The sequence below is a fragment of the Allobosea sp. P2_B12 genome (assembly GCF_056404835.1).
The window spans coordinates 274,334-329,639 of the sequence record NZ_JBFUDG010000004.1 but is presented as its reverse complement, the minus strand read 5'-3'; the positions used below and the strand labels follow the sequence as shown (position 1 = coordinate 329,639).

General features: G+C 66.6%; 57 protein-coding genes (1 of these 57 only partly in view). 22 read left to right on the top strand and 35 right to left on the bottom strand.

Going from position 1 to position 55,306, the window contains the following annotated elements; translation table 11 throughout:
* Nucleotides 1–227: 227 nt before the first annotated feature.
* The 11 genes from fdxA to AC1DYU_RS13240 form a co-directional block, all read right to left on the bottom strand.
* The gene (gene fdxA, locus AC1DYU_RS13290) at nt 228–566 is read right to left on the bottom strand and encodes a ferredoxin FdxA (RefSeq protein ID WP_158482399.1); all 339 of its coding nucleotides are present in this window, start codon (nt 564–566) and stop codon (nt 228–230) included.
* A 194-nt stretch (nt 567–760) separates the two neighbouring features.
* Entirely contained in the window at nt 761–1,072 is a 312-nt protein-coding gene (locus AC1DYU_RS13285) for an RNA-binding S4 domain-containing protein (protein WP_476792025.1), read from the bottom strand.
* Between the two features lie 16 nt (nt 1,073–1,088).
* Nucleotides 1,089–4,505 (bottom strand): helicase-related protein, encoded by a 3,417-nt coding sequence (locus AC1DYU_RS13280; protein ID WP_476792108.1) that lies wholly within the window; start codon nt 4,503–4,505, stop codon nt 1,089–1,091.
* A gap of 338 nt (nt 4,506–4,843) precedes the next feature.
* Entirely contained in the window at nt 4,844–5,731 is an 888-nt protein-coding gene (locus AC1DYU_RS13275) for an alpha/beta fold hydrolase (protein WP_476792024.1), read from the bottom strand.
* Between the two features lie 140 nt (nt 5,732–5,871).
* On the bottom strand, nt 5,872–6,480 hold the full coding sequence (locus AC1DYU_RS13270) for a transglycosylase SLT domain-containing protein (protein ID WP_476792023.1): 609 nt from the start codon (nt 6,478–6,480) through the stop codon (nt 5,872–5,874).
* Nucleotides 6,428–7,660 carry a flagellar hook-length control protein FliK gene (locus AC1DYU_RS13265; protein ID WP_476792022.1) on the bottom strand — a complete coding sequence of 411 codons (1,233 nt, stop codon included), beginning with the start codon at nt 7,658–7,660 and terminating at the stop codon, nt 6,428–6,430. Before AC1DYU_RS13265 ends, AC1DYU_RS13270 begins: the two co-directional genes overlap by 53 nt.
* Complete coding sequence (locus AC1DYU_RS13260) at nt 7,657–8,859, bottom strand: chemotaxis protein MotC (protein WP_476792021.1); 1,203 nt, start codon at nt 8,857–8,859, stop codon at nt 7,657–7,659. Before AC1DYU_RS13260 ends, AC1DYU_RS13265 begins: the two co-directional genes overlap by 4 nt.
* On the bottom strand, nt 8,856–10,175 hold the full coding sequence (locus tag AC1DYU_RS13255; protein ID WP_476792020.1) for a MotB family protein: 1,320 nt from the start codon (nt 10,173–10,175) through the stop codon (nt 8,856–8,858). The genes AC1DYU_RS13260 and AC1DYU_RS13255 overlap by 4 nt, the downstream gene beginning before the upstream one ends.
* 49 nt (nt 10,176–10,224) lie before the next feature.
* Nucleotides 10,225–10,893 carry a hypothetical protein gene (locus tag AC1DYU_RS13250; protein ID WP_476792019.1) on the bottom strand — a complete coding sequence of 223 codons (669 nt, stop codon included), beginning with the start codon at nt 10,891–10,893 and terminating at the stop codon, nt 10,225–10,227.
* Nucleotides 10,890–12,515 (bottom strand): flagellar basal-body MS-ring/collar protein FliF, encoded by a 1,626-nt coding sequence (gene fliF, locus AC1DYU_RS13245; RefSeq protein ID WP_476792018.1) that lies wholly within the window; start codon nt 12,513–12,515, stop codon nt 10,890–10,892. Before fliF ends, AC1DYU_RS13250 begins: the two co-directional genes overlap by 4 nt.
* A gap of 196 nt (nt 12,516–12,711) precedes the next feature.
* Nucleotides 12,712–13,965 carry a flagellin N-terminal helical domain-containing protein gene (locus AC1DYU_RS13240; protein WP_158482408.1) on the bottom strand — a complete coding sequence of 418 codons (1,254 nt, stop codon included), beginning with the start codon at nt 13,963–13,965 and terminating at the stop codon, nt 12,712–12,714.
* Between the two features lie 238 nt (nt 13,966–14,203).
* Between AC1DYU_RS13240 and AC1DYU_RS13235 the strand changes: the two genes are divergently transcribed.
* On the top strand, nt 14,204–14,527 hold the full coding sequence (locus tag AC1DYU_RS13235) for a type II toxin-antitoxin system RelE/ParE family toxin (RefSeq protein WP_476792017.1): 324 nt from the start codon (nt 14,204–14,206) through the stop codon (nt 14,525–14,527).
* A complete protein-coding gene (locus AC1DYU_RS13230) occupies nt 14,527–14,829 on the top strand; it encodes a HigA family addiction module antitoxin (protein ID WP_158482409.1) in 303 nt (100 codons plus the stop codon). The genes AC1DYU_RS13235 and AC1DYU_RS13230 overlap by 1 nt, the downstream gene beginning before the upstream one ends.
* Nucleotides 14,830–14,843: 14 nt before the next feature.
* Here AC1DYU_RS13230 and flhB read toward each other — a convergent pair whose 3' ends face one another.
* The 6 genes from flhB to motA form a co-directional block, all read right to left on the bottom strand.
* Nucleotides 14,844–15,911 carry a flagellar biosynthesis protein FlhB gene (gene flhB, locus AC1DYU_RS13225; protein ID WP_476792016.1) on the bottom strand — a complete coding sequence of 356 codons (1,068 nt, stop codon included), beginning with the start codon at nt 15,909–15,911 and terminating at the stop codon, nt 14,844–14,846.
* Between the two features lie 32 nt (nt 15,912–15,943).
* Nucleotides 15,944–16,954, bottom strand: a complete 1,011-nt coding sequence (locus AC1DYU_RS13220; protein ID WP_476792015.1) for a flagellar motor switch protein FliG — start codon at nt 16,952–16,954, stop codon at nt 15,944–15,946.
* A 64-nt stretch (nt 16,955–17,018) separates the two neighbouring features.
* Nucleotides 17,019–17,420 carry a flagellar motor switch protein FliN gene (gene fliN, locus AC1DYU_RS13215; RefSeq protein ID WP_158482412.1) on the bottom strand — a complete coding sequence of 134 codons (402 nt, stop codon included), beginning with the start codon at nt 17,418–17,420 and terminating at the stop codon, nt 17,019–17,021.
* A gap of 40 nt (nt 17,421–17,460) precedes the next feature.
* Nucleotides 17,461–17,778 carry a hypothetical protein gene (locus AC1DYU_RS13210; protein WP_158482413.1) on the bottom strand — a complete coding sequence of 106 codons (318 nt, stop codon included), beginning with the start codon at nt 17,776–17,778 and terminating at the stop codon, nt 17,461–17,463.
* On the bottom strand, nt 17,759–18,706 hold the full coding sequence (locus AC1DYU_RS13205) for a FliM/FliN family flagellar motor switch protein (protein ID WP_158482414.1): 948 nt from the start codon (nt 18,704–18,706) through the stop codon (nt 17,759–17,761). Before AC1DYU_RS13205 ends, AC1DYU_RS13210 begins: the two co-directional genes overlap by 20 nt.
* Nucleotides 18,706–19,605, bottom strand: coding sequence for a flagellar motor stator protein MotA (gene motA / locus AC1DYU_RS13200; protein ID WP_158482415.1), 900 nt, complete (start codon nt 19,603–19,605; stop codon nt 18,706–18,708). Before motA ends, AC1DYU_RS13205 begins: the two co-directional genes overlap by 1 nt.
* Nucleotides 19,606–19,781: 176 nt before the next feature.
* On the opposite strand from motA, the gene AC1DYU_RS13195 reads away from it, so the two are divergent.
* The 3 genes from AC1DYU_RS13195 to fliI all read left to right on the top strand — a co-directional run bounded on the left by AC1DYU_RS13195 (nt 19,782) and on the right by fliI (nt 22,991).
* Complete coding sequence (locus tag AC1DYU_RS13195) at nt 19,782–20,873, top strand: DUF1217 domain-containing protein (RefSeq protein WP_476792014.1); 1,092 nt, start codon at nt 19,782–19,784, stop codon at nt 20,871–20,873.
* A 2-nt stretch (nt 20,874–20,875) separates the two neighbouring features.
* Nucleotides 20,876–21,598 carry a flagellar basal-body rod protein FlgF gene (gene flgF, locus AC1DYU_RS13190; protein WP_158482417.1) on the top strand — a complete coding sequence of 241 codons (723 nt, stop codon included), beginning with the start codon at nt 20,876–20,878 and terminating at the stop codon, nt 21,596–21,598.
* Nucleotides 21,599–21,668: 70 nt separating this feature from the next.
* Nucleotides 21,669–22,991: a flagellar protein export ATPase FliI gene (gene fliI, locus AC1DYU_RS13185; RefSeq protein ID WP_476792013.1), complete on the top strand. Its 1,323-nt coding sequence runs from the start codon at nt 21,669–21,671 to the stop codon at nt 22,989–22,991.
* A 227-nt stretch (nt 22,992–23,218) separates the two neighbouring features.
* Here fliI and AC1DYU_RS13180 read toward each other — a convergent pair whose 3' ends face one another.
* The 13 genes from AC1DYU_RS13180 to AC1DYU_RS13120 form a co-directional block, all read right to left on the bottom strand.
* Nucleotides 23,219–23,674 carry a hypothetical protein gene (locus AC1DYU_RS13180; RefSeq protein ID WP_476792012.1) on the bottom strand — a complete coding sequence of 152 codons (456 nt, stop codon included), beginning with the start codon at nt 23,672–23,674 and terminating at the stop codon, nt 23,219–23,221.
* Nucleotides 23,671–24,165, bottom strand: a complete 495-nt coding sequence (locus AC1DYU_RS13175) for a hypothetical protein (protein WP_476792011.1) — start codon at nt 24,163–24,165, stop codon at nt 23,671–23,673. Before AC1DYU_RS13175 ends, AC1DYU_RS13180 begins: the two co-directional genes overlap by 4 nt.
* Nucleotides 24,166–24,170: 5 nt before the next feature.
* On the bottom strand, nt 24,171–24,806 hold the full coding sequence (locus tag AC1DYU_RS13170) for a rod-binding protein (RefSeq protein WP_476792010.1): 636 nt from the start codon (nt 24,804–24,806) through the stop codon (nt 24,171–24,173).
* 109 nt (nt 24,807–24,915) lie between these two features.
* The gene (locus AC1DYU_RS13165; RefSeq protein WP_476792009.1) at nt 24,916–25,314 is read right to left on the bottom strand and encodes a hypothetical protein; all 399 of its coding nucleotides are present in this window, start codon (nt 25,312–25,314) and stop codon (nt 24,916–24,918) included.
* 7 nt (nt 25,315–25,321) lie between these two features.
* Nucleotides 25,322–26,074 carry a flagellar biosynthesis protein FliR gene (fliR, locus tag AC1DYU_RS13160; RefSeq protein WP_476792008.1) on the bottom strand — a complete coding sequence of 251 codons (753 nt, stop codon included), beginning with the start codon at nt 26,072–26,074 and terminating at the stop codon, nt 25,322–25,324.
* On the bottom strand, nt 26,071–28,179 hold the full coding sequence (gene flhA / locus AC1DYU_RS13155; RefSeq protein ID WP_476792007.1) for a flagellar biosynthesis protein FlhA: 2,109 nt from the start codon (nt 28,177–28,179) through the stop codon (nt 26,071–26,073). Before flhA ends, fliR begins: the two co-directional genes overlap by 4 nt.
* 62 nt (nt 28,180–28,241) lie before the next feature.
* Entirely contained in the window at nt 28,242–28,508 is a 267-nt protein-coding gene (locus tag AC1DYU_RS13150) for a flagellar biosynthetic protein FliQ (RefSeq protein WP_476792006.1), read from the bottom strand.
* 12 nt (nt 28,509–28,520) lie between these two features.
* Complete coding sequence (locus AC1DYU_RS13145) at nt 28,521–28,793, bottom strand: flagellar hook capping FlgD N-terminal domain-containing protein (protein ID WP_476792005.1); 273 nt, start codon at nt 28,791–28,793, stop codon at nt 28,521–28,523.
* A gap of 65 nt (nt 28,794–28,858) precedes the next feature.
* Nucleotides 28,859–29,353, bottom strand: coding sequence for a flagellar biosynthesis repressor FlbT (gene flbT, locus AC1DYU_RS13140; protein WP_476792004.1), 495 nt, complete (start codon nt 29,351–29,353; stop codon nt 28,859–28,861).
* 8 nt (nt 29,354–29,361) lie between these two features.
* Nucleotides 29,362–29,709, bottom strand: coding sequence for a flagellar biosynthesis regulator FlaF (gene flaF, locus AC1DYU_RS13135; protein ID WP_476792003.1), 348 nt, complete (start codon nt 29,707–29,709; stop codon nt 29,362–29,364).
* Nucleotides 29,710–29,850: 141 nt separating this feature from the next.
* The gene (locus tag AC1DYU_RS13130) at nt 29,851–30,903 is read right to left on the bottom strand and encodes a flagellar hook-associated family protein (RefSeq protein ID WP_476792002.1); all 1,053 of its coding nucleotides are present in this window, start codon (nt 30,901–30,903) and stop codon (nt 29,851–29,853) included.
* A 4-nt stretch (nt 30,904–30,907) separates the two neighbouring features.
* Nucleotides 30,908–32,389 carry a flagellar hook-associated protein FlgK gene (gene flgK, locus AC1DYU_RS13125; protein WP_476792001.1) on the bottom strand — a complete coding sequence of 494 codons (1,482 nt, stop codon included), beginning with the start codon at nt 32,387–32,389 and terminating at the stop codon, nt 30,908–30,910.
* Between the two features lie 31 nt (nt 32,390–32,420).
* Nucleotides 32,421–33,686, bottom strand: a complete 1,266-nt coding sequence (locus tag AC1DYU_RS13120) for a flagellar hook protein FlgE (RefSeq protein ID WP_476792000.1) — start codon at nt 33,684–33,686, stop codon at nt 32,421–32,423.
* 450 nt (nt 33,687–34,136) lie between these two features.
* On the opposite strand from AC1DYU_RS13120, the gene AC1DYU_RS13115 reads away from it, so the two are divergent.
* The 11 genes from AC1DYU_RS13115 (at nt 34,137) to fliP (ending at nt 41,215) form a co-directional block, all read left to right on the top strand.
* Nucleotides 34,137–34,811 carry a response regulator transcription factor gene (locus tag AC1DYU_RS13115; RefSeq protein ID WP_476792107.1) on the top strand — a complete coding sequence of 225 codons (675 nt, stop codon included), beginning with the start codon at nt 34,137–34,139 and terminating at the stop codon, nt 34,809–34,811.
* A 180-nt stretch (nt 34,812–34,991) separates the two neighbouring features.
* Nucleotides 34,992–35,372 (top strand): flagellar basal body rod protein FlgB, encoded by a 381-nt coding sequence (flgB, locus tag AC1DYU_RS13110; RefSeq protein WP_476792106.1) that lies wholly within the window; start codon nt 34,992–34,994, stop codon nt 35,370–35,372.
* Nucleotides 35,373–35,459: 87 nt separating this feature from the next.
* Complete coding sequence (gene flgC, locus AC1DYU_RS13105) at nt 35,460–35,879, top strand: flagellar basal body rod protein FlgC (RefSeq protein ID WP_476791999.1); 420 nt, start codon at nt 35,460–35,462, stop codon at nt 35,877–35,879.
* Complete coding sequence (fliE, locus tag AC1DYU_RS13100; RefSeq protein ID WP_158482434.1) at nt 35,879–36,217, top strand: flagellar hook-basal body complex protein FliE; 339 nt, start codon at nt 35,879–35,881, stop codon at nt 36,215–36,217. Before flgC ends, fliE begins: the two co-directional genes overlap by 1 nt.
* 12 nt (nt 36,218–36,229) lie before the next feature.
* Nucleotides 36,230–37,018 carry a flagellar basal-body rod protein FlgG gene (flgG, locus tag AC1DYU_RS13095; RefSeq protein WP_158482435.1) on the top strand — a complete coding sequence of 263 codons (789 nt, stop codon included), beginning with the start codon at nt 36,230–36,232 and terminating at the stop codon, nt 37,016–37,018.
* A gap of 12 nt (nt 37,019–37,030) precedes the next feature.
* Nucleotides 37,031–37,495 carry a flagellar basal body P-ring formation chaperone FlgA gene (flgA, locus tag AC1DYU_RS13090; RefSeq protein ID WP_158482436.1) on the top strand — a complete coding sequence of 155 codons (465 nt, stop codon included), beginning with the start codon at nt 37,031–37,033 and terminating at the stop codon, nt 37,493–37,495.
* Complete coding sequence (gene flgI / locus AC1DYU_RS13085) at nt 37,495–38,613, top strand: flagellar basal body P-ring protein FlgI (protein WP_476791998.1); 1,119 nt, start codon at nt 37,495–37,497, stop codon at nt 38,611–38,613. Before flgA ends, flgI begins: the two co-directional genes overlap by 1 nt.
* A 118-nt stretch (nt 38,614–38,731) precedes the next feature.
* The gene (locus AC1DYU_RS13080) at nt 38,732–39,268 is read left to right on the top strand and encodes a MotE family protein (protein WP_476791997.1); all 537 of its coding nucleotides are present in this window, start codon (nt 38,732–38,734) and stop codon (nt 39,266–39,268) included.
* On the top strand, nt 39,265–39,969 hold the full coding sequence (flgH, locus tag AC1DYU_RS13075) for a flagellar basal body L-ring protein FlgH (protein ID WP_476791996.1): 705 nt from the start codon (nt 39,265–39,267) through the stop codon (nt 39,967–39,969). Before AC1DYU_RS13080 ends, flgH begins: the two co-directional genes overlap by 4 nt.
* On the top strand, nt 39,969–40,481 hold the full coding sequence (locus AC1DYU_RS13070) for a flagellar basal body-associated FliL family protein (protein ID WP_476791995.1): 513 nt from the start codon (nt 39,969–39,971) through the stop codon (nt 40,479–40,481). Before flgH ends, AC1DYU_RS13070 begins: the two co-directional genes overlap by 1 nt.
* On the top strand, nt 40,481–41,215 hold the full coding sequence (gene fliP, locus AC1DYU_RS13065) for a flagellar type III secretion system pore protein FliP (RefSeq protein WP_476792105.1): 735 nt from the start codon (nt 40,481–40,483) through the stop codon (nt 41,213–41,215). The genes AC1DYU_RS13070 and fliP overlap by 1 nt, the downstream gene beginning before the upstream one ends.
* 169 nt (nt 41,216–41,384) lie before the next feature.
* Here the strand turns inward: fliP and AC1DYU_RS13060 are convergent, their stop codons facing one another.
* On the bottom strand, nt 41,385–42,641 hold the full coding sequence (locus tag AC1DYU_RS13060) for an aminopeptidase (RefSeq protein WP_476791994.1): 1,257 nt from the start codon (nt 42,639–42,641) through the stop codon (nt 41,385–41,387).
* 138 nt (nt 42,642–42,779) lie between these two features.
* Between AC1DYU_RS13060 and AC1DYU_RS13055 the strand changes: the two genes are divergently transcribed.
* Together AC1DYU_RS13055 and AC1DYU_RS13050 are read left to right on the top strand one after the other, a co-directional pair.
* Entirely contained in the window at nt 42,780–43,949 is a 1,170-nt protein-coding gene (locus AC1DYU_RS13055) for a diaminopropionate ammonia-lyase (protein ID WP_476791993.1), read from the top strand.
* Between the two features lie 161 nt (nt 43,950–44,110).
* Nucleotides 44,111–45,724: a gamma-glutamyltransferase gene (locus AC1DYU_RS13050; protein WP_476791992.1), complete on the top strand. Its 1,614-nt coding sequence runs from the start codon at nt 44,111–44,113 to the stop codon at nt 45,722–45,724.
* A 131-nt stretch (nt 45,725–45,855) separates the two neighbouring features.
* Here the strand turns inward: AC1DYU_RS13050 and AC1DYU_RS13045 are convergent, their stop codons facing one another.
* A complete protein-coding gene (locus AC1DYU_RS13045) occupies nt 45,856–47,436 on the bottom strand; it encodes an ABC transporter substrate-binding protein (protein ID WP_476791991.1) in 1,581 nt (526 codons plus the stop codon).
* A 116-nt stretch (nt 47,437–47,552) separates the two neighbouring features.
* The gene (locus AC1DYU_RS13040) at nt 47,553–49,046 is read right to left on the bottom strand and encodes an amidase (protein WP_476791990.1); all 1,494 of its coding nucleotides are present in this window, start codon (nt 49,044–49,046) and stop codon (nt 47,553–47,555) included.
* Nucleotides 49,047–49,504: 458 nt separating this feature from the next.
* Between AC1DYU_RS13040 and AC1DYU_RS13035 the strand changes: the two genes are divergently transcribed.
* Complete coding sequence (locus AC1DYU_RS13035) at nt 49,505–50,446, top strand: DUF6454 family protein (protein ID WP_476791989.1); 942 nt, start codon at nt 49,505–49,507, stop codon at nt 50,444–50,446.
* Nucleotides 50,447–50,456: 10 nt separating this feature from the next.
* Here AC1DYU_RS13035 and AC1DYU_RS13030 read toward each other — a convergent pair whose 3' ends face one another.
* Complete coding sequence (locus AC1DYU_RS13030; protein WP_476791988.1) at nt 50,457–51,479, bottom strand: nickel/cobalt transporter; 1,023 nt, start codon at nt 51,477–51,479, stop codon at nt 50,457–50,459.
* Nucleotides 51,480–51,486: 7 nt separating this feature from the next.
* Complete coding sequence (locus tag AC1DYU_RS13025) at nt 51,487–52,143, bottom strand: DUF1007 family protein (protein ID WP_476791987.1); 657 nt, start codon at nt 52,141–52,143, stop codon at nt 51,487–51,489.
* Nucleotides 52,144–52,376: 233 nt separating this feature from the next.
* Between AC1DYU_RS13025 and AC1DYU_RS13020 the strand changes: the two genes are divergently transcribed.
* From AC1DYU_RS13020 to AC1DYU_RS13010, 3 genes are all read left to right on the top strand, one after another.
* On the top strand, nt 52,377–53,051 hold the full coding sequence (locus tag AC1DYU_RS13020) for a Crp/Fnr family transcriptional regulator (protein ID WP_158482448.1): 675 nt from the start codon (nt 52,377–52,379) through the stop codon (nt 53,049–53,051).
* Between the two features lie 242 nt (nt 53,052–53,293).
* Entirely contained in the window at nt 53,294–55,279 is a 1,986-nt protein-coding gene (locus tag AC1DYU_RS13015) for an AMP-dependent synthetase/ligase (RefSeq protein ID WP_476791986.1), read from the top strand.
* Nucleotides 55,276–55,306, top strand: the start of a protein-coding gene (locus AC1DYU_RS13010) for an ABC transporter ATP-binding protein (RefSeq protein WP_476791985.1). The gene runs 785 nt beyond the window's last position; only the first 31 of its 816 coding nucleotides appear in the window; the start codon lies at nt 55,276–55,278; the stop codon falls past the right edge of the window. Before AC1DYU_RS13015 ends, AC1DYU_RS13010 begins: the two co-directional genes overlap by 4 nt.

Here is a 55,306-nt window from a genome sequence, read left to right as displayed (position 1 = left end):
ATTGCTCCGGCACAGGTGCCGGCGGCTCTCGTCATCCTTTTCTAGGGAGCGCCCCGTTTGTGAAAAACCTCGCAGGGGCATGCGGAACGAATGCGACTGAGGCTATTATGTAGCATAAAAAACACGCCGAATCAAAGGTAAACACAAGCTCCAGGCAAGCTTGTGTTCTGCAGCGCAGGAATGGTTAACGCTGTTGGGCGGTTTCGGGGGGTTATTCTGCCCGGTTTTTAGTCGCCTGCACCCGGCTCAGGCGAGAAATGCGCCTCGAGTTTTCCGGCGACGCCGTCGAACTCCTTGGCGTCGGGAGGAGCGTCCTTCTTCTGGCTGATATTGGGCCAGCTCGCGGCATATTTGGAATTGAGCTGCAGCCAGCTCTCCAGACCCGGCTCGGTGTCCGGCTTGATCGCCTCGGCGGGGCATTCCGGCTCGCAGACGCCGCAGTCGATGCACTCGTCGGGATGGATGACGAGCATGTTCTCGCCTTCATAGAAGCAGTCGACCGGGCAGACCTCGACGCAGTCCATGTACTTGCACTTGATGCAGTTCTCGGTGACCACATAGGTCATGTCGCAGGTTCCTCGGTCATGTCGCAGGCGCGTCCCGTCCGCCAGCCGGCCTCATAAAGCCTTCGCAGGCTCAGGATTCAAGGCCGATCTGGCCTTTCCGGGTAGCAGGACTGTCTCTTTATCGGTCCTCGAGGAGGACGAAATTCCGCTGCGCCGGCCGCATAAATTCATTTGTATACAAACGATCGGCGTTTTTAAACGCCGCCCTCGTCGTCTGCAAGCGACGCATCGTCGCGCCCGCCCTCGTCCAGCCGCTCATACAAAAGCCGGGCCTGCTCGAAGGGCCCGCGCCGCTCGCCCAGCAAAAGCAGGCGCACCACGAGGGTCGCGTGCGGCAAAGCGAGCGTGAGCACGTCGCCGAGCTTCAGGCCGTGGGCCGGGTTGTGCGTCCGGCGGCCGCCGATACGGACATGGCCGTCCTCGACCAGACGCACGGCGACCGTGCGCGTTTTGGCGAAGCGCGCGAACCAGAGCCATTTGTCGAGGCGCTGACGATCGTCCCGCACGCTTCGCTCGCCGCCCTCAGCTCTTGCGGCCTTCGAGCTGCGCCTTCAGGGCGGCGAGCTTGGCGAAGGGCGAATCCGGATCGGGCTCGCGATCGGCCGGGCGTGGCCGCGGCGGCTGCTGGAAGCGCTCGCCGCGATCCTCGCGGTTACGGTCGTCGCGGCGCGGGCCACTGCCGCCACCCGGACGCCCATCGCGCTTGAAATCGGGCCGGGGCCCACGACCCTGCTCGGGACGGCCCTGACCTGGGCCTTGACCCTGGCCTGCTCCCTGATCGGGGCGCGGGCCGCGCTGGCCCGAACGGGGCCGGTCATCACGCCGGGGCTCGCGCTCGGGACGCGGCGCGGCAGGTGAACCCTCGACGGGGGCAGCCATGGTCGGAGCCGGAGCGTCGCCATCGCGACGCGGACCGCCCGGTCGCGGTCCGCGATTGGGCCGGTCGCCACGGCGTCCGCCGGGCTGGCGTTCGCCGGGTGCGCCTGCGCCTTCGCGGGGGCCGCGATTGGGCTGCTCGGGCCGGCGGCCGCCCTGATGGCGATGCGGGCGCCAGACCTCGATCAGTTCAGGCTCGGCTGCCGCAACGGGTGCTTCGGCGGCGGCAGCGACCGGCTCTGCCTCGGACGCCTCGACTGCGGTCTCGGGCTCAGCGCGGGGCAGGGCCGACATCAGGTCGGCCGGAACCGGCTCGCGCACGGTCTCCACCTCGTCCTGCGTCAGGATCGGCGCGTCCGCCGTCTCCAATGCGGGAGCATCGGCCGAAACCACCACTTCGGCGATCATTGGCTCGGCAGCCGCATCGGGCTCCGCTGCCGTCTCGGGTGTAGCGGTAGCCTCGGCCGGTTGTTCGTCGCTTGAGGCTGCCGCTTCGGAGACAGGCTCTGCCGCGGCTGCGTCGCCAGCGAGGACGTCGTCAGCCTTGGCGGGTTCTGCCGCAACCGGCTTGGACGGGGGCGCGGCCAGCGGCACGGTGATGGCGGGGCCGGGCCGCTTGGAGGAAACATAGCCGAGCGAACGCAGGATCGAGGCGAAATCCTCGCCGGCGCAGCCGACGAGCGAGGTCATCGCGCCGCTGACGACGAAGCCGTCCTGATCGGCCGCGCCGGTCGGCGGCGTGCCTTGCGTCAGGCCGGGGCGATAGGCGATCGCGGGCCGGATCAGATCGGCGAGGCGTTCGAGGATGTCGACGCGCACGGCGCGCTCGCCGCAGACGCGGTAGCCGGCGGCGCGGTACAGCCCCTTGGGCACGGCCTTGTCGACCGGGAAGGAGGTGCGGCCCGACGCCGCGAGATGGGCGATGTCGTCGAGGCCCGAGAGCTCCGGGCCGCCATGCTTGAGCGCCCAGAGCTGGGCCGCGAGCGCTCGCGGAGCGGGCTTGAGCAGGGCCGGGACGTATAGATGGAAGGCGCCGAAGCGGATGCCCAGCAGGCGCAGGGCGGCCCGGCCCTCCTGGTCAAGCGCCTTCATCTCCTCGGCAACCTTGGCCCGCTCCAGCACGCCGAGCGATTCGGCTGCCTGATAGGCGATGCCGCGCGCGATGCCGGTGAGCGTGGTGGCATCCTCGAGCAGTTGCAGCGCACCGAGCAGGCGGGTGACGTGGTTCTTCAGCCAGAGCTGGAGCCTCGCTTCGACCTGTTCGCGGGCCTGGCCCGCGAGATGCTCCTCGACCAGCAGGCGCAGGCGCGGTTCGATCGCCTTCTCGCCGGCGATCAGGCGCGCCACCGGCTCGCCGATCCAGCGCAGCAGGCCGTCATGCGACAGGACGAAGGCATCGTCGCCGGCGAGCACGACGCGCGCGGCGCGCGCCTCGATCTCGCTGGCGAGCGCCTTCATCGCTGCCATGTTCAAGGCTTTCGCCTCCGGCCCGCCGGCTTTCGGGTCCGCGGTAAAGCGGAATCCCTGCAGCATTCCGACGTGCTGGCCCTCGACGAGCACGTCGCCCGTCGTGGTGACCTCAGCCTCCAACATCGTATTCTCCCGCAAACGGCGCATCAGCACGCTGGTGCGCCGGTCGACAAATCGGCTGGCCAGACGCTCGTGCAGAGCATCGGACAGCTTGTCCTCTACAAGACGCGCAACCCCCTGCCAATGCTCCGGATCGGGCAACCAGTCCGGACGGTTGGCGACGAAGGTCCAGGTCCGCACCTGCGAGATGCGCGCCGACAGCGTATCGATCTCGCCATCGGTGCGATCGAGCGCCGATAACTGGGCCCGATACCAGTCGATATCGAGCGTGCCATGGCGCATCAGCCGCAGATAAAGCGTCGTCGCGAGGTCGGCATGCTGCTGCGGCGCGATCTTGCGATAGTCGGGCAGGCCGCAGACTTCCCAGAGCCGCTCCACCGCCGGTCGGCCCTGCGCCAATGCCTTGACGTCCGGATCCCTGGCGAGAATCTCGAGCGTCGTCATGTCTTCGGCGATCAGCGCTCGCGTCAGGCCCTGTTCGGTGGGCTGCAGATTCAGGCTGTCGAGAAGCTGCGCGACGGAGCGGAAATCGAGATCGGTGTTGCGCCACTGGAGCTGCCGCACCGGCTCGAAACGGTGATTCTCGATCGCCTCGACGAGATCGGCCTCGAAGGGCGGGGAGCGTCCGCTGGTCCCAAATGTGCCGTCGCGCAGATGCCGCCCCGCGCGGCCGGCGATCTGGCCGAACTCGGCCGGGTTGAGTTTGCGGAACTGGTGGCCGTCATATTTTTTGTCGGCGGCAAAGGCGATGTGATCGACATCGAGATTGAGACCCATGCCGATCGCGTCGGTGGCGACGAGATAATCGACGTCGCCGGATTGATAGATCTCGACCTGAGCATTTCGCGTGCGCGGCGAGAGTGCGCCGAGCACCACGGCCGCGCCGCCCTTCTGGCGCCGGATCAATTCGGCGATGGCGTAGACCTCCTCGACCGAGAAGGCGACGATGGCCGTGCGAGGGGCCAGCCGCGTGATCTTGCGGTCGCCTGCGAACAAGAGCTGCGACAGGCGCGGCCGCGTCACGACATGGACGCCGGGAATGAGCTGCTCGATCACCGGCTTCATCGTGCCGGCGCCGATCAGCATGGTCTCGGCCCGGCCGCGCCGGTTGAGCAGCCGGTCGGTGAAGACATGGCCGCGGTCGAGATCGGCGGCGAGCTGGATCTCGTCGATGGCGACGAAATCGACGGCGAGATCGCGCGGCATCGCCTCGACCGTGCAGACCCAGAAGCGCGGCCGCGCCGGCTTGATCTTCTCCTCGCCGGTGACGAGCGCGACCGCGTCGACGCCGGCCTTCTCGACGACGCGGGCATAGACCTCGCGCGCCAGCAGGCGTAGCGGCAGGCCGATCATGCCGGTCGGGTGGGCGACCATCCGCTCGATCGCCAGATGCGTCTTGCCGGTGTTGGTCGGGCCGAGCACCGCAGTGACGCCTTGGGAGCGGACCGAGGGGGGCAGGGAGCGGAAAGGGATCAAGGCGCAGCCGATCTGACGTGTGCATTTCGCCCGGCCATGACGCCCATGAGGCGTTGCGTGATGGCGCGAGGCGTAACGGTGAACTAGGAAGCGGAACGAGTCCCGAACGAAGCAGGCCCGAATCGCTGACTCCGGCAGAATCGGGTTTCGTTCCCGGTAGGGCGTCGCGGCGGCGCGTCCCGGCACCAGGCTGTTGGGGGGAACACCGGCATCGCCCGTCCTTCTCTGCGCCTGGGATCGCCTGCCACCGGCCGCGTCCCCAGCCTCAGACTATCTAAGCGCTGTCGGCCGCGAAACGAGGGTCTTCGCTCTGCGATCGACGCGAGGCGTCACGATCAGCCGAAGAACGCCGCGAAAACCTCCGCCGCCTCGTCTGGCGCCTCGACATGGACGAAATGCCCGGCCGTCTCGCAGAAGCTGACCTGCGCATTGTCGAAATGCTCCGGCACGAAGGCGGCCCATTCCGATTTCAGGACGGGATCGTGGCGGCCCCAATGGACGCGCGTGCGCTGATGGATGCGGACCGACGGCGTCGGATGCCCGTCGATCGCTGCCAGCCGCGCGGCGTTCTGGCTGCGATACCAGTCGAAGCCGCCGCGCAGATTGCCGGGCTTCATGAAGTTGTCGATCCAGAGGTCGAGCGCCGGATCGAAGGCATCCTTGCGATGGCACCAATGCGACAGGAAATGCGAGAAATAGAGCGCGCAGGACTGCCGGCTCAGCCCGATCAGCGCTTCGGCCAGCGGCAACTGGTGGAAGGACTGGTACCAGATCTCGTTGACATGGCCGTCATGGACCCAGCGTTCGGCAATGCTCTGGGTCGGGCAGTTGAAGAACAGCAGCCGGTCGACGAGCTGCGGATGGCGCCGCGCCAGCGCCTGGGCGGCATAGGCGCCGACATCGTGGCCGACGACGCCGACCGCCTCCAGGCCGAGCGCTGCGATCAGCGAGGCCATGTCGTCGGCATGGCTGTTGGCGCCGACATCGGCGCGCGGTGCGGCCGACTTGGCGCTGTCGCCGAAGCCGCGCAAATCCGGTGCGATCAGGCGGAAATCCGGGTGCAGCCGGTTCATCAGCGGCAGCCAGGCCGCCCAGAATTCGGGCCAGCCATGCAGCAGCAGGACCGGCGTGCCGGATCCGACCTCGGCGACATGCAGCGTCGTGTCGCGTACCGCGATCTGGCGATGGCGCAGACCGGGCGGGGTGGCGAAGTCGCTGGACATGATGGCTCCCGACAGAATCTGGCGGAAAGCTAGCGCCTCTCCGCCCGATGCCGCAATCGCCAGCGGGCGCATGAGGGCGATGCAGCCGAGCTTCTCCACAGGGGCTGGCCTCGTCGCAGCATGCTGCGGCTCGTCTACGCCTATTCGTTGATGCTGCGGGGACGGTCCTGCGAGGCGGCATATTTCGCGCCGCAGAAGTTGCGCGCATTGTCGGTCCACTGGCCGAAGCCGGTCGCGACCATGTTGCGAATCACGGTGCAGACATAGCGCTGCTGAGCCGGATTGTTGTGCGGCCCGGCATGATAGCGCGCTACCGCCATGGTCCAGGTGTCGTGGCGCGCCTTCAGCCGCTTCAGGAACTTGGCCGAGTATTCGACGTTCAGCGCCGGATCGAACATGGCGTCGAGGCTGGGGAACTGGTCGCGGTGGTAATGATGGTTGATCTGCATGCAGCCGATGTCGATCAGCTTCTTGCCCTTGGCGCGCGAGGCCTCGAATTCGGCGACGGCGTCCTGCTTGGTCGCGCCGAAATAGGGGCGGCCCTGAATGTTGAGCGCATAGGGCTGCAGCGAATTGCGCCGCCCGCTTTCCGTCAGCCCGACCGAGTAGAGCACGCCGACGGGGATGTCATAGGCCTTGGAGATGCGGGTCATGTGCTCCTCGCATACGGTCTGCGCGGCGGCCGGCGTCGCCAGGCTAGAGATAGCGATAAGGATCGCGGCCAGGGCGGTTGCTCTCGCGCTGATCATGGGATTCCTCCGTGCTGGTTGTCGCGTCCTGCTGCCAGCCGCGACGCTGCGGCTCCTCGCGCTCGCCCTGGCGCGACTGGTCGAAGCCGCGCCCGTCGCGGGCGCCCGAGCGGTCGTCCGCCGTCCCGTCGCGGGGGGCTGCCTCCTGCCCGCCGGGCCGGGGGTCCGGCGCCGTGCCATCGACATGGACGGTCTCGACCGAGACCTGGTCGAGCGCATAGCCGCTCGCCTTGACGATCTCGCGCAGCGCCTCACGGTCATTGGCGAGCATCTGGGCGGTTTCGGCGCGGCTGGCTTCGAGCCGGATTTCCATGCCGCCCTGCGAGATCCGCAGCTTGACGACGATGCTGCCGAGTTCGACCGGGCTGAGCTGGATGTGAAGGATCTTCGTCGGCTCGGAGATGCCCGCCGGCCTGTCGGAGTGCAGGTCGGGCACGTCCTGCGCGCGTGCCAGGCTAAGTTCAGCCGCCGCCTGGCGGATCGGTTCGGCGACCTGCTGCAGCGGTGACAGGCGCATCACCGGTGGCAGATGGGTTTCCTGCCGAACCACGGTGATCGTCATCGGCTTCTCGGGTGCTGCGTCCTTGGCTGCGGCCTCGGACTTGCCGGAAGGATCCTCCAGTGCGTCGGCCAGTGCCGCGAGGTCGGCAAGGCCGGGCAGGTCTGCTGGGGCCGCCGTGTCGCTTGGCATGGCGATGCCCGTTTCACTGGCGGAGGGCTTGACCGCGCCGGCTGCGGCGTCGGGCGAGGTGCCCGTGCCGGCCTTTGCAAGCGCACTGCTCAGCGCGGCGAAGGCGTCGCGCTTCGTGCCGGGTTCCTTGCGGGACTCCGGCGGCGCCTCGCGGCCAGGTGTCTGAAGCGCGCCGAGAAGCAGGCGGGCCGCGTCGGTCGCGCCTGCTGCCGGCGCTGGCTGGACGGCCGCGTCCAGCGCCAATGCGGCGGCGGTAGCCTCCGCGGTCCCCGTCTCCTCGGTCAAAGATGCGTCGGCGTTCTTGCCGTGCGCGGTGGATGCTGCCTTGCCCGCTCCCTTGTCGAGGTTCTGGAGCAGGGTTCGGAAGGCGGAACCCCGTTCGTCGCGGCCGCCGGGCGCCAGACGAGCCTTGGGATCCTTGGTCGCGGCGGCGCCGGCTGCTCCGGGCGCCCGGCCGGGAGGCAGGAAGGGCGTTTCGAGATTGCTCATGGCTTGTCGGCTCCCTCCGGCGCCCCATCGAGAAGCGTGCGGGCCTCGGCGAGGCTGCGTTGCGCCGCCGTCACCATGCGCTTCACGCGTGGATCGAGATCGGCGGGCTCAGCCGTGGCGGTCGGCGTCTGCGTGGTGTCGGCGGGCGTATCGACGATGTTCGCGGCGACGCGCAGCGCGGTCTGCAGGATGTCCTTTTCGTCGGCCGGCAGCCGGTTGGCGTCGATCTTCTTCAGCGTCTCGAGCGCGCCATCGGCCTTGTCGATGCCGATGCGCGAGGCGGCCTTGTAGAGCGAGGCGCGCGCGATCGTGGCCTGGTCGGCGCCGGGAATCCGTGCCACCTCCTCGGCGGCGCGGCGCGCCTGCTCGAAGCGGCCGCGGATCAGGGCGTCGCGGGCGATGATCAGCAGGACGGAGCGCTGCTGCTCGCGGTCGAAGGCGCGCAATGTCGCGACCAGCCGGGGAAACTTCTCGGGGTCGCGGCCGATGTCGAAGCGCACCAGCCCGGTGGCGAAAGCCTGGCGAAAATTCTCGGCATAAACCGAGCGGTCGAAGCGGCGCATGTACTGGGCGGTCGCTTTCTCCAGCCTGTCGAGATCGTTGATCTCGGCCGCTATGAAGACCGCGCGCCGAAGTGCGCCTTCCTCGACCAGCGAACCCGGAGACAGCAGCCGCGCCTGGTCCAGCAGTTGCAAGGCGCGCTTCTGGTCGCTGCGCAGGATCAGCGTGGCCTGGACAAGTGCGAGGTGTCCGGCCAGCGATTCATGCAGGCTCGCGGGGTCGAGCGGCATCAGCAGCGCGCGGGCCTTGCCGGTGTCGCCCATGACATAGGCGAGCGCGCCGTCGGCCAGACCCTTGGGCAGCCCGGCCGGCTCCTCACGCTTGAGGAGTTCGGCCAGCACGCCGGGCTGGCCGCCGCTCAGCACATATTGCACGGCGGCGCGGGTGTTGCGCTGATCGTCCCAGATCTCGGGCGCCTGGGCCAACATAGCGTGTTCGAGATCGCCCAGCAGCTTGCCCTGCGCGGCATGGGCTGCGCGGTTGCCCGCCGCGGCCTCGTTCTGGAGCGACTGCAAGGTCCGCACGAGCTGGTAGGGCGGCGGCGCGGCTGCCGCCGGGTTGCCCTGCGTCTCGGCGCGGACGCCTCGCGTGGCGAAACAGAGCGCGGCGATGCAGAGATGAAGCGCGATGCGTCTCATGCCCGCTTCTCCCGGATCAGGATCTCGATGCGGCGGTTCTCGGCGGCGTTGCGGTCGACGGCGCGCGGCTTGCGGCTCGAATATCCTTCGACATGCTCGATGCGGGCCTCGTTGATGCCGCCCTGGATCAGCAAATCCTGCGCGGTATGGGCGCGCGCTGTCGAAAGCCGCCAGTTGTCGCTGCGCCCGTCGCGGAAGGGCCGGGCATCGGTGTGGCCACGGATGATGATCGCGCCCTCGCGCTGATTCAGGACGGTGGCGATGCGCTGCATCGCTTCGACGGTCTGCGGATGCGGTTCGGCCGAGCCGATGCCGAACATGCCGAAATTGGCGTTGTCGGTCAGGCTGATCAGGACGCCCTCATCCGTCTGGCGGACATCGACCTGGGGCTGGTCGCTGCGCTGGCTGGCGCCCTTTCCGCCGGCGATGGCAGCCGCGATGGCGGCGGCGACGGCGTCATCGGCCCGAGGCTTGGCGGGAGCGGGCGCGGTGGCCGGCATGGCCGCGGCCGTGCCGCTGCGCGGCGTCATCGGCGGCGAGATCGCGGGCGGCACGGCCGGAGCAGTGGATTGGGCAGCCGCCATCTGGGTGGACGTCTGCTCCTTGCCCGAGGCCATGGTCGCGGCCGTGGCAGCGGGGTTGGCGGTCGCGGTCTCAGCCAGCGGCGCCGTCATCGTGGCGGCCGGCGAGGGAACTTGAGCGACGGGTGCCACGGCCGTCGTCGGAGCCGGCGCGGGGTCGCCCGCAAAGGCCTCCTGCTTGCTCGGCTTGTCGGTCTGGGGCGTCTGGCGCCAGAAATTCGGATCGAAGGGGTCGCGCAGCGCCTCGCCGCCATTCATGCCGGGCTTGCCGGTCGCGCCCAATGTCAGGGTCGAGGCCCTGTCGGAGCCAGGCTCGGGCTTGGCGGCGGCGAGTTCTGCGAGAATCGCATAGGGGTCCTCGAAGGCGGCCTTGCCCTGGCCCGGATCCTTGAGCGCGGCGCTCGGGCGATGGTCGGTGCCGGTCTTGGCGGCGCCGGTCTCATTGCCGTCATGGCGGCTCGTGCTGTCGACCTCGCCGGGTTCGGCATCCTGCGGATTGCGCACGCCCTTGCGGTCGGAGGTCGTGTCCGAGAGCTTGATCGGGTTGAAATACTGGGCGACCGTCGCGCGCGTTTCGCGATTGGTCGAGTTGACCAGCCAGAGCACGAGAAACAGCGCCATCATCGCCGTCATGAAGTCGGCATGCGCGATCTTCCAGACGCCCGTCTTGGGCTGGTCCATCGTCTTGCCCGCGCTGCGGCGGACGATGATGATATCGCGGCGGTCGTTGTCCATGATCGCTCGTTTACGGTTTGCGGGAGGGCCGCCAAGGCAAGCTGCTGAGTCAGGCCGCGAGCCGGCGGCGCCGGTCGGGACCCTGGCCTTCGAGCCTGGCGACCCAGGCCTCGATGCGGGTTTCGATGGTGGTCTCGCCGGCGACGATGCTGACATCGGTGGCGTCGGTGTCCGTGAACTCCACGGCGCAGCCGGTCGGGAAGACGTTTCGCAGCGTCTCGATCAGCAACGCGGGCCCGCTGACGCGGATCAGCATGCCGTCCTCGCCCGCCAGTAGCGGGCGGATCTGTTCGATCAGCGCGCGGCTGGCGGCATCATGCAGCTCGCCAGCCAGGAAGGGGCGGAGCAGGCGACCGGTGGCGTCGGAGAGGCTTTCGCCGAGTGCGTGGAATGCTTCGGGGATCTGGGTCGCAAGCTGTGCCGCGACCTCGTCCGCCCATGACTGGCGGGCCTGTTCGAGGGCTGCCGCCGCCTGCTGCTGAAGCCAGTCTGCCTGCATTTCGGCCTCGGCGCGGGCCTCGGCGAGACCAGCCTTGCGGCCGCTCTCGAAGATCGCGTCGAGATCGGGCGGCGGCTCGCGTGGTGTCTTGGGCAGGAAGGATGGCAGCTCGATCTCGTCGGCCTCGGCCGAAGCCGTCACCGCCTCGGCAATGTCGGCGACATCGATGTCCTCGACGTCGAAGCTCGGGATGAAGTCTGCGGCTGGGCGATGCTTCACGCGCGCTCTCCCTCATGGATCCACTGCTTGAGGATCGCGGCAGCCTGGGCCTCGTTGAAGTCGATGAGCTGCTCCAGCTTGCGCAGCGGCGAGCGCTGCGAGGCGCTGGTCAAATCGCCGATCAGGTTCAGCCCGATTTCCGTGCCGGCGATCTGGAGCTGCGGATCGACGTCGGACACCGTGGCCTCGTCGGCGACCGTGGTGACGGCCGGCGGGGTCGGGCGCTTCAGGATGGCGTTGATCGAGGGCCGCAGGCCGAACCAGATGATCAGCGCGGCGAGGCCGAGGATCGTGACCGCGTTGATCAGCGTGCCGGACTGGCGCAGCAGCGTCTCGGCGACGCCGATCGGCGCGGCGGGCTCGAGCGTGCGGCTGCCCTGCAGGAAGTCGACCGCGAGGACCTTGATGTTGTCGCCGCGCTGGCCGTTGATGCCGGCGGCCGAGGCGACGACCTGGCGGACGTCCTCCAGCCTGGCGTCGATTGCCTCCGGCGAGGGGGCGGCGCCGAGCGATTCGATCAGGCGCGGCCGGTTGATCAGCACGGCGATCGACATCCTGGCGACGGAGTAGCCGTCGCTGACGGTCTGCGTCTTCTTCGAGGAGATCTCGTAATTGGTCAGCTCCTCGCGGCGCTGCTTCTCCTCGCTCGAACGCTGGCCGCCATCGGCGCGCACGGCGCGTTCGGGGACGTTCTGCTCGACCGTGGTCGGCTCCTGCGTCGCGGCGTTCTGGGAGGTGTCGTTCTCGCGCACGACGCGGACCGAGCGCTCGACCTTCGAATCCGGGTTGAAGACGGTTTCGCTGGTTTCCTTGCGGTCGGTGTTCAGATCTGTGGCGACGCTGATCTCGAAGTTCTCGAGGCCGAGATAGGGCGTCAGCGCCTTGCGGACATTGTCCTGGATCTCGCGATTGACGTTCTGCTGCAGCCCGGCGAGCTTGGACGAGGCCATCTGGCCGGCCTCGCCGCCGGTGGCGAGCAGCGTGCCGTCGGTGTTGAGCACCGTGACCTTCTCGGTCGAGAGGCCCGGCACCGCCGAGGCGACGAGATGGCGGATCGCCTGGGCGACATTGCCGGCGCCGGAGGTCTCGGTGCGGACGACGACGCTGGCCGAGGCCGGCTGCTGGTCGCGACGGAAGGAGCCCTTGTCGGCCAGCACGAGATGGACGCTGGCCGCCTTGACGCCGCGCATGAGTTGGATCGTGCGGGAGAGCTCGCCCTCGAGGGCGCGAACCCGGGTGATTTCCTGCATGAAGGAGGTCAGGCCGAGCGAGCCGAGCTTGTCGAAGAGCTCATAGCCGCCGCTGGTGCTGCGCGGCAGGCCCTTTTCGGCGAGGAGCATGCGCGCCTGGCCCGCCTGCGACGGCTTGACCAGGATCTGCGTACCCTCCGAATTCACGTCGAAGACGACGCCGGATTCCTGGAGGGCTGCGCCGATGCGGTTGACGTCCTCACGCTGAAGGCCGCTGTAGAGCACCGACATCTCGGGCCGGCTGAGATAATAGGCGCTGACGCCGATCGCGGCGAAGACGAAGAGCCCGATGGCGGCGAGGGCCGCCAGACGCTTGTGGCCGAGTTGCTGGAGATTGAGCCAGATCTCTTCGGCGTATTGGCGACCCGGCATCGTCGTTCCTTCGAGCATTGAACGTTATGACGGGAGTGTGCTTGCCGAGCCTTGCGTGAGCATTGCGGGGTGCGACCACGCGAGGCGACGATCTTTCGCTGAGGCTATGCGGCCGACGGAGATCCCGCCGGAATGCGAAAAGGCCACGCTCCGTGAGGAGCGTGGCCCAGTCTTGTGTTGCCGTGTGCCGTTCGCGTCAGCCGCGGAAGAGCGACAGGATGCTCTGGCTGCCGGAGTTGGCGATCGACAGCGCCTGGATGCCGAGCTGCTGCTGCGTCTGCAGAGCCTGGAGGCGGGTCGATTCGGCGTTCATGTCCGCATCGACGAGCTGGCCGACACCGCGATCGAGCGAGTCCTTCAGCGCCTTGACGAAGTCCTGCTGCAGGCCGATGCGGTTCTTGATGGCGCCGAGGTTGGTGGCGGCATCGGTGATCGTGCTCAGCGCATCGTCCACGCCCGAGATGTAGGTTTCGAGCTTGGAGAGGTCGGCGGCGTTGTCCGTCAGGGCGCTGATGTCGATATCGGCGACGCTGAAGGTTTCCCAGGCGGTTCCGTTGTAGGCATCGTAGGACTTGTCCAGGATGCCCTTGCCGCTTTCCGTGGCCGGAGCCGTGGCAAGTGCCGCGGGACCGGTCAGACCGCTGTTCAGCGTGATGGTGACGCCGGCCGGCGCACCGTTCTCCTGGGCGCGGTTGGCGAAGACCAGCTGGCTGGTGGCGGCGTCGACGGCGACGGTCAGACCGTCGATGCCGAGCTTCATGATGTCCTTGGCGATGCTCGCCAGGGTCGAGTCGGTGGTCGTCGCAACGTTCACCGTAGCGCCGGTGCCGACCTGGACGGTGATGTTGCCGGCAGCCGCCACGAAGGTGCCGGTGCTGGCGCCGGTGACCACGTTGGTCGCAGGCGTTGCGTCGGCCTTCTGGTCATAGAGCTTGATGGCCTCGAGATCGACGGTGACCGTGTCGATCTGGACGACGCCGCCGGCCCGCGAGAAGGACGAGACGACCGACTTCGTCGAGTTGTAGCTCGTCGAGTTGGAGTCGACCGAGATCCAGTTCTCACCGTTGAACACGGCGGAGTCACCGGTGTTCTTGAGCTGCTTCTGGAGTTCGCCGATTTCGCTCTGGATCTTGTCGCGATCGACGCCGGGGGTACGGGCGGCGACGAGCTTGGCCTTGATCTCGGAGACGACTTCGACCGTGCCGTTCAGGCCGGTATACATCGTGTCGATCGTCGCGGCGCCGAGGCCGAGAGCGTCCTGAACCGCGCCGAGAGCCTTGTTGTCCGAGCGCATCGTGGTGGCGATGGACCAGTACGCGGCGTTGTCGGAAGCGGTCGAGACGCGCTGGCCGGTGGCGATGCGGTTCTGCGACATCGCGAGGTTCTTGTTGGTCTGCGTCAGCGTCTGCAGCGCAGTCATAGCGGAGGTGTTGGTAAGCAGGCTGGTCATGATGATGTTCCTCAATCTGAAGGGATTGTTGGGGAACATTCCGGGCTTTAACCGGGATGGCAGGGCGGCTTCATGCCTTTGACCGTGTGGGACGCACCCATCGGATCGGTCAACCTTCCATGCATTTGGGTGTAGCTGGCGTAGCTTGCGCGAGGCTGACCCGATCGGCCCGGGCTCTCAAGCCGATTTCGATCACGGTGCTCGTGGAACGTCCACGAGAATGCGTGTCAAGCGACACTTGACACGCGACACTTGGTCAGACTATCTGTTCTTCGTGGACATCGAGAGCATCAGGCACAAGGCCCTGCGGAACTTTGCCGAGACCGGCAAGGCCAAGGGTCTACCCGGCAATCTCATCGGGCGGCTTCGGAACATGCTGGCCTATCTCGCCGCCGTCGAAACCATGGAAGAGTTGAAGGCGCCGCCCAACTACGGAGCTCATGAATTGACGGGCGACCGGGCAGGCGAATGGTCGCTCACGGTGACGAAGAACTGGCGAATGACGTTTCGGATCAATGCCGCCTTCGCAATCGAGGATATGGACCTGGAGGACTACCACTAATGGCCATCAAGCTGCATGAGAGCTTCGCCGTCCATCCCGGCGAGTGGCTGAAGGCCGAGTTCGTCGAGGCCTATGGATTGAACGTCACCGTCGCGGCCCAGAAGCTGGGGGTGACCCGTCAGGCCATGAGCAATCTGCTGAACGGCAAGGCCGGCCTGTCGGCCGAGATGGCGATCCGGTTCGAGAAGGCCTTTGGCGTGCGCGCCGACACCCTGCTGCGGATGCAGACGGCTCATGATCTCGCGCGGGTGCGGGCTCATGAGAAGGACATCAAGGTCGAGCGCCTCGAGTTCGCGGCCTAGGGCGGCGCGGATCGTCAGGCGACCTTCTTCGCGTAGACCAGGCAGAGCAGCTCGGCGACGACCTTATAGAATTCCGCGGGGATCATCTGGTCGAGCTGGACGGCGGCATGGAGCGAGCGTGCCAGCAAGCGGTCTTCGATCACCGGAATGTCGTTGGCCTCGGCGATCTCGCGGATCTTGAGCGCGATCAGGTCGGTGCCCTTGGCGAGGACGAGCGGCGCGCCGCCCTCCTCCTGCACATAGCGCAGCGCCACGGCATAATGGGTCGGGTTGGCGATGATGACGGTGGCGCGCGGCACAGCGGCCATCATGCGGTTGCGGGCCCGGTCGCGCGCCAGCGAGAGCCGGCGCGATTTCAGGATCGGGTCGCCCTCGGCCTGCTTGTGCTCGTCCTTGACCTCCTGCTTGGTCATGCGCAGCGAGTGGCGCCAGAAGCGCTGTGTCCAGACGAGGTCGATCGCGACGATGACGATCGTCGCCACACAGGTCGCCGACAGCAGGCGGATCGCGATCGTCAGGATCAGTTCGGGTATCGCGCTGGGGTCCCTCAGCATGGCCGTCACCACCGTGTTCTTGTCCGATTTGAGGATGAGCCAGACGGTCACCGTGATGGCGGCGAACTTGGCCAGCGACTTGCCGAATTCAACGAAACCCTGGCGGCCGAAAATCCGCTTGAAGCCCTTGGATGGCGAGAGCCGCGACCATTGCGGCGTGATCCGTTCGAGCGCGAGCTGGGGCGGGTGCTGCAGGAAGGTCGCGCTCAGCCCGAAGATCAGGAAGAGCGCGAGCAGCGGCCAGAGGAACATGCTGGCCTGCATCGCCGCATGGATAAGCAGCGTCGTGGTGTTGGCGCTGGTCGAGATGTCGAACCCGCCGGGGTCGCTGAGAAAGTTCGACAGGAAGCGCGTGGCTTCGCCGGCGCCGGCGCGGATCAGGAAGATGCTCCCGATCAGCGTGGCGGCGATGCTGGCGAAGATCGGCGCCTCCTTGGAGGAGGGCGTGTTGCCGCGCTCGACCGCATCGCGAACCTTCTTTTCGGAGGGTTCCTCTGTTTTGCTTTCCTGGTCCTCCTGATCGGACAAGGCGCGTCACCTGCTCGCCGGAAAAAGCGTGCTCACTGGAAGTAAGCACCTTCCTCGCGCTCGGGATTGAGCTCGATTTCGCCGCGGCTCGCCATTTCCAGCGCGACGTCGGTGATCGCGCGGCGGGCATCGACGACCTCGCGCTGGAGCGCCGGCTCGCCGCCCTCCAGGTCCTGCTGGACGATGCGCCGGGCGCGGGCGGCCAGAGAGGAGAGGATCTGGTCCCTGAACACGGCCTCCGTCCCCTTGAGCGCCAGCACCAGCCGGTCGGTCGGCACCTGGTCGAAGATCGCCATCCGGGCGCGGGCCGAGAGCTTGACGATGTCCTCGAAGGTGAAGAGCAGGCCCTTCAGCATCTCCGCCGATTCCGGCCGGACGCGCTGCAGGCTGCCCAGGGCCTCCTCCATGTCGTGGCTGTCCATCTTGTTGAGGATGTCGGCCATGCGGGCATGGGTGTCGGCGCCCTTGTTGCGCGAGAGGTTGAGGGTGAAGCCCTCATAGAGCGCCTTCTCGACGATTCCGGCGGGCTGCTCGGCGACGGGCTTGAGGTTGAGCATGCGGCGCATCAGTTCGTGGCGACGGTCCGCCGGCCATTGCGTCATGACGCGCGAGGCGCAGGACGGCTTGAGCTTGGACAGCACGAAGGCCGCCGTCTGGGGATGCTCCTTGGCGAGATAGCCCGCGAGCGCGCTTTCGGGCATCTGCGAAATGCGGTCCCAGATCGAGCGGTTGGCGGCCTCGGCCGTCTCGCCGATGATCTCGGTGATCTCCTCGGGCGGGAGCACGCCGGTGAGCAGCTTCTGGACCTCGCTCGGCGAGCCGACCAGGTTCATGCCGCGGGAGAAATGATCGCTGAACTCGTCGACGAGATCGGCGATGTCGTCGGCTGCGACCGGGCCGAGTTCGGTGGCGCGGCGCATCAGCGCGCGAACCTCGGCGGTGTCGAGATGCTTCAGCATGCGGCCGGCGAGCGGCTTACCCATCGCCAGCACCAGCACGGCGGCCTTGCCGGCGCCGCCGAGCGGCAGCGGGCGTCCCGTCACGGCGCTTGATGTCGCAGCGCTGCCTCGGTTGTCTTTCGCGGTCACCGTCATCGACTGCTGCGCCTCACTCTTCGAACTTGGCCTGGACGCCGACGATCTCGGTCAGCGACACGCCGAAACGGCTGTTGTCGTCCTCGACGATCACGACCTCGCCGCGCGCGACGATGCGCCCGTTGACGACCACGTCGACGGGCTCTCCGACGCGGTGGTCGAGCGGTACGACGGCGCCGCGGCGCAGCTTCATCAGATTGGCGACCTGCATGGTCGCGCTGCCGAGCACGACCTGGATCGTGACGGGGATGCGCAGCACGGCGTCGAGATTGAGCGGGTCGTTGGCTGTGGCGGGCGCCGCGCTGTCCTCTTCCGGCTGGGCGTCGCCGCCTTCGGTCTCGATGAGGGCGACATCGGTCGGCTCTTCGGAGAGAGCGAGGTCGGACAGCTTCACGGGCTTGGTCGGCTTCTTCATGGTGGTCTCCTGGAGAGAATTCTGGGGCTGAAGGAGGGCCTCAGGCCGCGTTGACGTTGCGGCCTGCCCGCGTCCGCGGCGCGTCCATGCTGGCGCAGATGACCTTGATGTCGCCGACCAGGCGGCGGCCGGCATCGATGCGCAGACCGAGTTCTTCGACCACGTCGCGGCCGCTGGCCTGGAGATCGCGCACGGTCGTCTGGATCGCGGCGAGCGCGGCCTCGGTCTTGCCGAAGACCTGCTGGAACTCGGCGTGGTAGGCACGCATGCGCTTCAGTTCGGTGCGCATCCGCAGGACCTGGAGGCTGGTCAGCAGCAGCGCCGCGAAGAGCACGGTTTCACCGAGATAGAAGATCATCGAAAAACTCCTGTTCCTGGTTGGCGCTGTCCTGGACGCGCAGGACATAGGACCCGTCGCGCTGGCCGAGCTGGCACCAGAAGACGGTTTCGTCGTTGCACTGAAGCTGGATGGGAGAGCGTGGCGAGGACTGCAGCTCGATGACCTGGCCGACCTTCAGCTCGGCGATCTCGCCCAGTGTCATCGGACGCTCCTCGAGGATCGCCTTGAGCTTGACCTCGGTCTTGTGGACCTCGGTCTGGATCTGCTTGGTCCAGCGCTGGTCCTTGACCGTGGTGTGGCCGGAGACGACGCGGGCGAGGTTCTGGCGGATCGGGTTCAGGGCCGTCTGCGGGATGACGACGAACATCTGCCCGCAATTGTCGAGGCCCTGGACCAGAAGCTGCGATTTCACCGCCAGGTTGCTGCGGCTGCCGATGGCGGCGAAATACATCCGCGTCTCGACCTGCTCGAAGATGAAGCTCACATTGCAGACCGGGCTGAAGGCCGCCTGCAGGTTCTTCGCGGCGAGTTCGAACAGCGCTTGCGCCACCTGGATCTCGATGGGGGTGTAGGGCCGCTCGTCGTCGGGAAAGTCCGGCTCGTATTTGTAGGGGCGCTCGCTGCCGTCGGCGCCGAACAGCACCTCGATCAGGGTGAAGATGAAGTCGCGGTCGAAGCCGATCAGGATGCGCGAATCCCATTCCGGCGAGTGGAAGATGCCGGCGATGGTGTTGTGGGCATGGGCGTTCAGCGCATCGCCGATCCGCTGGCTCTGGACGTTGGCGACGGAGAAATAGGTCGGCGAGGTCGACATCTGGCGGACGTCCTCGGCGCAGCCCGTCGCCAGCCGGTCGAAGACCATGCGCAGCATCGGCAGCCGGTCGATCGAGATGCCGGTCGATTCGAGGAGCTTGTCCTCGCGGATCGCTTGTGCGGCGGTGCTCATCAGGCGGCTTCCTTCTGGGCGCGGTCATTGGCCGGCGTGCGCTGGCTGCCGCCGCTGATGGTCTTGTCCTCGACCTCGTCGATGGAGGGCCGCTCGGCCGCGGCGATGACTTTGCGGCCATATTCGAGCGCGACTTGCGGAGCGGCGCCGTTGATGAAGGCGAGCAGGGTCTGCTTCACGACGATGTAGACGCGCGCCTGCTTCTCCCGCGTCGCCTTGATCTTGAGCGAGATCGGCCCGATCACCGCATAGGAGAAGAAGATGCCGGCGAAGGTGCCGACCAGGGCTGCGCCGATGAAGCCGCCGAGTAGCGCCGGTGACTGGTCGATCGCGCCCATCGCCTTGATCACGCCGAGCACGGCGGCGACGATGCCGAGCGCGGGCAGGGCTTCCGAGACTGTGCCGAGGGCAAAGTAGGGCTTCAGACTGTCCTTGAGGTGGCTGTCGATCTCCTCGTCGAGCAGGGCCTCGACCTCATGGGCCTGCGCCTTGCCGACGATGATCAATCGGAAGTAATCGCAGATGAAGGTGGTCAGGATGGGGTCGGCGAGGACGCTCGGATAACTGGCGAACAGCGTCGATTCATGGGGCGTCTCGATATGCTGCTCGATCTCGGCGCGGCCCTTGTTGCGGAGCTCGCGCATCAGTGCGTAGAGAATGCCGAGGACCTCGAAATAGTGAGCCTGGGTCGGCGTGGCGTTGCGCATCGCCTCCATCACGGCGGTGCCGGTATCGGCGACCGTCTTCATCGGATTGGCGACGATATAGGTCCCGATCGCCGTTCCGAGGATGATGACCAGCTCCCAGGGCTGCCAGAGCACGGCGACATGGCCACCCATTGCGGCGAAGCCGCCGATGAGCGAACCCACCGCAATCAACAATCCGATCAGTACGCTCAACGCGCCTCTCCTTCTCGCCCATGGCAGTTGCTCGCAAACTGCAAATAAAGGCGTAGAGGAGGTGGCTTGCGCGAAGCTGAAATGACCGGTCAGCCGCCGGGTCAGGTCCACGCAAGCCTTGCACGGGAGCATGACGCCAAGAAGATCGGCTTGATCTTGTTGCTGCGGAGGCCCCGATGACCACGACCATGCTCAGCTATCAGGCGGTCACGCGCAACATCACGCAATCGCTGGCCCGGACGGCGGCCAAGCCGGATGTCGCCGCCAGCGCCGCCTATTTCGAGAAGAACATCGGCAAGGTGAAGACGCTCGACGACTTCATGAAGGACGACCGGCTCTACCGCTATGCGGTCGATGCGTTCGGCCTGGGCGAGATGGCCTATGCCAAGGCCTTCATGCGCAAGGTGCTGGAAGGCGGCGTTAGCTCGTCCAACACCTTCGCCAACAAGCTCTCGGACAAGCGCTATCGCGAATTCGCGGCCGCCTTCGATTTCTCGACGCAGCAGGCCGAGACGAGCTATTTTGCGGCCAATATCGCCAAGGTGAAGACCGTCACGGCTTTCACATCCGACAGCGCCTCGCGGATGTTCGATTTTGCGATCGAGGCGTTCGGGCTGGAATCGGTCGTCGATACGCCCAAGGAGAAGGCTGCCGTCACCGCGGCGCTGCATCTCGGCAAGGACTCGCCGCTGCATTTCGACGATCCGGCGCTCGACAAGCGGTTCCGCGACTTCCTGAAAGCCTTCGACTTCGCCGCCAAGGGTCTGAAGACGACCATCGACAAGCCGGCGATGCAGCAGGTCGTCGACCGGCACAACGGCGTGGTCCGGGCAGACCAGGCCAAGGTCACGGTCGAGAAATATACCCGCCAGAAGATGGAGCTCGATGCCGGCGCCAGCAATGAGAGCGTCCGGCTCGCCTTGTATTTCCAGCGCAAGGCGCCCGATATCACCGACCCCTACCAGATCATGGCCGATCCGGCCCTGCTGAAGGTCGTGCAGACGGCGCTCGGGCTGCCGAAGGAAATCGGCGCGATCGATCTCGACAAGCAGGCCGAGATCTACAAGTCGCGGATCGACTTCAAGGATTTCAAGGATCCGGTGAAGCTGCAGTCCTTCATCACCCGCTTCACGGCGCTGGCCGATTCCCAGAACGGCAGCGCCGCCGCGGCCGGCGCGATCTCCATCCTCGTTGGTCCGCCGATGGCGGCGGGCGTGAGCATGGACACGCTCTTCAGCATTCAGAACCTGCGCCTCGGGGGCCTTTGACCATGCAGCCTGCCATCTATGTCGGCCTGTCGTCCCAGCTTGTGCTCGAGAAGCGCATGGAGACGCTGGCCCGCAACGTCGCCAACATGAACACGGCGGGATTCCGGGCCGAGGAGGTCAAGTTCTCGACCTTCCTGTCGAAGAAGGGCACCGATGGCGTCAGCTTCGCGTCGCCGGGCGAGACCTATATCAGCCGGATTCCCGGCGGCCTCGACAAGACCGGCAACCCGCTTGACGTCGCCGTCGAGGGCGAGGGCTGGTTTGCGATCAATACTCCGGCCGGCACGGTCTATACCCGCGACGGGCGCATGAAGATGTCGGCCCAGGGCGAGCTGCGGACGCTCATGGACCATCCGGTGCTGGATGCCGGCGGCGCGCCGATGCAGCTCGACCCCGAGGGCGGCCCCCCGACCATCGCGCGCGACGGCATGATCTGGCAGGGCCAGCAGCAGGTCGGCGCGCTCGGCCTGTTCTCGATCGATCCGGCGGCGAAGCTGCAGCGCCACGACAATTCCGGCGTGATCCCCGACCGGCCGGCGACTCCGATCCTCGATTTCGTCATCAACGGCGTGCGCCAGGGCTATGTCGAGGGCTCGAACGTCAACCCGATCCGCGAGATGACCAAGCTGATCGCGGTGACGCGGGCCTTCGAGAGCGCGGCGAACGCGATCGACAAGGGCGAGAAGGCCGTCGACGGCGCCATCCGCACGCTCGGCGAAAGCTGAGCGTCGCCCGCGCCCGCGCCTCCGCATTCCCGGCCTGCGCGCCAGCTCCCTACCATCAGACAGGATCGCGATGAACGCGCTGACACGGCTGGAACATGCGCTCGCCGGCGGTCCCCTTCCGCAGGATCTGGTTTCGATCAGCGGCTGCGTCTCCGAGGTCACGCCGGCGGCGCTGCGGGTGCGTGGCCTCTCGCGCTTCGTGCGGCTGGGCGAGCGCATCGCGCTGTCGACGAATGGCCGCGAGGAACTCGGCGAGGCGATCCGGATCGACCGCGACGGCGTGCTGGTGAAGCCCTTCGCCAGCACGGTCGGCGTCGGCCTGGGCGCGCGCGCCAGCGTGGCGGGGCCGCTTGCCTTACGTCCGACCCAGGGCTGGAAGGGGCGCGTCATCAACGCCTTCGGCGAGCCGATCGATGAAGGCGGGCCGCTGCTGCCCGGCGATGTCGCGATGCCGGCCGAGGGACCGCCGCCGGAGGCGATGAAGCGGGCGCGCGTGACGCGGCCGATCCGCACCGGCGTCAAGGTCATCGACCTGTTCACACCGCTTTGCGCCGGACAGCGCATCGGCGTCTTCGCCGGTTCCGGCGTCGGCAAGTCGAGCCTGCTCTCGATGCTGGCACGAGCTCCGGGCTTCACCACGATCGTGATCGGGCTGGTTGGCGAGCGCGGGCGCGAGGTTCGCGAATTCCTCGACGATACGCTGGGCGCCATGCGCGCGCATGCGGTCGCCGTCGTCTCGACCAGCGACGAGAGCGCGATGATGCGAAGGCTCGCGCCGAACACCGCGATGGCGGTCGCCGAGTATTTCCGCGACCAGGGCGAGGACGTTCTGCTGATCATCGATTCCGTCACCCGCCTTGCCCATGCCGCGCGCGACGTCGCGCTGGCGGCGGGCGAGCCGGCGGTGGCGCGCGGCTATACGCCGAGCGTCTTCAGCACCCTGCCGAAGCTGCTCGAGCGGGCCGGTCCCGGCGTCGAGGGCACCGGCACGATCACCGGGATCTTCTCGGTCCTGATCGATGGCGACGACCATAACGATCCGGTCGCCGACTCCATCCGCGGCACGCTCGATGGCCATCTCGTGCTCGACCGTGCCATCGCCGATCAGGGCCGCTATCCGGCCGTCAATGTGCTGGGCTCGGTCTCGCGCCTGGCGCATCATGTCTGGACGCCCGAGCAGCGTGGTCTCGCATCGCGGATGAAGGCGCTCGTCGCCCGTTTCGAGGACACCCGCGATTTGCGCCTGATGGGCGGCTACCAGGCCGGCGCCGATGCCGAGCTCGACAAGGCGATCGTGCTGGTCCCGAAGATCTACGAGGCGCTGCATCAGGACATGAGCGCGGCGCTGAGCCAGGACGCCTTCAAGGATCTGGCGAGTACCCTGCAGGGCTAACCTTGCTTTCGCTCCCGACACTTGGCGCACCAAACACGCCGTCATCCTGGCCGAAGCGAAGCGGAGCGCCGGGATCCATCGTAGAGCCAAATTCCTGGACGGAACTGGCCTCCGATGGATCCCGGCGCTGCGCCGCTACGCGGCTTGGCCAGGATGACGGCTTCGTTTTACGAGACAGCTCGGTTGTGTGGTTTCGAGGCGAAGCAAGCACCGCCAAAAAACGGCAATCAGCTCCGCAGCTGGTCCTTGCGAACGTAGTTGAACTCCTTGACCAGCACGTCCTTGACCAGGTCGCCGCCAAGGCGGGTGTTGACGCCGGTCCTCACCGCTTTCAGCAGCGTGTCGATGTCGACGCGCTCGAGCCGGGAGAAATCAACCTTGGCGTTGGAGTAGATTGCCCGCAGCGCCTCGTCGCGGACATAGGCGTGCGGCTTCACGGTCATCTGCCGCATGGTGCGGGCGTCGGCGGTGAAGACGAACTGGGCCGCGACATAGCCCTGAACCTCGCCATTGGCGATGATCGGGACGTGGATCAGCGCCGTCTCCTCATATTCCAGCCCTTCGAAGAACGGGGTCTCCGACGCCGGCGGCGTTTCCGCGCGCCAGGTCAAGGCGAGGTGGCCGGACAGCAGCGTCACGCCGCAGACCCAGACGCCGAGGATGAGGAGCCGCGCGGTCGTCACGAGGCGTGCGCCTTGGCGCTCGGGGCGCCGGCGATGCGGGAGGTGGCCGAGTAGGTGCCGTCCGATTCCGCCTCGATCAGCGTCGTGGTCATGGCCGAGGCGATCTCGCGGACCGCGTCGAGATGCATGCCGATGGCGAGGCGGTTGTGCTCGAGCTTCAGCCGCAATGTCGAGAGGCGCGCGATCAGCCAGCCGTCGGCGACGTCGTCGCGCATCGCGCGCATGGCACGGCTGGCGTCGAGCAGCAGCCGGCTCTTGATCTCGTTGAGGCGGTTGAAGTCGGCGCTGCGCAGCGCCATCACCTCGGCGGTCTCGTGATCCAGTGCCTGTTCGAGGCGGTCCAGCACTGACCACAGCGCACGCGAGGCCCCGGACGGCACCACCGGCTCGCCCAGGATTTCACCCTGGATGGGTTCGGATGGCGTGACCAGGGCTGGCAGGCCGGGAAGCCTGGCCTCGGCGGTGGCGGTATCGTCGTGCTGGTCGCTCATGATGCTCAGGCCTGTCGGAAGTTGGAGCGGGTCACGCCGCCCGTCGCGGGACGGGTGAGGTTGAGGAAGCGGTGCTCGGCGGCGAGCGGGATGGCGAGATCGCGCGCATTGGCGCCGGCGATCTTGCTGTCGAGCAGCTTGCTGGCGGCCGCCACGGCATTGCCGGGTGCGGTCGTGTCCGTGTTGTTGCGCGCGGCGATCGCGGCCTCGACCTTCTGGCGGATGCCGAGCCCGCCGGCCTTGGCGACCTGGTTGGCGATCTGCTCGGACAGCATGGAACGCCAGACGCCGCCGGCCGTGCCGCTGCCGAAATTATTCGCCGAGGCCTCGGGCATCATCTGCTCGATGAAGGTCGAGATCACCTGCGCCTCGAATTGCTGCAGGGTCTTGGCGCTTTTGGTCTGGGCGGCGTTGGGTGCGCCGGCTAATTTAGCCGGCGCAAGGCTTGCGAATTTCTCGCGGGCGCCGGCAAGGCCGGGTGAGGCCGCGCCCGGCGCCGCTTCATCGACGGCCGCGGCGAACTGGGTCCCGGCGACGCCGCTGCCCATGCGCTGGAGCCGGTCGAAGGCGACCTGCTGCCGCATCGGGTCGGCGGCGCGCGCGACGTCGAGAACGATATCCGACGGAGGAGAAATCGCCATTGTCACCTTCCAAGGTCGTTGAACGATCTGACCTCATCATGGCCGATCAGGCTTATTCCAGGCTTGCGCATGGCGATCTCTGTCAGGGGAAAGACGCGGTCTTCGAAGGCTAGAGACCCGCAGCTCGCTTGCCTTCGAGCGCATCCATGATCTCGACCAGCGCGCCGTCCTGGTCGCCGCGCAGCTTGACCTTGCGGACATGGTCGACGAGGCGGGCGGTGCGCTTCTCGCGCCCGGTTTCCGCCAGCACCTGCTTGCCCTGTTCGGCCGCGGTGGCGTCGAGCTCCGAGATCGTGATCGCGACGCGGTGCAGGCGCTTGGCCGTCATGTCGGAGAACAGGCCGCCCGTCGGGCCGTCGCCATTGAGCGAGACGACGAGCGCGCGGGATTCCTCGCGGGCGGCGCCGGCCTTGAGTTGCGTCGCCTTCTGGCGCCATTCGGCCAGCTTGCGGATGCGCGACTGGATCGCCAGCATGCGCTCGATCGATTTCAGGCGCTTGCCCTGCATGGCTAGGTCAGCCGCGTTCGAGCCAAGCCGAGAAGGCGGTCATGAACAGCTTGAGCGCCTCGGGCCCAGAGAAATAGAGCAGGAACAAGCCGCCTGCGATGACGAAGGGCAGCGAGATGAAATAGACCGGGATCTGCGGCGTCAGCTTGTTCATCAGGCCGATGGCGAGGTTCACCACCACGCCGTAGATCATGAAGGGGCTGCCGATGCGCAGCGCCAGGTAGAAGGTCTCCGAGGCGCGGTCGGCGATCTGGATCAGGCCGGCCTGGGCGTCCAGCGGCAGGCCGGGCGCGATGCGGGTATAGGAGCCGGCGAGCGCGCGGATGACCTCGGCATGCTGGTTGGTGATGAACATCAGCGTCGCGGCCGTCATGGTGATCAGCGTGACGAAGGGGGCCGAGGCTTCCGCCTCGTCGATCGGCAATCCCGGCAATTGGCCGAGCCCCGCCGTCGTCGCCATCGCGGTCGCGATTGTCTGCAAAGCGAGGAAGAAGAAGCGCGCCATCAGCCCGATCAGCGCCCCGGTCATGGTCTCGGAGACGATGATCCGCAGCAGCGTCGCTGGGGATGGATCGGCAAAGGCGGCGAAGGCCGGCAGGACGAAAGGCGTCAGCGCCAGCGTCACGCCGACCGCGATGAAGAGCCGGAACCTGACCGGGACGCGCGGGCTGGAGAAGCCCGGCATCAGCATCAGGCAGGCGCCGATGCGGCAGAAGATCAGGAAGGCGTGCAGCAGCGTGTCGGGCGTGACCGGCGTCACGAGATCGTTCCCAGCAGGTTGACCTCCAGCCCGCGCGCGATTTCGACATGCGACAGCACCGGCAGCGCCGGAAAGATGCGCTCGACGATCATGCGGACATAGGGGCGCGCATCGGGGCTGGTGACGAGCACGAAGCTCTGGGCCTGGTCCATCCGGGCGCGGATCGCGGTCGTCGCCTCGGCGGCGAACTCCTCGATCAGGCGCGGGTCGATGTCGAACTCGACGACCTCGCCCTTGGCGTCGCGGCGCAGGCTCTCATGGAAGGCGAGGTCCCAGCGATTGCCGAGGCGCAGCATGTTCAGCGTGGCGCCCTCGGTCAGGTCGCCGCAGATCTGCTGGGCCATGCGCATGCGGACATGCTCGGCGATCTGCTCGGCGCGGCGGACATGGGGAGCGATCTCGGCGATGACCTCGAGGATCAGATGCAGGTTGCGGATCGAGACGCGCTCGGCGAGCAGCAGGCGCAGCACGGCCTGGAGGCTCGACAGCGACATATGGGCCGGGCAGATCTCGTCGAGCAGCTTCTTGTATTCCGGCCCCAGCCGGTCGAGCAGCGCGCGCATGTCCTTGTAGGACAGGAGCTGGCCGAGATTCTTGCGGATCGTCTCGCTGAGATGGGTGAGCAGGACCGAGAGCCGGTCGACCGGCTGCATGCCCTCGCGCTTGACCTCGTTGGCGTAGCTCTCGGAGACCCACATCGCCTTGACGCCGAAGGCCGGCTCGCGGACCTCCTCGCCCGGCAGGTCGGGCATGCGGCCGTCGCCGACCACGACCAGCATGCTGCCGGGACGCATCTCGCCGGTGGCGGCGACGGTGCCGTGGATGCGGAATTCATAGGCCTTGGGCGGCAGCTTCAGGTTGTCGGAGAGCTTGATCTCCGGCACGACGAAACCGTATTGCTGCGCGAATTTCTTGCGCATCTTGCTGACGCGATGCGCCAGTTCGCTGTGCGAATTCAGCATCTCGGCGGCGAGCTGCTTGCCGAGGCGGAGTTCGATCTCGGAGGTTTTCAGCGATTCCTTGATCGTGTCCTGGCTTTCGCGAATGGTCTCCTCGGCCTCCATCGCGCGGATTTCCTCGGCGACGGCAGCGCGCTCGGCGAGGCGCTTGGGGATGGTGTGGCCGACGAAGGCCATCAGCCCGCCGAGCAGCGCGAAGGGCAGGAATGGCAGCCCCGGCACCAGCGCCAGGATGACCATCAGGAACGAGGCGACGAAGAGCGCGCGCGGATAATGCCCGAGCTGGCCGAGGATCGCCTGTTCCGCCGTGCCGCGCGTACCGCCCTTGGAGACCAGCAGGCCGGCGGCGAGCGAGACGATCAGGGCGGGGATCTGGGTGACGAGGCCGTCGCCGACCGCGAGCTTGACGAAGACGTCGGAGGACTGGGACAGGGTCATGCCATGGCGCGTCACGCCAATGATAATGCCGCCGAGGATGTTGACGGCGGTGATGATGAGGCCGGCGATCGCGTCGCCGCGCACGAATTTCGAGGCGCCGTCCATCGCGCCAAAAAAGGAACTCTCCTCCTCCAGTTCGCCGCGGCGGCGCTGGGCTTCCGGCGCGTCGATCAGGCCGGCCGAGAGATCGGCATCGATTGCCATCTGTTTGCCCGGGATGGCGTCGAGCGTGAAGCGGGCGCCGACCTCGGCGATGCGGGTCGCGCCCTTGGTGATCACGATGAAGTTCACCGTGACGAGGATGATGAAGACGATCAGCCCGATGACGAAATCGCCGGCGATGACGAAGCGGGCGAAGCCGTCGATGATGTAGCCCGCCGCATGCGAGCCCTCATTGCCATGCGAGAGGATGACGCGCGTCGTGGCGATGTTGAGCGAGAGCCGCAGCATCGTCGCGACGAGCAGGATCGTCGGGAAGGACGAGAATTCGAGCGGCCGCTTGATCCAGAGCGAGACCATCAGGATCAGCACCGACAGTGCGATCGAGAAGGCAAGACCGAGATCGATCAGGAAGGCGGGGATCGGCAGGAACAGGATCGACAGGATGCCGACGATGCCGACGGCAAAGCCGATGTCGCGGCGGCTCGCCGCCGGGGCGGCGGCGCCCGGGCTCGCGACCTTGCCCGTGATGAGATTCTGCGTCGCCATGCTTGAGCCTGTATCCTGTCGTCGATAATGGCGGTGATGGTGGTGACGGGCTGAGTGCGGCCCTAGAAGCCGCGTTCGATGCGCCCGTAGACGCGCTCGGTGAAGGCGAAGATCTGCGCACCGGTGAAGGAGCCGGTGGTCGCCATCACGATCAGGATCACGACGATCTTGGGCACGAAGGTCAGGGTCGCTTCCTGCACCTGCGTCAGGGCCTGCATCAGGGCAATCGCGATGCCGATCGCCATCGCGGCCGCGACCGCGGGCCCGGCGCCGAGCACGATCGCCCAGACGGCGTCGCGCATCATGTCGAGAGCGTCGGCCTCATTCATGGCTTCAGTCTCTCACGCTGCGGGAGTGGTCGGCTTCAGCGCGTTGAGGCTGGCGATGATCTGGTCCAGCTTGGCATTGGCCGTGACCGATTGCTCGACCTGCGACAGGGCGGCGAACTGCTGGACATACTGGGCGGGGTCGGTCGGGTTCGTCGGGTCCTGGTTTTTCGCCTGCGCGATCAGGAGCTGCAGGAAGGTGTTGTAGTCGCCCATGGCGCTGGTGGCGCTGGGGGAGTTCGACGTGCTGTTGTTGGCCGTCGTGCTCTGAATGCTGGTCACGTCCATGATCGCCTCTGCAATGTTGGGGGCGTCGCGCCGGCCACCTGTGAGGGGGTGCCCGGCGCGAGGCCTCAAGCGACGTGTGAGTCGAGTCTCTTGGCGGTATCGATTCTCTTGGCGACGATCGCCATCGGAGGGACCGTCTTCTCGTACATAGGCTCCCGAGCCTGCCCGGAGCTTGCGAGGATGCCGGCCTCGGCCGGGTAGAGCGCCCGCAACTGCTTGAGCGCCTCGAAATAGCGCTCCTCGGCGATCAGCCTGTCGATGTGCTCGAGACCGAAGAGGACGGTCGCATCCTCGAAGATGCAGATCGTCGTCATCAGCATGCGATCGAACAGCATCCGGGCGGCGCCGGCGTTCTTCGGGTCGATCAGCATGGTCTGGACGACGAAGTAGAGCTGCCGCAGCGGCGTCGTCGTCTGGTCGGGCTGGATGACATGGGTTTCGAGCAGGAAGGTCGCGTCGTTCATCAGCTCGAGGCTGACCTTGCGATCGAATTTGAGGATCGCCCCGTTGATGTAGATCTTCTCGTTGGCGCGCAGGGACAGGTTCATCGTCTTGCTCATGCTCCGTTTCAAGCGAGGCTGTCGCGGATCATCTTGTTGACGTCGATGACCGATTCGAAGTCGTCGGACTGGCCGAGGCGCAACGCCTCGCCCTGGCGCAAAGCGAACATGCCGATCGAGATCAGCGAGGCCCGCAGCGCTTCCGGCAGGGCGTTCTCGGTGCTGGCCAGATCCTCGATCAGGAAGGTCCAGAGCCGGCGAAGGAAGGTCACCGCCTCGATCGTCTCCGGCGAGGCGGAGCCGGTGGGGCGGGCTTCCTCGAGCAGGACGACGGCCCGGTCGAGCGCCAGCCATTCATTGGCACGGGCCAGGGTGAAGTCGTCCTCGGCCACGGCCGCGTAGGAGCTGTGATACATGAAGCGTCTCCGAAACTGTTGGAACGGGATTGCGGCGATGCGGGCGCGCCTGCCCGGTCGCCCGGGCCTCGTGGCCGGGCGGGGGGATGGTGCGGCGTGTCGATGGGACGTCCCGGCGGCGCAGGCGGCCGGGAGCGAGGGTCAGCTCATGTATTTCAGGATGTTCAGCTGCTGGATCCTGACGGTGAGCGCATAGGCGGTGTCGAGCTGCGTCGTGAGATCGGTGACGCGCACATTCGCCTCGTAGGGGTCGACGTTCTCGAAGGCCTTGATCTGCTTGACCATGATGTCGCGCTGGATCGCCAGCCGCTCGCTCGAGACCTTGACGCGCTCCTCGGTCGCGCCGAGCCGGGCCTGCGTCGCCGTGATGCCGAGGATCGCCTTGTTGATGCTGTCGATGCTGGCGTCGACGACGGCCCGGAATGCGTTGGTGTTGAGCTTTTCCGGGCCGAGATCGTAGGCCATGGTGTAGGCCATCGCGAGGTCGCGCATGGTCTGCGTGTTGGCGTTGGTCGAGACCTCGACGACCTCGCTCAGCGAGATGCGGCTGGTCATGTTCTGGTCGAGGGCCGAGGACCAGTTGGCGCCCCAGGCCGGGTCGGCGAATTCCGTCGGCAGGACGGTCTGCAGGAAGGTCTGCATGTCGGCCTGCGTGATGTTGGCGACGCCCGGCGCATTCTGGGCAAAGCCGAAATGGCCGAGGAAGGCGGCATCGACCGCAGCCTTGTTGCCCGCGGCCGGCGTGGCGAAATAATCCGTGACCGGCCGCGCTTGCGTGTTGATGCCGGCGAAGATGAACTGCCCGCTGGTCGAGGCGTTGAGCGCGGCGGTCATTGCCTGGAGGTTGTTCTTGGCCTCCGATTTCAGCACGTCGGCGCCCTTGTCGCCGTCGCGGACGCTGATCAGCGTAGCGAGGAACTGCTCCGCCGTCTCGCGCATGCCGTCGAGCGCCTTCTGCGTGACCTCGAGGCGCGAGGAGACCAGGCCGTTGGTGTCGATGATGCCGTTCAGCCGGTTGTACTGGTCGCGCAGGCCGATCGTCTTGCCGGTGCTGCCGCCGAGCGTCAGGCCGATATCGGCATGCCGCATCGTGGTGGATTCCTTGGTGGCGTCGGCAAGGCTGTCGCGCGCCTTCGCCACGGCATTGCGCAGCGTCGACGAGAGCGAATAGTTCGAGGTGAAGCTCGTCTTCATGGTGTTACCTCACAGCCGCGAGCAGTGCCGCCAGCATCCGGTCGATGGTGGTGATCAGGGTGGAGGAGGCGTTGAAGGAACGCTCCAGCTCCATCATCAGCGTCATTTCCTCGTTGATATCGACGCCAGTGATGTTGGAGAGCGCAGCCGTCGAGCGTTGCAGCAGCGCGGTCTCGTAGCCGAGCGTCTGCGTCGAGGTCTGGCGCCTGGCCTCGATCCAGCCGACGGAGGATCCGGCGAAGCCGACGAGCGTGTCGGTCGGGTCGGCTCCCGTGACGGGGTCGAAGCTGCGCCCGGTTCCGAGGCTGGTGAGCAGGCCCTGGATGCGATCGGGGAAGCCCGCCGCGCCCGAGGCGTTGTAGTTGTAATCGGGGTCGAGCGGGTCGGAGATGCCACCGTCGCGCAGCCGGTCGAGATTGCCGCCCTGCGAGGGGTCGGCATTGGCGTTGACGCGGATCGCGCCGGCAAGGCCTGCGACCGTCACGCCGGTCGCCGGGATCGTGGCGGGGCCGGGCGGGGGTCCGTAGGTGAACAGGCCGGCCTGGTCGGGCCCGACGCCGGTCTGGTCGCTTTCGGCGAAGACCTCGATCAGGCCGCGGGCGATCTCGTCGAGCTGGGTCTGATAGGTGACGGTGATCTCGTCGCGAACGATCGACGAGCCGTAGATCTGGCCAGATTTGATCGGCATGATCGCATTGGGGCCGGTGACCGGCACGCTGTCGACATAGACCGCGTTGCCGGAGGTGCCGGCGCCCAGCGAGAAGTTCGGCGCCATGGTGACGCTGCGCGGCACGGTCTCGAACAGCGTCACGCCGCCATCGGTGTAGATCACCATGTCGTTGTTGGGCCGGGTCGAGACGCTGATGCCCATCTCCTCGGAAAGCTGCGAGAGGATGCGGTCGCGCGTGTCGAGCTGGTCGGTGATGTCGGCGCCGGACTGGCTGCCCTTGACGATCGCCTTGTTGGCCGCCTCGAACTCGACGAGCAGGCCGTTCACGCGATCGACGCCGAGCTTCATATCGGCATCGGCCTGCTGGCGCACCGTGCGGACGGTCCCGCTCGCCTCGTTGAGGGTCCGCACCAGCTCGGTCGCCTTGGTCAGGACGTTCTGGGCGAGCAGCGGGTCGTCCGGCGTCACGCCGTATTGCTGCAGGGCGTTGGTCAGGTCGCCGAGCTTTGCCGCCAGCGACTGGTCGAGCTCGGGATCGTTGACGGTGGCCTCGAGCTGGTCGAGCGCGTCGACCATCGCCTGCTGGGCCGATGTCGTCGAGGTCGCGCCGAGCTTGGCGGAGAACAGCACCGAATCCATCGCCCGGCTGATCGAGGCGACCCTGACCGCCCCGCCATAGGTCGTGATGACCGTGCCGGACTTGCGGTTGTAGTTCGGGTCGTCTGCGCCGGCGACATTGCGCGAGAGAACGGAGGTCTGGGTCGAGGTCGCCGTCAGCGAGGACTGCGCCACGTTCAGGGCTGATGAAAGGCTCATGGGATGGTCCCCGTCTCTCTTGCTCGCCCGCTCAGCGCTTCAGGTTGACCAGGACGTCGAGGATTTCCGAGCCGGTCTGGAAGACCTTCGAATTCGCCGTGTAGCTGCGCTGCGATTCGATCATCGCGGTCAGCTCGGTGGCGAGATCGACGTTGGACTGTTCCAGCGCGCCGGAGCGGATCGAGCCGAAGCTGCCGGTCTCGGGGAAGCCGACGATGACGTCGCCGGACTTGTTGTTCACCGAATAGACATTACCCGATTGCGGGGTGAGCTGATCGGGGCTCGGCACGGTTGCGAGCGGGATGCGATAGGTGGCGCGGCGGGCGCCGTTCTCGAAGACGGCATAGACCGTGCCGTCATCGGCGATCTCGACGGTGTCGACGGCGCTGGGCGCGTTGCCGTCGACGGCGAGTTCGAGCGCGGTTTCGCCGGTGGCGACCTGCGAGACCTGGCTGAAATCGATCGTCGTGGTCGCGCCGCCGGGGATCGCCACGGTGAAGTTCGCCGGGGCCGTGGTGAGCTGGCCGGTCGGTCCGAAGGCCAGGGCGACGGTCGCCAAGGCCGGCGAACCCGCCGCGCCATAGGGGAAGCCACCGGCCGTCGCAGTAGACTGGTCGAAGACCACGGCCTGCCAGGTATCGGGCGCCGTGCCTGTTTTCGCCATGTAGACGTCGAGCATCTTCTTGTTGCCGAGATTGTCGTAGGTGACGATCGAGGCCTTGCTCGAATAGGTGCTGCCGGCGACGTTCGCCGAGGGCAGGGTCGCGGCCGGGATTACCGCCGCGTTGGAATCGAGCACGCCCTTGAAGGAGCCCGAGGTCGTCGGGTTCGCCTCGTAGGAGACATTGGCGAGGTTGATGCGCTCGAGCCCGTCGAGGCTGTTGGCGACGACCGTCGGCTCGCCGTTCTGGATCGGGTAGCCCATCAGGTAGAAGCCGGCCGAATTGACCAGTTCCTGGCTGCCGTTCTTCACGAAGGCGCCGGCGCGGGTCATATATGGCGTGCCGCCCGCGTCGGTGACGACGAAGAAGCCGTTGCCGCGGATGGCGAGGTCGGTCTTCGAGGTCGAGCCCATGATCAGGCCCTCGTCGGAGATCGCATAGCGTGTCGTCGTCTCGACGCCGCCGGAATTGTATTCGCTGTGGTTGCCCTCGGAGATCAGCGAGGAGAACTCGGTCGAGGCGCGCTTGTAACCGACCGTATTCACGTTGGCGATATTGTCGCTGACCGCGCCCAGTTTGCTTCCCTGTGCGGCCATGCCGGACACGCCGGTACGCATGATACCAAAAATGCTCATCTGCCCATCTCCAAGCGAAGCTTTCGAAGGGCAGTTGATCTTGTTTTGCTTGTGCGGAGCTTTCGGAATACGGCAGGTAAATCTTTAGTAAAATTTACATCTTGGCGAGCCAAGGATCAGGGCCGTTTTCACTCCTTATATAATAGCGCTTCGCGATCGGTGCTCGCCGGCGTGCCGAAACGGTGCATCGGCCTGACGTCGCGGCCATTCCGTTAGTCGCCTCATGAATCCCCAGAATCGGGTTTCTGTAGCGTGCAATTCTGTTTGGTAAATGAAGTGTATACGGAATGGAATAAATCCGTATATCAGTCTTTAAGAGCGCTTCGTGCAGTATTCCGTCTTGTTTCGCGCCGCGGCATTATCGCATTGACGCTGCCGGAATCGGTTCATAACGTTATTCTGCTTCCATCTCATTCGAGATGGCAGCGTTTCCGATGCCGGGGGGTATTAATGTATATCGTGATCGATGATCGTGCCTTGGTGACCGAGGGCTACCAATCGCTGTTTACTGGCGAAGGCGTCCCAGCGATCGGCTTCACGCCGTCGCGTTTCCAGGAATGGGTCGAGGATACCCCGTCCGATCACCTCAAGACGGTCGAGGCCTTCCTGATCGGCGAATGCGCGGAGCGCTCGACCTTCCCGACGATGATCCGCCGCCGTTCGCAGGCGCCGGTGATCGCGATGAATGAAGCCAGCTCGCTCGAAAAGACGCTGGAGCTCTTCGCCGCCGGCGTCGACGACGTGGTCCGCAAGCCGGTCCATGTCCGTGAAATCCTGGCCCGGGTCAACGCGATGCAGCGGCGCTCCGAGAAGCGCCGTTCGAGCGATGACGAGGTCGCGGTCGGCGAGATCCGGGTTCATTTCGACGGCAGCGACCCGGAAGTTGCCGGCGAGCTGATGGCGCTGCCGCGCCGCGAACGCCGTATCCTCGAATTCATGATGCGCAACCGCGGCCGCTGGGTGACCAAGACGCAGGTCTTCAACGCGGTCTACGGCCTGTTCGATGCGGAAGTCGACGAAGCCGTCGTCGAGAGCCATGTCAGCAAGCTGCGCAAGAAGCTCCGGGCGAAGCTCGGATACGATCCGATCGATTCCAAGCGCTATCTCGGCTACACGATCTCCTGACGCTCCGGCCCCGGCCCTCGGGGCCGGGAGCGCTGTCCGCCGCGCGCCGCCAGTATGGGCGGCGATTTCGCGTATCCGGCCCAATCAATTCGCCAAGCGACTACTACGACAATTGCCGACGACAGCTTCGCGCAAGTCAATCCTCCTAGTGTTGCATTGCAACGACCATGGAGGCTTCAGGTGGAGCCAGTTCATCTCTTCGATCTCGCCGCCAAGCAATCGCATTGGCTCGCCGTTCGACAGAACGCCGTCTCGCAGAACATCGCAAATGCCAATACGCCGCGCTACACGGCCGTCGATGTCGAGCCTTTCGAGGCTGTCGTCAGGAAGACGACCCTGTCGGTCGCGGCGACGTCGCCCAATCACATCACCTCGACCCCCGCGGAAACGCTGACGGCCAGGCCGCGCAAATCCGACAGCTGGGGCACCGTCCATTCCGGAAATTCGGTCAGCCTCGAGCAGGAAATGCTCAAGGCCGGCGACATCAGCCGCAACTACGCCTTCACGACGAATATCGTGAAAAGCTTCCACCGCATGATGATGACGGCGATCAAGGGCTGATCAGCCCGGCGCAAGTCTTCTCATGCGAGTTAAGTCTTGTCATGCGAGTTAACACTGCGCGAATTCTTGCCACAGGTGAGTATAACGATGATCGATCCCATTGATGCTTCGCTTCGTATCGCCGGCGCCGGTCTCCAGGCCCAGTCGACGCGCGTGCGCGTCGTCTCCGAGAACCTCGCCAATGCGCAGGCGACCGGCACGACGAAGGGAGCCGATCCCTATCGCCGCAAGACGGTGACCTTCGAGAACACGATGAACCGCGCGCTCGGAGCGTCCCTGGTCAAGATCAAGGGCGTCGGCGTCGACAAGGCGCCGTTCCGGGTCGAGTTCGAGCCGAGCCATCCGGCCGCCAACGACAAAGGTTACGTCAAGATGCCGAACGTCTCGATGCTGCTCGAGATGGCGGACATGCGCGAAGCCAACCGCTCGTATGAGGCGAACCTGCAGATGATCAAGCAGGCGCGCTCGATGCAATCCATGACCATCGATCTTTTGAGGAACGGCTGATGCTCAACGCGATTTCCGCACTCGCCCCCGTCGCGAGCCAGGTCACCCAGGGGCTGCAGGGCCTGGGCGCCGCAGGCGTCAGGCCCGGTCTCGGCACTGATGCGGCCTCCGCCAGCCCCGGTGCCGATTTCGGCTCCGTCTTCGCCAATGTCGCGCAGAACTTCGTCGACAATCTGGCTCAGGGCGAGGCCCAGGCCGTCGCCGGTGTCCAGGGCAAGGCGGCGGTGCAGGACGTCGTCCAGGCCGTGATGTCGGCCGAGCAGTCGCTGCAACTGGCGATGGCGATGCGCGACAAGGTCGTCGCCGCCTATCAGCAGTTCACGCAAATGCAGGTCTGAGGAGCACTTATCATGAAAGTCCTTGCCATCGCCTCGACCGGCATGAGCGCCCAGCAGCTCAACGTCGAAGTCATCGCCAACAACATCGCCAACATCAACACGACCTCGTTCAAGCGGGCGCGGCCCGAGTTCACCGATCTGCTCTACCAGACCGAGCGCTCGCGCGGCGTGCCCAATCGCGGCGGCGACGGCTCGATTCCGGAAGGCGCTTCGCTGGGGCTCGGCGTTCGCGCCGCCGCCATCCGCAACCTGCATATCCAGGGCGCGATGACCCAGACCGGCAACCGGCTCGACCTCGCCATCGATGGGCGCGGCTGGTTCAAGATCACGGCGCCCGAGGGCGAGACGCTCTATGCCCGCGCCGGCACCTTCAACACCAATGCCGATGGCGACATCGTCACGGCCGATGGCTACCTGCTCGATCCCGTCATCCGGGTTCCCGCCGACGCGGTCGATGTCACGGTCAACGAATCCGGCCTGGTGCTTGCCAAGATCCCCGGCGAGGTCCAGCCGCGCCAGCTCGGCCAGATGTCGTTGGCGAACTTCGCCAACGACGCGGGTCTGGAACCGCTCGGCGGCAATCTCTACCGCGAGACGGTGGCCTCGGGTCAGCCGCGCGACGGCAACCCGACCGCGATCGGCTTCGGCAAGCTGCGCCAGGGCTATCTCGAAGCGTCGAATGTCGATCCCGTGAAGGAGATCACGGCGCTGATCGCGGCGCAGCGCGCCTATGAGATGAACGCCAAGGTCATCACCGCCGCCGACCAGATGGCCGGCACCGTCTCCAACGGCATCCGGTAAGGAACGCGCGCCATGGCCATCCTGTCGGTCCGATCCCCCCTGCTCGCCGTGCTTGTTTGCCTTGCCGCGCTCGCGCCGGCGCAGGCCGCGCCGGGAGACGTCATGCTGCCGGTCCCGGCGGTCACGCTCTATCCCGGCGATGTCATCGGCGACGCGCATCTGGTCGACCGGGCGTTCCGGATGGCGGCGCGGGTGGCGATCGACAACCGCCTCGCGGTCGTCGGCAAGGTGGCGCGGCGGACCCTGCTGCCCGGCCAGCCGATCCCGCTCAACGCGGTGGACGATCCCAAGGTCGTGCGCCGCGGCGTGCCGACGCAGGTGATCTTCCGCGAGAGCGACCTCGTCATCACGGGGATCGTCGAGCCGATGGCTTCGGCCTCGGTCAACGAGATGGTCAAGGCACGCAATCCCGATACCGGGCTCATGGTCGTCGGCGTCGTCCAGGCCGACGGCACCATCCGCGTCGGGAGCGAGTGATGGCCTTGACCTCGCGGCTGATCGCATTCGCCTGTGCGCTGACGATGGCGCTCTCCTGCGTCGCCCCGGCGCAGGCTTCGGTGCGGATCAAGGATATCGCCGGCCTCCAGGGCGTGCGCGACAACCAGCTTGTCGGCTACGGCCTCGTCATCGGCCTGCAGGGCACGGGCGACAGCATCCGCAATTCGCCGTTCACCGGCCAGGCCCTGCAGTCGATGCTCGACCGGCTTGGCGTCAATGTCCGCAATCAGGCGCTGCGCACGCGCAACGTCGCGGCGGTGATCGTGACGGCGGATCTGCCGCCCTTCGCCGGCCGCGGCAGCCGTATCGATGTCAGCGTCGCCTCGATGGGCGATGCGACCTCGCTTCTGGGCGGGACGCTGGTGGTCACCTCGCTGCTCGCGGCCGACGGGCAGACTTACGCGCTGGCGCAGGGTCGTCTCAACGTCTCCGGCTTCTCCGTCCAGGGCGAGGCCGAGCGTCTGACGCAAGGTGTTTCGACCGCGGCGCGGATTCCAGGCGGGGCCATGGTCGAGCGCCAGGTCCCCGATCAGCTTGCCACCCTGCATGTTCTGTCGCTGGAATTGCGCAACCCGGATTTCGTCACGGCGGAGCGGGTCGCGAGCGCGATCAACGTCTATAGCCGCGAGAACTACAAGGCGACGGTGGCCTTCGCGCTCGACCATCGCACGATCAGCCTGACGCGGCCGGTCAATATGTCGACGGCGCGCTTCATCGCCGATATCGAGCGGCTGACGCTGGAGCCGGATTCGCCGGCGCGGGTGGTGGTCGACGAGCGCACCGGCACGGTCGTGATCGGCCGCGACGTCAAGATCTCCACCGTTGCCGTGACCCATGGCAACCTGACCGTGCGCGTCACCGAGACGCCGCAGGTCTCGCAGCCCGAGCCGTTCAGCGGCGGACAGACCGCGGTGGTTCCCCGCACGGCGGTGGAAGCGCAGCAGGCCAATGGCCGGCTCGCGATCATCAACGGGGCCAATCTGCACACGCTGGTGCGCGGTCTCAACCAGATCGGCCTGAAGCCCGCCGGCATCATCGCGATCCTGCAGGCGATCAAGACGGCAGGAGCCCTGCAGGCGGACCTCGTGGTCCAGTAGCGGTTCCTCGCCTCGCCCGATCCTCCTCAGCAGGAGGCCGGGCCGGGTCAGCCCCGCGAAAGCATCGCCAAGTATAAATTCAGCAGATCATTCAGGCGAGTTGTGAAGAATGCAGCCGATGAGTTCTCCTGTCGTGTCGGTGCTGCCGGCCCTGCTGCTGACGCTGAGCGTCGGCCAGGCCGCAGCGCAGACCCAGACGCCCAAAACCACGCCGGCCGCAGTGGCAGCATCGACCTCGGATGCCGCCACTTTCTGCTCCGCTCTTCGCGACCCGGCGGCGGAAGCCCGCTTCGCCTGGCAGGCGAACACGCTGAAGGGGCTCGAGAGCAAGCTCGCCGATACGCTCAAGAAACTCGACGAGCGCAAGGCCGAGCTTCAACTCCTGACCGACCAGCGCGCTGCCGAGGTCAAGCAGGCCGAGGCGCGCATGACCGAGATCTTCTCGCGGATGCGCCCCGATGCCGCCGCGCTCCAGCTCGCGGCGATGGACCAGAGCGTCGCCATTGCGGTGCTGGGCAAGCTCCCGCCACGCGCCGCCAGCGCCGTCCTCAACGAGATGGAGGCCTCCCGGGCCGCCCAGCTCGCCGAAGCCATGGGCGGCCGACGTTCGCCCACTGCCAACAGAACACCCACAACCGGAGGCCAGACCCGATGAAGGCCATCATTCTTTCCGCGTGCGCGCTGACGCTCGCCGGCTGCGGCATGGACATGTCCGAACTCAACCGCGAGCCGCAGCTCTCGCGGGTCGGCAGCGGTCTCGTGACGCAGCGCGATGCGATCCCCCTCGGCACGCCTACGGGGCGCGGCGTCGATGTCGCGTTCAACTCGATCTATACCCGCCAGAGCGAGGATCTCTTCCGCGACACCCGCGCGATGAAGACCGGCGACGTCGTCACGGTGAAGATCTCGATCAACGACAAGGCCAAGCTCGACAACAAATCCGATCGCTCGCGCAACTCGGCCGCGAAGTTCGGGCTGGGTTTCCTCGCCAACTTCAACGGCGCGTCCGGCGACGCCTCGATGAGCGCGAACGCGAATTCGGATTCGTCGTCGCGCGGCCGGGGCCTGACTGACCGCTCGGAAGAGGTCGAGATGTCGGTCGCCGCCGTCGTCACCGAGATCCTGCCCAACGGCAACCTGGTGATCAACGGCTCGCAAGAGGTGCGTGTGAACTACGACATGCGCGTCCTCAACGTCACCGGCATCGTGCGTCCGCGCGACATCACCGGCACCAACACGGTGTCCTACGAGAAGATCGCCGAGGCGCGGATCGCCTATGGCGGGCGCGGCCGCGGCATGGAGGTGCAGCAGCCGGCCTGGGGTCATCAGGTCTTCGACAAGGTCACGCCGTTCTGATGGCCGCCTTGCTCACCAAGCCGGCGGGGGGGCGCAAGCGCCGCGCCTCCTCGCGTCCGGCGCTGCTGGCCGCCGTGCCCATCCTGATCCTGACGGCGCTCGCCGCCGGCGCCGGGACCCTCTGGGGCCTGCGCGTCGTCGGCACGGTCGAGAGCACGGTGATGAAGCGGATGGAGGCGGCGGCGCCGGACCTTTCGGTCAACGCGCAGATGGTCGGCTCGTTGGTTTTGAAGAAGCTCTCGCCGATCGTGACCAACCTCGCCGCGCCCGCCAATACCTGGGTGCGGCTGGAGGCGGCGCTACTGATGGAGCAGAAGGCGGCCGCCGGCGCTGATGCGCTGGTCGGCTCGATCACCGAGGACATCCTGGCCTATCTCCGCAGCGTCACGGCGCGGCAGATGGAAGGGGCGGCCGGCCTGCGCAACCTGCGCGAGGATCTGATCGAGCGGGTCGCGATCCGCTCCAAGGGCCTCGTGCGCGACATCGTCATCGAAACCCTGGTCGTCCAGTGATCAAGCTCCTCGCGACGCTTTCCATCCTGCTGGCCGCCACAGTCGAGGCGGGCGCCCAGTCTTTCGGGCTCGACGGGCTCCTGCCGCCCGGAGGCGCATCGGCCTCGGGCCGCATCGTTCAGATCGTGGCGATGCTGACGATCCTGTCGGTGGCACCTGGCCTTCTGATGATGGTCACGAGCTTCAGCCGCTTCGTGATCGCGCTGTCCTTCCTGCGCTCGGGGCTCGGCCTGCAGAGCACGCCGGCCAACCTGATCCTGATCAGCCTGGCGCTGTTCATGACCTTCTTCGTGATGGCGCCGACCTTCGACCGGGCCTGGCAGGACGGGGTGCTGCCGCTGGTCGAGAGCAGGATCAGCGAAGGCGAGGCCTATACCAAGATCACCGCGCCGTTCCGCGATTTCATGCTGGCGCAGACGCGGCCGCAGGACTTACGCCTGTTCTCCGACATGGCGCCGCCGAGCATCCGCCCGGTCGATCCGGCTGCGGCCGTCGATCTGCGCGTGCTGATCCCGTCCTTCATGATCTCGGAACTGCGGCGGGCCTTCGAGATCGGCTTCCTGATCGCGCTGCCCTTCCTGGTCATCGATATGATCGTGGCGACGATCGTGATGTCGATGGGCATGATGATGCTGCCGCCGACGGTGATCTCGCTGCCGTTCAAGGTGATCTTCTTCGTCCTGATCGACGGCTGGAACCTGCTGATCGGCGGGCTGGTCCGGTCGTTCAGCTAGCGGATGGGACTCGGACGGCGATTGTCCTGGTCCCGAAACTCAACCGTCATCCTGGGCGACCGCAGGTCGTCCCGGGATCCATGATAGGGATCGACATCGCCCTATGATGGATCCCGGAGCTGCGCGGCTTGTCCAGGATGACGCGGAGTTGACGGCGGTTGGGGCCTCCTCAGGCCCACTCGCCCCTGCGGAAGACAGCAACGCGGCTGCCGTCGGCGTGGACGCCGTCGATGTCGACCTGGTCGGAGCCGATCATCCAGTCGATATGGATGAAGCTCTTGTTGCCGCCCTGGGCCGCGATCTGCTCCGGCGTCAGCGTCGCGCCGTCGAGGAAGCATTTCGAATAGCACTGCCCGAGCGCGATATGGCAGGCGGCGTTCTCGTCGAAGAGCGTATTGAAGAACAAGAGCCCGCTCTTCGAAATCGGCGAGGAATGCGGCACCAGCGCCACTTCGCCGAGTCGGCGCGCGCCCTCGTCGGTGTCGAGCACCTTGGCCAGCACGTCGCCACCGCGCGTCGCCTTCGATTCGACGATGCGGCCGGCCTCGAAACGCACCTGGATGTTGTCGATCAGCGTGCCCTGATAGGACAGCGGCTTGGTGCTTGAGACATGGCCCTCGACGCGCCGCGCGTGCGGGGTCGTGAACACCTCCTCGGTCGGGATGTTTGGATTGCAGGTGACGCCGTTCTTCGCCGTCGAGGCCCCACCCTGCCATTCATGGCCGTCGGCGAGGCCGACCGTCAGATCGGTGCCGGGGCCGGAGAAATGCAGCGCCTGGAAGCGCTGACCGTTGAGCCATTGCGTGCGGGTCCGCAGCGTCGCGTTGTGGCTCGCCCAGGCGGCAACCGGATCGCCGGCCTCGACGCGGGAGGCTGCAAAGATAGCGTCGGCAAGCCTGGCGACCGCGATGTCCTCGGCATCACCCGGAAACACCCGGCGGGCCCAGGCGGCGGTCGGAAAGGCGAGGATGTTCCAGTTGATGTCGAAGCCGGCGATCTTCTCGAGCGCGGGCTGGTAGGCGATCGAATTGGCCTTGCTGGCGCGCGAGACCTTCGCCGGGTCCTGCTCCGAGAGCAGCATCGGGTCGTCGCCGACGATGGCGAGGCGCGCCGTGTTATTGGCGAAAGCCTTGGCGACGCCCTCATGCAGCCAGCCGGCCGCCCGGTCGAAGCTGTCGTCGCCGCCGTAGCGGTAGCGGGCAAGCGTGACCTCCTCGTCGGAGAGGATCGGCGTGACGAGGCCGGCGCCGGCCTTGTAGGCGTGCTCGGCGATCTTGCGCACCAGCGGCAGCGCCGCGACCGGCGCCGTCAGGAACAGGTCCTGGCCGGGTTGCAGGTTGAGCCCGACCCGGACGGCGGCCTGCGCCAGCCTGTCGAGCTTTTCGAGGTCGATCGATGCGGGGATGCTGCGCTGATGGATGGTCATGGGACGCCTGGGCTCGCTTGTGTCGGCAGAATCTAGTGCAGAGTCTGGGCTCCGCCAATGGACCATCCCTCATGGGACGTTGCAGGATGACGCCGCTTGCGCCGGAACACCCTTCGGTGCCCTTCGCACGAGATCGCCATGTTCCTGCTCAACACGCATCAAGATCACCGCAAGCCGTTGCTGCCGGCCGATGCCGAATGTCTCGGCGCCGACGCTGCGGCGGAGGTCGAGCGCCATCTGCGACATCGCGAGAATTATGCGGTGACGCCGCTGCATGCGCTGCCGGCGCTGGCGGCCGAGCTCGGGATCGGCGCCGTCCACATCAAGGATGAGGGCCATCGGCTCGGGCTCGGCAGCTTCAAGGCGCTGGGCGGCTCCTATGTCGTGGTCAGGCTCGTGCTGGAGGAGGCCTCGCGCCAATTCGGGCGCCTGGTCGACATCGCGGAGCTGCAGGCGCCCAAGGTGCGGGCAATCGCGGCCGGCATGACCTTCTCCTGCGCGACGGATGGCAATCATGGCCGCTCGGTCGCGCAGGGTGCGCAGCTCGTCGGCGCGCAGGCCGCGATTTTCGTGCATTCCGGCGTCAGCGAGGAGCGCATCGCGGCGATCGCGCGCTTCGGCGCGACGATGATCCGGGCTGAAGGAACCTATGACGATTCGGTGGCCGAGGCGGCGCGTGTCTCCGGAGAAAAGGGCTGGATCGTCGTCTCCGACACCTCATGGCCGGGCTATGAGCGGATTCCCGGGCTGGTGATGCAGGGCTATACGGCGCTGGTCGCCGAGGCGCTGCGCCAGATGCCGCAACCGCCGACCCATGTCTTCGTGCAGGTCGGCGTCGGTGGCATCGCGGCGGCGGTTGCGGCCCATCTCGCGCTCGTGCTGGGCGAGAAGCGGCCGGTCTTCGTCGCGGTCGATCCGGCGCGCGCGGCCTGCATGTTCGAAAGCGCGCGGGCCGGGGAGCCGGTCAAGGCGGCAGTCGGCGAGCCGACGGTGATGGCGATGCTGGACTGCTACGAGCCCTCGCTCGTCGCCTGGCGCATCCTGTCGCGGGTGGCGGATGGCTTCATGACGGTCGAGGACGCGGATGCGGTTGCCGTGATGAACCGGCTGGCGCGTCCGGCGGGCGATGACCCTGTCGTGGTCGCAGGCGAAAGTGGCGGCGCGGGCCTGGCCGGGTTGATCGCAGCGGCGGCAGACCCCGCGATCCGGGCGCAGCTTGGCCTCGGCGCCCATTCGCGCGTCTTCGTCGTCAACACCGAGGGCGCGACCGATCCGCAGCGCTATGCGGAGTTGGTTCACGCGGACTGACGATCTGCGCGTAGCCTGCGAGCGGCATGCCGCCGAGGCATGGCCGCCGCTCAATCCGGCTGGCGCATTCATCTTGGGCCTCTGTCATATATCGTGCGGATTTGCGTTGCGGCCCCGATCTCCGGCGGTCTCGCGACAAACGAGATGGGGAGTTGTCGCTGATGGCCGTTGCGAAAGAAGTGCCTTACCGCACGCAGAACTGGACGCTGGGCAAGCCGATGGCGAGCGGGCGCAACGGCATCGTCGTTTCGCAAAACCGCGAGGCGGCTGAGGCCGGCGCCGCGATCCTCGAGGCCGGCGGCAATGCGGCCGATGCTGCGGTCGCGGCCTGTTTTGCGTTGGCGGCGGTTGAGCCCTGGAACAGCGGTCTCGGCGGCATCGGTTTTGCGGTCGTGCTCAAGGCGAACGAGACCACGGCCAAGGTCGTGGATTTCGGCCCGGTCGCGCCGCGCCGTGCCGATCCGGCGGATTATCCGCTCACCGGCGAGATGAAGAAGGATCTGTTCACCTGGCCCGAGGTGGTGGGCGATGTGAACATCCATGGCCCGCTCTCCTTCCTGATCCCGTCATCGGTCGCCGGCTATGCCGCGCTGAAAGAAAGCTTCGGCACGGCCATGCCGGTGTCGAAGCTGCTGGCACCAGCGATCGCGCTCGCCAGGCGCGGCCTGGCGCAGGACTGGTACACGACGCTCAAGGTCTCCTCCTCGGCGGCGGTGCTGCGGCTCTACGGGGAAAGCGCGCGGATCTATCTGCCGAACGGCCTGCCGCCGGTGCCGCCCTATCAGGGCAAGCCCGGCTTCTTTACGCTCGGCAATCTGGCGGCGACGCTGGAGCGTCTGGCCTCGGCAGGGCTCGATGATTTCTACCATGGCGAACTCGCCGGCCGGCTCGTCGCCGACATCAAGGCGATGGGCGGCGTGGTCGATGCCGAGGATCTCGCCGGCTGCAAGGCGATCATTCGGGACGCGCCGACGATCGACTGGCGCGGCACCCATCTCGTCCACACTGCAGGCGGCTTGACGGCGGCGCCGACGCTGGAGGCGGTGGTCGAGGGCATGGCTGCCGACAAGCCAGCTCCTCACGGCCCCGATGCGGAGTGGTTCGCGACGCTGTCGCGGGTGATGCGCGACGCTTACGCCAGCCGCCTCGAAGGGCTCGGGGCCGCCAAATCTGTTCCAGGCTCGGCGGCGAAGGAACCGGGCGACACCTGCACCACCCATCTGACCGTCGTCGATGGCGACGGCACGCTCGTCTCGGTGACGACGACGCTGCTCTCCTCGATGGGTAGCCGCGTCGTGCTGCCCGATACCGGTGTGCTGATGAACAACGGCATGATGTGGTTCGATCCGCGCCCCGGCAGTGCCAATGCGATCGCGCCCGGCGCCAGGCCTTTGTGCAACATGTGCCCGGTGATCGTGACGCCGAAGAATGGCGGCTGGCCGCGCTATGCCGGCGGCTCCTCGGGCGGCCGACGCATCCTGGCGAGCGTCTACCAGATGCTGGCCTGGACGGTGGATTGCGAGTTGGGCCTCGAGGAAGCCGCGCATCTGCCGCGCATCGACGTCTCCGGCCCGGACCAGACCAGCGCCGATCTGCGCCTGCCTACTGGGACGCTTGCGGCGCTGGAGGCGGCCGGACCGCTCGTCGTCGTCGAGCACGGCGTGCTGCCGATCAACTTCGCCTGCCCCAACCTGATCCGCGTCGATGCCGACGGCGCCGAGGGCATCAGCGATGTGATCTCGCCCTGGTCGGCCGCGGTGGCGGCGAAGCGGTAGGGCCGGAGCACTATTCCGCCATGCTCGCCCTTGTGGCGAGCATCCACGTCTTGGGCATAGCGCTCGATGCAAGAAGACGTGGATGGTCGGGACAAGCCCGACCATGACGGTGAGTGCGCGCCGCGGGCTTGTCAGACCCGCTTCAGGCCCCAGGGATAGGGCGCCGAGCCCTTCTGCATGCCGGTCAGGCTCTTGCGGTAGGCGGTGCGGATCATGAAGACGCCGAGCGGGATCGTCGCTGTGTCTTCCAGCGCGAGCCGGCCCAATGCGGCGGCGGCCTTCTTCTGCGCGGGCTCGTCGGGCGCGTAGAGCCACTCCTCGGCCAGAGCCTCCGCCTTGGCGCTCTCGTACCAGCCGAACCAGCCCTTGGCGCCCTGGCCGCGCACCAGATAGGACAAGGCCGGGTTACCCCAGCCAGTGGTTGAGCCCGTGGTGTGGAAGATGCTCCAGCCGCCCTTCTCGACGGATTCGCGGCTGTTGCGGCGCTGGATGACCGTGCCCCAATCGCTCGCGACGAAATCGACGGTCATGCCGATGCTCTTGAGCAGTTCATAGGTCACGTCGCCGAGCGGGCCGATATCGGGGAAGTCGGTCGGGTTGATGATGACGACCTTCTCGCCATTGTAGCCGGACTCCTTCAGCGCTGCCTTGGCCTTCTCGATGCTCTGGGGCATCAGGTCCTCGAGCTCGCCGTCATAGTACTGGCTGCCGCGGAACCAGAGATTGCGCGAGGTCTTCCAGACCGAGGTATCGTCGCCCTGGGTGGCGCGCATGTAGTCTTCCTGGTTGACCGCCATGCGGACGGCGGCGCGCACCTTCGGGTTGTTGAAGGGCGGCTGCAGGTGGTTGAGCCGCATGATGGCGCCGCGGCCGGACTCGTCGGTGACCTCGCGGGTGATGTCGGGGCTCCGCGCCAGCATCGGCTGCAGGTCGCTGAGCGGGCGCTCCCACCAGTCGACCTCGCCCTTGATCAGCGCGTTGGCCGCCGTCGCCGGATCGGGCAGGATCTGCCATTCGATGCGCTTGAAATTCGCGACCTTGCCGCCGGCATTGCGGCTGGGAGGCTCGGAGCGAGGCTTGTAGCCCTCGAACTTCTCATAGGCGACCTTGCTGCCCGAGACGTATTCCGACGGGATGAAACGATAGGGGCCGGAGCCGATCACCTCGGTCACCTGCTTGGTCGCATCGGTCTGGGCCAGGCGTTCCGGCATAATGAAGAGGGCGCCATCGGCCTTGGCGAGCACGTCGAGCATCATCGGGAAGGCCCGCGTCAGCTTGATCTCGAAGGTCTTGTCGTCCACGGCGGCGGAGGATTCGATGGCCTTGGCGAGAAGCTGGCCGTAAGGGTCGCGCTGGACCCAGCGCTTCAGGCTCTGAAGGCAATCTGCGGCCTTGACGGGCGTGCCGTCATGGAAGGCAAGCCCGTCGCGCAGCTTGAAGCGCCAGCTCTTGCCGTCGGCCGCGACCTCGTGGCTGTCGACCATCTGCGGCTGCGGCTTTCCGGCGAGATCGAGCCCGTAGAGCGTATCGTAGACATAGTAGCCGTGATTGCTGGTCACGGTCGCGGTCGTCCAGACCGGGTCGAGCGCGGTCAGATTGGCCTGCGGCACGAATTTCAGCGTGGTCGCCGCTTGTGCCGACGCGCGTCCGACCATGGACGGCCCGGCCAGTGTCAGGGCAGTCGCGCCCTTCAGGAATGTACGACGCTTCATGGATGTTGACCCCTTCGTGTTCTGATCATTGACGGCATGGAGATGTGCCACGGGAAGGCTGTCTTGGACGTTTCTGTCGTCCCGGCCTGCCGGTCGACGCGCCTGGACGCAACGGCTCAGTCGAAGCCGAGGAAGCCGGGCGCATCGCTGAGCCGTGGCCCGGCCGCGAGCCTGGCGATGTCGGGCACGGGCCGGGCCGTCAGCGGGTCGCCCGCGAGCGCCCGTTCCAGCGCGGCGGCCACTGCCAGCACCTTGGCGTCGCCGCCGCGGGGCCCGACGATCTGCAGGCCGAAGGGCATGCCGTGGTCGTCGAGCCCGACCGGCAGCGAGATCGCCGGATGACCGACGGTGGTGACGGCATAGGCCAGCGCCAGCCAGTGGAAATAGGTCCTTGTCGGCGTGCCGTCGATCTCGGCCGGATAGAGCTCCGACCAGGGCCGTGGGCTCAGCGTCACCGCCGGCGACAGGATGACGTCGTAATCGCCGAAGAAGGACTGCCAGTTCTTGTAGAGCACGGTCTGCTGCTTCAGCGCGCGGGTGATGTCGAGCGCGCCATAGCGCAGCCCTTCCTCGACATTGGCGCGGACATTGGGGCCGACCATCTCGGGCGTGTCGCGGACACGCTCATACATGCCGGCGAGGAAGGAGACCGCGCGCAGCACCTCGAAGGTCTCGTCGGTGCCGGAGCAGTCGGGCGTCGCCTCCTCCGTCGCGGCAAAGAGCGACGAGAAGGAACCGACCTTCTGGGCGAAGACCTTGCGGATGTGTTTCTCGGTGGGTGCGAACCCGAAATCGGGGGTGATCGCGACCTTCAACGAAGCGAGGTCGATGCTGGCCGGCCGCGCGAAATCCTCGGGGCGGCGGACGGTCTGGCCGTGGATCGTCGTCGCCAGCGGGTCGGCCGCGTCGTCGCCGATCATGGTCGAGAGCAGCAGGCAGAGATCGGGCACGGTCCGGGCCATCGGGCCGAGCACCGAGAGCGGGTTCCAGCCGAGCGGGCGCTTCTCGCTCGGCACGAGGCCAGGCGACGGCCTGAAGCCGACGATGCCGTTATAGGCGGCGGGATTGCGCAGCGAGCCGCCGGTGTCCGAACCGGTGGCGATCGGCACCATTCCTGTCGCCAGCACGACGCCGGAGCCGCCCGAGGAGCCGGCGGCGCATTTCATCGGGTCGAACGGGTTTCCGGTCGCGCCATAGACGGCGTTGCGGGTGTTGGCGCCGGCGCCCCATTCAGGCGTGTTGGTCTTGCCGAGCACGATCGCGCCGGCCTGGCGGACCTTGGCGACGATGAGCTGGTCTTCCGCCGGAACATGGTCACGGTAGAGCTGGCTGCCATAGGTGGTGCGCAATCCTGCGACGTTCTCCAGATCTTTGATGCCGATCGGCAGGCCGTGCAAAGCGGGAAGCGCATCGCCGCGCATGGTGGCGGCATCGGCGGCCTTGGCGGCGGAACGGGCGCGCTCATCGTCGCGGGCGACCATGGCGTTGACGGCGGGATCGACGGCGTCGGTGCGGCGGATGCAGCTTTCGAGCAGTTCGACGGCGGAGAGTTTCTTCGCTCCGATCAAGGCACGAGCCTCGACGGCGCTGAGTTCGCAGGGTTCGGTCACGTTGGCAGGCCTTTCGTTGACGGCCGCGCGACGCAAGAGGCGTGCCCGAATCCGGCCGGGGCACTCTAAGCAAAAGCCGGCTGCCGTGAAGTGCCGGCAGCGCAGGGGAGCGTCAGCTTCCCCGCCCGTTCATCGCGAGGCCGTCGCCGCCGGCTGCTGCCCGCCGGCTCGGACCATTGCGAGCGCTGGTGCGAGGCGCTGGGGGTACCTGCCGATCGCCAGAGGGTGGCTTAGCAGGACGATGTCGATGCGCTCGCCGCCTCCTGGGCGCGGCGGCGGAGGCGACGAGACCTGGCCAGCCGATCCTGATCGAGAGCGATCCCCTTGCCGGCTCATTTGAGACCGCTTTACGTGCAGTGGTCGAATGCCGTTCACTCCGATGTCTTGTTACTCCGATGTCTTGGGATCGTTACCCGGGGCAGGTAACAGCTCTTCCCGTACGGGAGCGGAGAATGACCATGAAGAGTTTCATCAAGGGACTGATCGCGGCCGGCATCATGGCGCTTGGCCAATCGGCCTCGGCCGCCGATCCCGCGCTTAACGGGCTCGTTCAGACGCTCACCCGCGCAACGGCATGGCAACAGACGGCCGCGGTCAAGCTCCAGTTCCCGACCTTCCATCCGCAAGGCATGCTCAAGATCGGCGATGCCTTCTTCGTCTCGTCCGTCGATATCAGAAAGCCGACCACCCGCTATCCCGCGCTACAGGACGGCTATGACCGTGATACCGGCGAAGGTGTCGGCCATCTCTTCAAATTCGATGCGCAAGGCAAGCTGCTTGCCGACATCACGCTGGGCGAAGGGGCGATCTATCATCCCGGCGGCATCGACTTCGACGGCAAGGACATCTGGGTTCCCGTCGCCGAATACCGGCCCAACAGCCAGTCCGTCATCTACAAGGTCGATCCGGAGACGATGAAGGCGACCGAGGTCTTCCGTTTCAAGGACCATGTCGGCGGCATCGTCCACAACACCGACGACAAGTCGCTGCATGGGGTGAGCTGGGGTTCGCGCCGCTTCTACGCGTGGCCGCTCGACGCAGCCGGCAAGGTGATGAACGCATCGACGCCGCCGGAGCGACTGCGCGTCACCAATCCGGCGCTCTATATCGACTATCAGGATTGTCATTTCATCGGCATGAGCCGGATGCTCTGCTCCGGCCTGAACAATTACCGCGCGGCCAAGGACGGCCCGGTCTTCCGCCTCGGCGGCCTCGAGATCGTCAGCCTCAAGGACAACCGACCGGTGTTCCAGGTTCCGATCGAACTCTGGTCGCCGTCGGGTTTGCCGATGACTCAGAACCCGTTTTGGGTTGAGCCGACGGGGCAGGGCGTGCGGGCCTATTTCATGCCGGACGACGATCAGTCCACGCTGTTCACCTATGAGGCGGTGACGAAATAAGCGTCGGCTTTCAGCTGCCCTGCCCGCCCATCGCCAGCCCGAGGAAGAGTGCCGCGCCGAGCACCGCGACGAAGGCGGCGGCGAGCAATTCGAGCCCGGCGATGATCCGCGCACTGCGCAGCGAGGAGCCGCCGGCCAGCCTGAGCGCGGCGAATTTGAAGAAGACCGCCAGCGCCGCGAGCGCACCCGTCGTCAGGGCCGTGCCGAGCGCCATGGCGAAGGTCGCGGCGATGCCGGCCCAGAACAGGCCCTGAGACGCCGCGAAGACCAGGATGATCAGGGCGCCTGCGCAGGGGCGCAGGCCCGCCGCGAAGACGACGCCGGCCATTTCGCGCCAGCCGCGCAATCGGGCGATCTCGTCGGGGCCGGGCATATGGACATGGTCGCAGGAGGGATCATGCGCCTGCGCGCCATGGCCGAGCGCCAAGAGCGCGCCTGCCTTGCGCCAGAGCACGAAGGCGCCGACCAGGGCGACCAGGGCGAAGCTCGCACGCTCGATGACGTCGGTGGCGACGGCCATCGTCTGGACCGTCTGACGCAGCGCGATGGTCAGCGTGCCGACGAGCGCGACTGCGACCAGGGCCTGCAGGGCGGCGGCGGCGAAGCTCAAGGCGAGGCCGCGCCGCAGGCTGCGGTCATCGGCGACGATATAGCCGGAGATCACCGCCTTGCCATGGCCAGGGCCGGCGGCATGAAAGACGCCATAGCCGAAGGAGAGCGCCAGCAGGCCCCAGAGCGCGGCCGGATTTGCGGCCACGGCCTTCAGCGTCGCGGTCAGATCGCGGTAGAACGCGGATTGCCAGGCGAGGATCATCCCGCCGATGCCGGTGGTCGAGGGCAGGGATTCGCGCGGCAAAGGCACGCCGAAGGGATTGCGCGGCGGCGGTAGCGGCGGTGGGCTCCAGGCGCCGATGACGGCGGCCAGCAGCGCGAGCCCGCCTGCGACGAGCGCGATGGCGAGCGCCATCACGCTCAGCCGGCGCGACAGCGCGGGCCATGGCATCGCGGCGATACGCGGCACGTTCAGGGACATCTTGGGATCACGGACATGCCACGAGCGCGCGGGTCGTAACCTGCAACCCGCTGGTGTCGGGGGTGGCGGTGATGTCCTCCTGCGCCAGCTTCTGCTGGACTGTGGGGTCGAGCTTCGGCGGGCGGGCGACACGGACGATGCAGCCCTTGGGTGCGTCGCGTGTGATCACGGCATCGGGCGCATCGACGATGTCGAAGGCGACGAAATAGCTGGGGTCGCCGATCTCGATGCCGAAGGAGCGGTTGGCATGGGGGGGCGTCTTCAGCGGCAGCGTATAGGTCAGCGTCAGGATCTTGTTTTCGAACACCAGCCCGGCCTCGCTCGGCTGGCCGAATTCCTGGGCCTTGCCATTGGCCTTGGCGGTGGTGAAGAAGCCAACATCGGGCAGGGATTCGACATTGACCTTGGCGAGCTCGGCGAGCTCGTCGGGCGTCAGCTTGCCGTCGCCGTTCTTGTCCAACCCTTGCGTGATATAGGCCGAATAAGCCTCGTCGAAGCTCCAGATGTGCTTCAGTGCCCTGACCGTGCCATCGGGCGCATAGAGGATTTCGGCCCGTGCCGTGACGAAGACATGCGGATGGGCCACGGCGGGAGCTGAAAAGCCCAGGAGACCGAGGCAGCCGGCGAGCGCGAGCAGAGCGGAACGGACCGGCGGCTGCGTCAAGGCTGACATCCTTTGCATGCGTCGAAGCTGATGCGGCGTGGTTGACGCATGATGGACCATGCCACCCCGGCGCACCATCGGGCGATGCCTGCGTCGCCCAGAAACGGGGCCAAATCGCGGCGCCGTCCAGCGGACGGTTGGCTCACGCGGCAAAAGTCGCACTTGCCCCGGCTGCCCGGCATGGTGTCCCTTCGTTTCGGCCGCCCGGCCTTGCCAATGGTAACGAGTCGCCTGTGATCGATCCCAACGAACTTCGCGCCATCGCCGCCTGGTCACGCGACCTGCGCGAGGAGGAGTTCGAGGAGGCGCGACGCGGCATCAGCTTCAAGGCTTACGGCAAGGGCGCGAACATCTGCCATGTCGGCGACCGGATGGAAGCCTGGACCGGCATTGCCGAGGGGCTGGTCAAGATGTCGACGACGTCGAAGACCGGCAAATCCGCGACGCTCGCCGGCATGAGAGCCGGGGCCTGGTTCGGCGAGGGCACGGTGATCAAGGGCGAACTGCGCCGGTATGAACTGGTGGCGCTGCGCGAGACGAGGCTGGCGCTGATGCGGCGTTCGAGCTTCCTGTGGCTGTTCGAGCATTCGGCCGCGTTCAACCGCTTCCTCGTGCACCAGTTCAACGAGCGCCTCGCCCAGTTCATCGCGCTGGCGGAAACCGAGCGCACGCTCGACTCGACGGGCCGGCTGGCGCGCAACCTCGCCTGGCTGTTCAACCCGACGCTCTATCCCGACAAGGGCCGCACGCTCGAGGTCAGCCAGGAGGAACTCGGCCTGCTCGCCGGCATGTCGCGCCAGATCGCCAATCAGGGGCTGCAAAAGCTCGCCGGGCTCGGCCTGCTCGAGATCGGGCATGGCAGCGTGACGATTCTCGATGTCGAGAGGCTGGCGCGCTACGAGGGATGAGCGGCAGCGCCGGCAATGACGGAACGGGACATGCTGCGCCTGCAGGGCGCGATCATAATCGCGTGTACCAGCCTGCCGGACACATCTCTGCAAGACGATAGTCTCCGAAAGACGAATTGTCTGTCAAGCCTGCCCTTGCAAAGCTCATGCACGGCTGCGAGGCTCAGCCCAACGACAAGGGCCGAATGGCCTGAACGAAGGCAGGCGCCATGTACGCCGGCTGCTCAGGGTGGAGATGGACGATGGCAAGCGCGAGCGCCGGCCAGGCGGATACCTTTCCGAAATTGCTGCTGCGCAATGCGCGTGAGCGCGGCGGTCGCGTGGCGTTCCGCCACAAGGACCTCGGCATCTGGCAGTCCTGGAACTGGGCGGAGGTCGCCGAGCAGGTCCGCGGCTTCGCGCGGCAATTGCAGACTCTTGGGCTGAAGCGCGGCGAGAAGGTCGCGATCATCGGCTACAACCGGCCGCGTCTCTACTGGTCGATGGCGGCCGCGCAATGGCTGGGGGCCGTGCCGGTGCCTGTTTATGCCGACAGCGTCGCCGACGAGATGGCTTATGTGCTGGATCATGCCGAGGCGGTCTTCGCCGTGGTGCAGGACCAGGAGCAGGTCGACAAGATCCTCTCGATCGCGGAGCGCCTGCCGAATCTGCGCCACATGCTCTATGACGAGCCGCGCGGTTTGCGCGACTACGACCATGGCAAGCTGCATGCGATCGACGAGATCATCGCGACCGGGCGTAAGGACCTCGCTTCGAACCCTGATGCTGCCGTCGCGCTGGAGCGCGAAATGCAGGCCGGTTCAGGCTCGGACCTCGGCATCATCCTCTACACCTCGGGTACCACCGGCCGGCCCAAGGGCGTCATGCTCAGCCATTACAACATCATCACGGCTGCCGAGATCGGCTGCCAGTTCGACGGGCTGAACGAGAGCGACGAGATCATCGCCTATCTGCCGATCGCCTGGGTCGGCGACCATGTCTTCTCCTATGCGCAGGCGATCGTCGCCGGCTTCTGCGTCAATTGCCCGGAGGGGCCGGAAACCGTGATCGACGACCGGCGCGAGGTCGGCACGACCTATGCCTTCGCGCCGCCGCGCGTCTTCGAGACCATGCTGACGCTGACCATGGTGCGCATGGAGGATGCCAGCGCGCTAAAGCGGAAGATGTTCCACTACTTCCTTGGTGTAGCGAAGCAGTATGGCGAGCGGGTCCTGAACGGGGAGAGCGTGCCGCTCGGCGGCCGCCTGCTCTACGGGCTCGGCAACATCCTGGTCTACGGCCCCCTGCGCAACCGCTTCGGCCTGACCAAGATCAAGGTCGGCTATACCGCTGGCGAGGCGATCGGCCCTGAGCTGTTCAGGTTCTACCGCTCGATCGGCATCAACCTGAAGCAGCTCTACGGACAGACGGAAGCCGGCATCTACATCACCATGCAGCCGAACGGCGAGATCCGGGCCGATACGGTCGGGCGCCCGGCGCCGCTGGTCGAGATCCGGATCGACGAGAATGGCGAGGTGCTCTACCGCTCGCCCTCGATCTTCGGCGGCTATTACAAGGACCCCGAGAAAACAGCCGAGACGATGACCGCCGATGGCTATGTCCGTTCCGGCGATGCCGGATTCTTCGACGAGGAGGGGCATCTCAAGATCATCGACCGGGCCAAGGATGTCGGCAAGCTCAGCAGCGGCGAGCTGTTCCCACCGAAATACATCGAGAACAAGCTGAAATTCTATCCCAACATCAAGGAGGCCGTGGCCTTCGGCCAAGGCCGCGACTACGCGACCGTCGCGCTCAACATCGACCTGACGGCGGTGGGCAACTGGGCCGAGCGCAACAACGTCGTCTACGCTTCCTACCAGGAGCTCGCCGGGCACGATCTCGTCTACGACATGATCGCTCAGCATGTCGACGAGGTGAACCGCTCGCTGGCTGCCGAGCCGCTGATGGGCGGGGCGCAGATCCGGCGCTTCCTGATCCTGCACAAGGAACTCGATGCCGATGACGGCGAGCTGACGCGCACGCAGAAGGTCCGGCGCGGCTTTATCGCCGAGCGCTACGCCCCGCTGGTCGAGGCGCTCTATGACGGTTCCCAGGCTGCCGACATCTCCACCGAGGTGACCTTCGAAGATGGCCGCAAGGGTGTGATCTCGGCCAACGTCAAGGTGCGCGACGCCAAGACCTATCCGGCGACCGCGCCCGAGCGTCCGCTTCCGGCGAGGGCGGCATGAACGCGGAATCCATGAACGTGACCGGCG

Bases quoted from the DNA above. Each gene is read 5' to 3' on its own strand.
- flgA (WP_158482436.1), top strand. From the start codon at position 37,031: ATGGCCATCCTGTCGGTCCGATCCCCCCTGCTCGCCGTGCTTGTTTGC.
- fliE (WP_158482434.1), top strand. From the start codon at position 35,879: ATGCTCAACGCGATTTCCGCACTCGCCCCCGTCGCGAGCCAGGTCACC.
- AC1DYU_RS13210 (WP_158482413.1), bottom strand. From the start codon at position 17,778: ATGATCTTCTATCTCGGTGAAACCGTGCTCTTCGCGGCGCTGCTGCTG.
- fliI (WP_476792013.1), top strand. From the start codon at position 21,669: ATGAACGCGCTGACACGGCTGGAACATGCGCTCGCCGGCGGTCCCCTT.
- AC1DYU_RS13195 (WP_476792014.1), top strand. From the start codon at position 19,782: ATGACCACGACCATGCTCAGCTATCAGGCGGTCACGCGCAACATCACG.
- AC1DYU_RS13070 (WP_476791995.1), top strand. From the start codon at position 39,969: ATGGCCGCCTTGCTCACCAAGCCGGCGGGGGGGCGCAAGCGCCGCGCC.
- AC1DYU_RS13080 (WP_476791997.1), top strand. From the start codon at position 38,732: ATGAGTTCTCCTGTCGTGTCGGTGCTGCCGGCCCTGCTGCTGACGCTG.
- AC1DYU_RS13120 (WP_476792000.1), bottom strand. From the start codon at position 33,686: ATGAGCATTTTTGGTATCATGCGTACCGGCGTGTCCGGCATGGCCGCA.
- fliF (WP_476792018.1), bottom strand. From the start codon at position 12,515: ATGCCGGGTCGCCAATACGCCGAAGAGATCTGGCTCAATCTCCAGCAA.
- AC1DYU_RS13170 (WP_476792010.1), bottom strand. From the start codon at position 24,806: ATGGCGATTTCTCCTCCGTCGGATATCGTTCTCGACGTCGCGCGCGCC.
- flgC (WP_476791999.1), top strand. From the start codon at position 35,460: ATGATCGATCCCATTGATGCTTCGCTTCGTATCGCCGGCGCCGGTCTC.
- AC1DYU_RS13240 (WP_158482408.1), bottom strand. From the start codon at position 13,965: ATGACCAGCCTGCTTACCAACACCTCCGCTATGACTGCGCTGCAGACG.
- flgI (WP_476791998.1), top strand. From the start codon at position 37,495: ATGGCCTTGACCTCGCGGCTGATCGCATTCGCCTGTGCGCTGACGATG.
- flgK (WP_476792001.1), bottom strand. From the start codon at position 32,389: ATGAGCCTTTCATCAGCCCTGAACGTGGCGCAGTCCTCGCTGACGGCG.
- fdxA (WP_158482399.1), bottom strand. From the start codon at position 566: ATGACCTATGTGGTCACCGAGAACTGCATCAAGTGCAAGTACATGGAC.
- AC1DYU_RS13045 (WP_476791991.1), bottom strand. From the start codon at position 47,436: ATGAAGCGTCGTACATTCCTGAAGGGCGCGACTGCCCTGACACTGGCC.
- AC1DYU_RS13050 (WP_476791992.1), top strand. From the start codon at position 44,111: ATGGCCGTTGCGAAAGAAGTGCCTTACCGCACGCAGAACTGGACGCTG.
- AC1DYU_RS13150 (WP_476792006.1), bottom strand. From the start codon at position 28,508: ATGAATGAGGCCGACGCTCTCGACATGATGCGCGACGCCGTCTGGGCG.
- flhA (WP_476792007.1), bottom strand. From the start codon at position 28,179: ATGGCGACGCAGAATCTCATCACGGGCAAGGTCGCGAGCCCGGGCGCC.
- AC1DYU_RS13115 (WP_476792107.1), top strand. From the start codon at position 34,137: ATGTATATCGTGATCGATGATCGTGCCTTGGTGACCGAGGGCTACCAA.
- AC1DYU_RS13265 (WP_476792022.1), bottom strand. From the start codon at position 7,660: ATGAGCAATCTCGAAACGCCCTTCCTGCCTCCCGGCCGGGCGCCCGGA.
- AC1DYU_RS13055 (WP_476791993.1), top strand. From the start codon at position 42,780: ATGTTCCTGCTCAACACGCATCAAGATCACCGCAAGCCGTTGCTGCCG.
- AC1DYU_RS13030 (WP_476791988.1), bottom strand. From the start codon at position 51,479: ATGTCCCTGAACGTGCCGCGTATCGCCGCGATGCCATGGCCCGCGCTG.
- flgF (WP_158482417.1), top strand. From the start codon at position 20,876: ATGCAGCCTGCCATCTATGTCGGCCTGTCGTCCCAGCTTGTGCTCGAG.
- AC1DYU_RS13205 (WP_158482414.1), bottom strand. From the start codon at position 18,706: ATGAGCACCGCCGCACAAGCGATCCGCGAGGACAAGCTCCTCGAATCG.
- AC1DYU_RS13145 (WP_476792005.1), bottom strand. From the start codon at position 28,793: ATGGACGTGACCAGCATTCAGAGCACGACGGCCAACAACAGCACGTCG.
- AC1DYU_RS13035 (WP_476791989.1), top strand. From the start codon at position 49,505: ATGAAGAGTTTCATCAAGGGACTGATCGCGGCCGGCATCATGGCGCTT.
- AC1DYU_RS13015 (WP_476791986.1), top strand. From the start codon at position 53,294: ATGGCAAGCGCGAGCGCCGGCCAGGCGGATACCTTTCCGAAATTGCTG.
- AC1DYU_RS13260 (WP_476792021.1), bottom strand. From the start codon at position 8,859: ATGAGACGCATCGCGCTTCATCTCTGCATCGCCGCGCTCTGTTTCGCC.
- AC1DYU_RS13130 (WP_476792002.1), bottom strand. From the start codon at position 30,903: ATGAAGACGAGCTTCACCTCGAACTATTCGCTCTCGTCGACGCTGCGC.
- AC1DYU_RS13175 (WP_476792011.1), bottom strand. From the start codon at position 24,165: ATGAGCGACCAGCACGACGATACCGCCACCGCCGAGGCCAGGCTTCCC.
- flgH (WP_476791996.1), top strand. From the start codon at position 39,265: ATGAAGGCCATCATTCTTTCCGCGTGCGCGCTGACGCTCGCCGGCTGC.
- AC1DYU_RS13165 (WP_476792009.1), bottom strand. From the start codon at position 25,314: ATGCAGGGCAAGCGCCTGAAATCGATCGAGCGCATGCTGGCGATCCAG.
- AC1DYU_RS13275 (WP_476792024.1), bottom strand. From the start codon at position 5,731: ATGTCCAGCGACTTCGCCACCCCGCCCGGTCTGCGCCATCGCCAGATC.
- AC1DYU_RS13255 (WP_476792020.1), bottom strand. From the start codon at position 10,175: ATGGACAACGACCGCCGCGATATCATCATCGTCCGCCGCAGCGCGGGC.
- fliN (WP_158482412.1), bottom strand. From the start codon at position 17,420: ATGAAGAAGCCGACCAAGCCCGTGAAGCTGTCCGACCTCGCTCTCTCC.
- flaF (WP_476792003.1), bottom strand. From the start codon at position 29,709: ATGTATCACAGCTCCTACGCGGCCGTGGCCGAGGACGACTTCACCCTG.
- flgG (WP_158482435.1), top strand. From the start codon at position 36,230: ATGAAAGTCCTTGCCATCGCCTCGACCGGCATGAGCGCCCAGCAGCTC.
- AC1DYU_RS13060 (WP_476791994.1), bottom strand. From the start codon at position 42,641: ATGACCATCCATCAGCGCAGCATCCCCGCATCGATCGACCTCGAAAAG.
- flbT (WP_476792004.1), bottom strand. From the start codon at position 29,353: ATGAGCAAGACGATGAACCTGTCCCTGCGCGCCAACGAGAAGATCTAC.
- AC1DYU_RS13230 (WP_158482409.1), top strand. From the start codon at position 14,527: ATGGCCATCAAGCTGCATGAGAGCTTCGCCGTCCATCCCGGCGAGTGG.
- AC1DYU_RS13270 (WP_476792023.1), bottom strand. From the start codon at position 6,480: ATGATCAGCGCGAGAGCAACCGCCCTGGCCGCGATCCTTATCGCTATC.